The 57671-nt window shown below is 41.3% G+C and carries 49 protein-coding genes, 9 tRNA genes and 1 pseudogene (1 of these 59 running past the window's edge); 24 read left to right on the top strand and 35 right to left on the bottom strand.

Annotated elements, in window-relative coordinates:
- Window positions 1-395: the 5' portion of an alpha/beta fold hydrolase gene (locus K5L93_RS00290; RefSeq protein ID WP_246614952.1), read on the bottom strand. Its footprint begins 376 nt before the window's first position; the window shows 395 of its 771 coding nt (coding positions 1-395); its start codon is at window positions 393-395; the stop codon falls past the left edge of the window.
- A gap of 190 nt (window positions 396-585) precedes the next feature.
- On the opposite strand from K5L93_RS00290, the gene seqA reads away from it, so the two are divergent.
- The 7 genes and pseudogenes from seqA to K5L93_RS20020 form a co-directional block, all read left to right on the top strand.
- Window positions 586-1155 (top strand): replication initiation negative regulator SeqA, encoded by a 570-nt coding sequence (seqA, locus tag K5L93_RS00285; protein WP_220717966.1) that lies wholly within the window; start codon window positions 586-588, stop codon window positions 1153-1155.
- 37 nt (window positions 1156-1192) lie between these two features.
- A complete protein-coding gene (gene pgm / locus K5L93_RS00280) occupies window positions 1193-2842 on the top strand; it encodes a phosphoglucomutase (alpha-D-glucose-1,6-bisphosphate-dependent) (RefSeq protein WP_220717965.1) in 1650 nt (549 codons plus the stop codon).
- 497 nt (window positions 2843-3339) lie between these two features.
- Window positions 3340-5814, top strand: a complete 2475-nt coding sequence (locus tag K5L93_RS00275; protein WP_220717964.1) for a glycogen/starch/alpha-glucan phosphorylase — start codon at window positions 3340-3342, stop codon at window positions 5812-5814.
- 103 nt (window positions 5815-5917) lie between these two features.
- Window positions 5918-6970 (top strand): succinylglutamate desuccinylase, encoded by a 1053-nt coding sequence (astE, locus tag K5L93_RS00270; RefSeq protein WP_220717963.1) that lies wholly within the window; start codon window positions 5918-5920, stop codon window positions 6968-6970.
- A 200-nt stretch (window positions 6971-7170) separates the two neighbouring features.
- Window positions 7171-10221, top strand: a complete 3051-nt coding sequence (ydiJ, locus tag K5L93_RS00265) for a D-2-hydroxyglutarate dehydrogenase YdiJ (RefSeq protein ID WP_220717962.1) — start codon at window positions 7171-7173, stop codon at window positions 10219-10221.
- Window positions 10222-10238: 17 nt separating this feature from the next.
- Window positions 10239-10640: a hotdog fold thioesterase gene (locus K5L93_RS00260; protein WP_220717961.1), complete on the top strand. Its 402-nt coding sequence runs from the start codon at window positions 10239-10241 to the stop codon at window positions 10638-10640.
- 33 nt (window positions 10641-10673) lie between these two features.
- Window positions 10674-10959, top strand: a pseudogene (locus tag K5L93_RS20020) (efflux RND transporter permease subunit); the annotation flags it as partial.
- A gap of 53 nt (window positions 10960-11012) precedes the next feature.
- On the opposite strand, the gene K5L93_RS00255 reads toward K5L93_RS20020, so the two are convergent.
- On the bottom strand, window positions 11013-11432 hold the full coding sequence (locus K5L93_RS00255; RefSeq protein ID WP_246614951.1) for a helix-turn-helix domain-containing protein: 420 nt from the start codon (window positions 11430-11432) through the stop codon (window positions 11013-11015).
- A gap of 115 nt (window positions 11433-11547) precedes the next feature.
- Here K5L93_RS00255 and K5L93_RS00250 point away from each other — a divergent pair, with 115 nt between their 5' ends.
- Window positions 11548-12252, top strand: a complete 705-nt coding sequence (locus K5L93_RS00250) for an SDR family oxidoreductase (RefSeq protein ID WP_220717960.1) — start codon at window positions 11548-11550, stop codon at window positions 12250-12252.
- 49 nt (window positions 12253-12301) lie between these two features.
- Here the strand turns inward: K5L93_RS00250 and K5L93_RS00245 are convergent.
- From K5L93_RS00245 to K5L93_RS00230, 4 genes are all read right to left on the bottom strand, one after another.
- Window positions 12302-12378 (bottom strand) — tRNA-Met (locus K5L93_RS00245).
- Window positions 12379-12461: 83 nt separating this feature from the next.
- Window positions 12462-12538, bottom strand: a tRNA-Met gene (locus K5L93_RS00240).
- A gap of 83 nt (window positions 12539-12621) precedes the next feature.
- Window positions 12622-12698 (bottom strand) — tRNA-Met (locus K5L93_RS00235).
- A gap of 83 nt (window positions 12699-12781) precedes the next feature.
- A tRNA-Met gene (locus tag K5L93_RS00230) sits at window positions 12782-12858 on the bottom strand.
- Between the two features lie 160 nt (window positions 12859-13018).
- On the opposite strand from K5L93_RS00230, the gene rlmKL reads away from it, so the two are divergent.
- The 5 genes from rlmKL to rmf all read left to right on the top strand — a co-directional run bounded on the left by rlmKL (window position 13019) and on the right by rmf (window position 19396).
- Entirely contained in the window at window positions 13019-15115 is a 2097-nt protein-coding gene (rlmKL, locus tag K5L93_RS00225) for a bifunctional 23S rRNA (guanine(2069)-N(7))-methyltransferase RlmK/23S rRNA (guanine(2445)-N(2))-methyltransferase RlmL (protein ID WP_220717959.1), read from the top strand.
- A gap of 4 nt (window positions 15116-15119) precedes the next feature.
- A complete protein-coding gene (locus tag K5L93_RS00220) occupies window positions 15120-15359 on the top strand; it encodes a glutaredoxin family protein (protein WP_016401435.1) in 240 nt (79 codons plus the stop codon).
- Window positions 15353-17248: an ATP-binding cassette ATPase Uup gene (gene uup / locus K5L93_RS00215; protein ID WP_220717958.1), complete on the top strand. Its 1896-nt coding sequence runs from the start codon at window positions 15353-15355 to the stop codon at window positions 17246-17248. Before K5L93_RS00220 ends, uup begins: the two co-directional genes overlap by 7 nt.
- Window positions 17245-19071 carry a DUF3466 family protein gene (locus tag K5L93_RS00210; protein ID WP_220717957.1) on the top strand — a complete coding sequence of 609 codons (1827 nt, stop codon included), beginning with the start codon at window positions 17245-17247 and terminating at the stop codon, window positions 19069-19071. Before uup ends, K5L93_RS00210 begins: the two co-directional genes overlap by 4 nt.
- A 148-nt stretch (window positions 19072-19219) precedes the next feature.
- Window positions 19220-19396 (top strand): ribosome modulation factor, encoded by a 177-nt coding sequence (gene rmf, locus K5L93_RS00205; protein WP_084681792.1) that lies wholly within the window; start codon window positions 19220-19222, stop codon window positions 19394-19396.
- Window positions 19397-19446: 50 nt separating this feature from the next.
- Here rmf and fabA read toward each other — a convergent pair whose 3' ends face one another.
- The 4 genes from fabA to rnt form a co-directional block, all read right to left on the bottom strand.
- Window positions 19447-19983, bottom strand: coding sequence for a bifunctional 3-hydroxydecanoyl-ACP dehydratase/trans-2-decenoyl-ACP isomerase (gene fabA / locus K5L93_RS00200; protein ID WP_220717956.1), 537 nt, complete (start codon window positions 19981-19983; stop codon window positions 19447-19449).
- Between the two features lie 78 nt (window positions 19984-20061).
- The gene (locus tag K5L93_RS00195; RefSeq protein ID WP_220717955.1) at window positions 20062-22053 is read right to left on the bottom strand and encodes an AAA family ATPase; all 1992 of its coding nucleotides are present in this window, start codon (window positions 22051-22053) and stop codon (window positions 20062-20064) included.
- A gap of 52 nt (window positions 22054-22105) precedes the next feature.
- Window positions 22106-23434: a Na+/H+ antiporter family protein gene (locus K5L93_RS00190; RefSeq protein ID WP_220721405.1), complete on the bottom strand. Its 1329-nt coding sequence runs from the start codon at window positions 23432-23434 to the stop codon at window positions 22106-22108.
- 3 nt (window positions 23435-23437) lie between these two features.
- Window positions 23438-24097: a ribonuclease T gene (rnt, locus tag K5L93_RS00185; protein WP_220717954.1), complete on the bottom strand. Its 660-nt coding sequence runs from the start codon at window positions 24095-24097 to the stop codon at window positions 23438-23440.
- A gap of 120 nt (window positions 24098-24217) precedes the next feature.
- Here rnt and K5L93_RS00180 point away from each other — a divergent pair, with 120 nt between their 5' ends.
- Complete coding sequence (locus K5L93_RS00180; RefSeq protein WP_220717953.1) at window positions 24218-25087, top strand: flagellar protein MotY; 870 nt, start codon at window positions 24218-24220, stop codon at window positions 25085-25087.
- A gap of 14 nt (window positions 25088-25101) precedes the next feature.
- Here K5L93_RS00180 and nth read toward each other — a convergent pair whose 3' ends face one another.
- The 7 genes from nth to rsxA are packed head-to-tail and all read right to left on the bottom strand — an operon-like array spanning window position 25102 to window position 31594.
- Window positions 25102-25737: an endonuclease III gene (nth, locus tag K5L93_RS00175; protein ID WP_220717952.1), complete on the bottom strand. Its 636-nt coding sequence runs from the start codon at window positions 25735-25737 to the stop codon at window positions 25102-25104.
- Window positions 25734-26417, bottom strand: coding sequence for an electron transport complex subunit E (locus K5L93_RS00170; RefSeq protein WP_220717951.1), 684 nt, complete (start codon window positions 26415-26417; stop codon window positions 25734-25736). Before K5L93_RS00170 ends, nth begins: the two co-directional genes overlap by 4 nt.
- A 12-nt stretch (window positions 26418-26429) precedes the next feature.
- Window positions 26430-27062 (bottom strand): electron transport complex subunit RsxG, encoded by a 633-nt coding sequence (gene rsxG / locus K5L93_RS00165; protein ID WP_220717950.1) that lies wholly within the window; start codon window positions 27060-27062, stop codon window positions 26430-26432.
- Window positions 27052-28122 (bottom strand): electron transport complex subunit RsxD, encoded by a 1071-nt coding sequence (gene rsxD, locus K5L93_RS00160; protein WP_220717949.1) that lies wholly within the window; start codon window positions 28120-28122, stop codon window positions 27052-27054. The genes rsxG and rsxD overlap by 11 nt, the downstream gene beginning before the upstream one ends.
- Window positions 28115-30445 (bottom strand): electron transport complex subunit RsxC, encoded by a 2331-nt coding sequence (gene rsxC, locus K5L93_RS00155; RefSeq protein ID WP_220717948.1) that lies wholly within the window; start codon window positions 30443-30445, stop codon window positions 28115-28117. The genes rsxD and rsxC overlap by 8 nt, the downstream gene beginning before the upstream one ends.
- A complete protein-coding gene (gene rsxB, locus K5L93_RS00150; protein WP_016401450.1) occupies window positions 30446-31006 on the bottom strand; it encodes an electron transport complex subunit RsxB in 561 nt (186 codons plus the stop codon).
- A gap of 9 nt (window positions 31007-31015) precedes the next feature.
- Entirely contained in the window at window positions 31016-31594 is a 579-nt protein-coding gene (rsxA, locus tag K5L93_RS00145) for an electron transport complex subunit RsxA (protein WP_220717947.1), read from the bottom strand.
- 345 nt (window positions 31595-31939) lie between these two features.
- Between rsxA and nrdD the strand changes: the two genes are divergently transcribed.
- Together nrdD and nrdG are read left to right on the top strand one after the other, a co-directional pair.
- Entirely contained in the window at window positions 31940-34060 is a 2121-nt protein-coding gene (gene nrdD, locus K5L93_RS00140) for an anaerobic ribonucleoside-triphosphate reductase (RefSeq protein WP_220717946.1), read from the top strand.
- Complete coding sequence (nrdG, locus tag K5L93_RS00135; protein ID WP_220717945.1) at window positions 34061-34534, top strand: anaerobic ribonucleoside-triphosphate reductase-activating protein; 474 nt, start codon at window positions 34061-34063, stop codon at window positions 34532-34534. It begins immediately after the preceding gene.
- Here the strand turns inward: nrdG and K5L93_RS00130 are convergent.
- The 6 genes from K5L93_RS00130 to K5L93_RS00105 all read right to left on the bottom strand — a co-directional run bounded on the left by K5L93_RS00130 (window position 34531) and on the right by K5L93_RS00105 (window position 37012).
- Window positions 34531-36375, bottom strand: coding sequence for an EAL domain-containing protein (locus K5L93_RS00130; protein ID WP_220717944.1), 1845 nt, complete (start codon window positions 36373-36375; stop codon window positions 34531-34533). The two genes, nrdG and K5L93_RS00130, sit on opposite strands and share 4 nt — an antisense overlap.
- Before the next feature lie 140 nt (window positions 36376-36515).
- Window positions 36516-36591, bottom strand: a tRNA-Asn gene (locus tag K5L93_RS00125).
- Between the two features lie 28 nt (window positions 36592-36619).
- Window positions 36620-36695, bottom strand: a tRNA-Asn gene (locus K5L93_RS00120).
- 27 nt (window positions 36696-36722) lie between these two features.
- Window positions 36723-36798 (bottom strand) — tRNA-Asn (locus K5L93_RS00115).
- 33 nt (window positions 36799-36831) lie between these two features.
- Window positions 36832-36907 (bottom strand) — tRNA-Asn (locus K5L93_RS00110).
- Window positions 36908-36936: 29 nt separating this feature from the next.
- A tRNA-Asn gene (locus K5L93_RS00105) sits at window positions 36937-37012 on the bottom strand.
- A gap of 656 nt (window positions 37013-37668) precedes the next feature.
- Here K5L93_RS00105 and uvrB point away from each other — a divergent pair.
- Window positions 37669-39660: an excinuclease ABC subunit UvrB gene (gene uvrB, locus K5L93_RS00100; RefSeq protein ID WP_220717943.1), complete on the top strand. Its 1992-nt coding sequence runs from the start codon at window positions 37669-37671 to the stop codon at window positions 39658-39660.
- A 59-nt stretch (window positions 39661-39719) separates the two neighbouring features.
- Here uvrB and tpiA read toward each other — a convergent pair whose 3' ends face one another.
- Together tpiA and K5L93_RS00090 are read right to left on the bottom strand one after the other, a co-directional pair.
- Complete coding sequence (gene tpiA, locus K5L93_RS00095; protein ID WP_220717942.1) at window positions 39720-40472, bottom strand: triose-phosphate isomerase; 753 nt, start codon at window positions 40470-40472, stop codon at window positions 39720-39722.
- Window positions 40473-40587: 115 nt separating this feature from the next.
- The gene (locus tag K5L93_RS00090; protein WP_220717941.1) at window positions 40588-41364 is read right to left on the bottom strand and encodes a YdcF family protein; all 777 of its coding nucleotides are present in this window, start codon (window positions 41362-41364) and stop codon (window positions 40588-40590) included.
- Between the two features lie 215 nt (window positions 41365-41579).
- Between K5L93_RS00090 and K5L93_RS00085 the strand changes: the two genes are divergently transcribed.
- On the top strand, window positions 41580-42770 hold the full coding sequence (locus tag K5L93_RS00085; protein ID WP_220717940.1) for an amino acid aminotransferase: 1191 nt from the start codon (window positions 41580-41582) through the stop codon (window positions 42768-42770).
- 71 nt (window positions 42771-42841) lie between these two features.
- Here the strand turns inward: K5L93_RS00085 and K5L93_RS00080 are convergent, their stop codons facing one another.
- Window positions 42842-43873, bottom strand: coding sequence for a GGDEF domain-containing protein (locus K5L93_RS00080; protein WP_220717939.1), 1032 nt, complete (start codon window positions 43871-43873; stop codon window positions 42842-42844).
- Window positions 43874-44238: 365 nt separating this feature from the next.
- On the opposite strand from K5L93_RS00080, the gene K5L93_RS00075 reads away from it, so the two are divergent.
- Both K5L93_RS00075 and K5L93_RS00070 read left to right on the top strand, forming a co-directional pair.
- A complete protein-coding gene (locus K5L93_RS00075; protein ID WP_220717938.1) occupies window positions 44239-45777 on the top strand; it encodes a DUF3369 domain-containing protein in 1539 nt (512 codons plus the stop codon).
- Window positions 45778-45869: 92 nt separating this feature from the next.
- The gene (locus tag K5L93_RS00070; protein ID WP_220717937.1) at window positions 45870-46400 is read left to right on the top strand and encodes a YaeQ family protein; all 531 of its coding nucleotides are present in this window, start codon (window positions 45870-45872) and stop codon (window positions 46398-46400) included.
- A 30-nt stretch (window positions 46401-46430) separates the two neighbouring features.
- Here K5L93_RS00070 and K5L93_RS00065 read toward each other — a convergent pair whose 3' ends face one another.
- The 8 genes from K5L93_RS00065 to K5L93_RS00030 form a co-directional block, all read right to left on the bottom strand.
- Window positions 46431-46763 (bottom strand): PBPRA1643 family SWIM/SEC-C metal-binding motif protein, encoded by a 333-nt coding sequence (locus K5L93_RS00065; protein ID WP_220717936.1) that lies wholly within the window; start codon window positions 46761-46763, stop codon window positions 46431-46433.
- A 688-nt stretch (window positions 46764-47451) separates the two neighbouring features.
- On the bottom strand, window positions 47452-49035 hold the full coding sequence (locus K5L93_RS00060) for a cryptochrome/photolyase family protein (protein ID WP_220717935.1): 1584 nt from the start codon (window positions 49033-49035) through the stop codon (window positions 47452-47454).
- The gene (locus K5L93_RS00055) at window positions 49019-49186 is read right to left on the bottom strand and encodes a DUF2256 domain-containing protein (protein WP_220717934.1); all 168 of its coding nucleotides are present in this window, start codon (window positions 49184-49186) and stop codon (window positions 49019-49021) included. Before K5L93_RS00055 ends, K5L93_RS00060 begins: the two co-directional genes overlap by 17 nt.
- Window positions 49186-50643 (bottom strand): cryptochrome/deoxyribodipyrimidine photo-lyase family protein, encoded by a 1458-nt coding sequence (locus tag K5L93_RS00050; protein ID WP_220717933.1) that lies wholly within the window; start codon window positions 50641-50643, stop codon window positions 49186-49188. Before K5L93_RS00050 ends, K5L93_RS00055 begins: the two co-directional genes overlap by 1 nt.
- Before the next feature lie 771 nt (window positions 50644-51414).
- Window positions 51415-52014 (bottom strand): ABC-type transport auxiliary lipoprotein family protein, encoded by a 600-nt coding sequence (locus K5L93_RS00045; RefSeq protein ID WP_220717932.1) that lies wholly within the window; start codon window positions 52012-52014, stop codon window positions 51415-51417.
- A 40-nt stretch (window positions 52015-52054) separates the two neighbouring features.
- A complete protein-coding gene (locus tag K5L93_RS00040) occupies window positions 52055-53026 on the bottom strand; it encodes an MlaD family protein (protein ID WP_220717931.1) in 972 nt (323 codons plus the stop codon).
- Window positions 53019-53840, bottom strand: a complete 822-nt coding sequence (locus K5L93_RS00035) for an ABC transporter ATP-binding protein (protein ID WP_246614949.1) — start codon at window positions 53838-53840, stop codon at window positions 53019-53021. The genes K5L93_RS00040 and K5L93_RS00035 overlap by 8 nt, the downstream gene beginning before the upstream one ends.
- A 9-nt stretch (window positions 53841-53849) precedes the next feature.
- A complete protein-coding gene (locus tag K5L93_RS00030) occupies window positions 53850-54923 on the bottom strand; it encodes an ABC transporter permease (RefSeq protein ID WP_220717930.1) in 1074 nt (357 codons plus the stop codon).
- Between the two features lie 450 nt (window positions 54924-55373).
- On the opposite strand from K5L93_RS00030, the gene K5L93_RS00025 reads away from it, so the two are divergent.
- The 4 genes from K5L93_RS00025 to K5L93_RS00010 all read left to right on the top strand — a co-directional run bounded on the left by K5L93_RS00025 (window position 55374) and on the right by K5L93_RS00010 (window position 57006).
- On the top strand, window positions 55374-55514 hold the full coding sequence (locus K5L93_RS00025) for a hypothetical protein (RefSeq protein WP_220717929.1): 141 nt from the start codon (window positions 55374-55376) through the stop codon (window positions 55512-55514).
- Between the two features lie 3 nt (window positions 55515-55517).
- Entirely contained in the window at window positions 55518-55670 is a 153-nt protein-coding gene (locus K5L93_RS00020) for a hypothetical protein (protein WP_220717928.1), read from the top strand.
- A gap of 189 nt (window positions 55671-55859) precedes the next feature.
- Entirely contained in the window at window positions 55860-56183 is a 324-nt protein-coding gene (locus K5L93_RS00015) for a hypothetical protein (RefSeq protein ID WP_220717927.1), read from the top strand.
- 16 nt (window positions 56184-56199) lie between these two features.
- Window positions 56200-57006 (top strand): HNH endonuclease, encoded by an 807-nt coding sequence (locus K5L93_RS00010; protein WP_246614948.1) that lies wholly within the window; start codon window positions 56200-56202, stop codon window positions 57004-57006.
- 79 nt (window positions 57007-57085) lie between these two features.
- Here the strand turns inward: K5L93_RS00010 and K5L93_RS00005 are convergent, their stop codons facing one another.
- The gene (locus tag K5L93_RS00005) at window positions 57086-57502 is read right to left on the bottom strand and encodes a hypothetical protein (protein WP_220717926.1); all 417 of its coding nucleotides are present in this window, start codon (window positions 57500-57502) and stop codon (window positions 57086-57088) included.
- Between the last annotated feature and the right edge of the window lie 169 nt (window positions 57503-57671).

The raw sequence follows: 57671 nt of genomic DNA, 5'->3' as shown, positions 1-57671 counted from the left end.
GGATCAAAGCTATTTAGGCCAGAGAAAACGGCTGTATGGTTGTGTTGATAAGCCACAGGAGCGATATCGCCAACAACTAAGGTGCTAACTAAATCAGGGTAAAGCTGCGCAGTAGCCATTGCTATTTTGCCACCCATGGAGTGGCCAACAATGGCGCAGTGGGAAATATCCAACTTGTCACATAAGGCTTTAATCGCTTTTGCTTGATGTTGGTAGTCCATCAAATCTGAGCGAGGAGACAAACCATGATTCAAGGTATCAACGCTTATTACTCGATAAGATAATTCCGTAAGGCGTTTTGCTAACATTCCTAAATTAGCCAGGCTGCCAAATAGCCCGTGAATGAGCAGGATAGGGTAGCCTTGCCCCTGTTCTTTATAATGTAGCTCCAACAAACTAGCTCCGAAATTGTCACAAAATTGTTAGTCTGCCTTTGCAGCTCTATTACTACAAGTATTTGAAAGCCATTTCTTTGTTCACTAATTAGTCTTTCGAAGGATCTAATTCGGATTGTTGGTGAGTTATTAGCGTTGCTATGTATAATAATTAGTTATGTTACGAGCTTTGCAATCCTAGAAAGAAACGATGAAAACAATAGAAATTGAAGAAGATTTGTATTTATACATTGCCAGCCAAACTAAACACATTGGTGAAAGCGCCTCAGACATTCTTAGACGACTACTTGAAGTTGATGACCAAAAAAGCATAACTGATAAGGTTGATACAGTCGGTGAAGACAATATAGATGAAAGAGTTGAAGAAGCGATTACTGTTGAACAGTCCCCTTTAACATCTGATACTGATGTCGCTTCCCCAATCGCTGACTTGATGGATTACTTCAACTTTGCAGAAATATCTGAGGCGGGCAGTTCTACAAAACGTTTCTTATCTTTGCTTTCTGGTCTGCATGCTATAGATGGAAAGCGATTCGCTAAAGCTTGTGTCTTAAAAGGAAGTAAACGCGAATACTTCTCACAAGATAAAGACCTATTATTGGCCTCTGGAAAAACCAGCAAGCCACAAGCAATTCCTAGCAGCCCTTATTGGGTTATTACTAATACTAACACAGCTCGTAAACGCCACATTCTTCAGCATGTTGCTAGTGAAATGGGCTTACATGAATTTCAAATTGAACGCTTATGTGAAGCGGTCTAACTATTTATCTTAAACTTAAGCATCGGAGAAGCTATTAATGGCTATTCACCCTTTAGCAGGTAAGCCAGCTCAGGCTGAGCATCTTGCAAACATTCCACGTTTAGTTGCCGACTATTATCTGTTAGAACCAGACGTATCAGTTAGAGAGCAACAAGTGGCATTTGGTACTTCTGGTCACCGTGGTAGTTCTAGCAAAAAAGCCTTTAACGAAAACCATATTTTGGCAGTAAGCCAAGCTATTGCAGAGTATCGTTTGGCTCAAGGAACTACGGGTCCTTTATATATAGGTAAAGATACCCACGCTTTATCAGAGCCAGCTTTTTGTTCGGCCATTGAGGTTTTTGCGGCAAACGGAGTAGAAGTGCGCTACCAAGAAGGCTTAGGTTACACTCCAACGCCTGTGATATCACATGCGATCTTGGCTTACAACCGTTTAGGTAAAGAACAAGCAGATGGTGTAGTGATTACTCCTTCACATAATCCGCCAGAAGATGGTGGCTTTAAATATAATCCGCCAAACGGTGGTCCAGCTGATGGTGACGTAACAAAAGTGGTTCAAGACCGCGCCAATGAAATTCTGGCTAATGGCTTAAAAGATGTAAAGCGTATTGCTTATGACAAAGCAATTGCTAAACCTTCTATTGTCGCAATTGACTACATTAAGCCTTATGTTGATGACTTAGCAAACGTGTTAGACATGGACGCAATTGCTAAAGCGAAAGTTAAAATTGGTGTTGACCCGCTAGGTGGCAGCGGCATTGCGTATTGGTCTGTGATTGCAGAAACCTATGGTTTAGACATCGAAGTAGTAAACGATCGTGTTGACCCAACCTTTTCTTTTATGACCTTAGATAAGGATGGCAAGATCCGCATGGATTGTTCATCTCCTTATGCGATGGCTAGCTTAATTGCACTTAAGGACAAATTTGATGTAGCTGTAGCCAACGATCCAGACTATGACCGTCATGGCATTGTTACAAAGAGCAGTGGACTATTAAATCCAAACCACTACTTGGCAGTGGCGATTAACTACTTGTATTCGCACCGTAGCCAATGGGGCGCAGATGCGGCAATTGGTAAAACATTAGTATCAAGCTCAATGGTTGATCGCATTGCAACTAGCTTAGATCGTGAGCTTAAAGAAGTACCTGTTGGTTTTAAATGGTTTGTAGACGGCTTATTCGATGGCAGCATAGCCTTTGGTGGAGAAGAAAGTGCTGGTGCTTCATTCCTACGTAAAGATGGTGGTGTATGGAGTACCGACAAAGACGGATTCATACTAGCTTTACTCGCTGCAGAAATTATTGCCGTTACTGGCAAAGATCCGGGAGAGCATTATCAAGGATTTGTTGAGCAGTTTGGCGAGCCTAGCTACAAACGAATCGATGCGCCCGCAAGCATTGAGCAAAAGGCAGTGTTAAGTGCGCTAGATCCAGCAATGGTAGAAGCAGAAACCCTAGCTGGTGAAACGATTACCGCCAAGTTAACTGCTGCACCAGGTAACGGTGCCGCAATTGGTGGACTAAAAGTTGTTACCGAGAATGGCTGGTTTGCTGCTCGTCCCTCTGGGACAGAAGCAATCTATAAAATCTATATGGAAAGCTTTAAAGGTGAGGCGCATTTGGCCCTAATTGAACAAGAAGCTCAAACAATTGTTTCTGCAGCTTTGGCAAAAGCTGGTCTATAATCTATAAGTGCCGATCGAAGGGTGTTGAATAAATACCCTTTTTTTGTGCATAAAATACGATTGAAAACGTATGCCAACTGCTTCAATTTGCAAGTTCTGTAATAGTTTTGTTACAAAAAGCCATTACAATGCTTTGTGCCTATATATTGAACGATTTTGGCTAAAAGCCCCGTATTAATTGATTGCGATCAAGATTGCTTCCGATTTACTTATGAAAGCATTTTCAAATGCTGGGCTTTTCGCGCGTTTTCTTTACACTTCATTTCGGTTCTTTGAGTGAAAAAGCATTTTTTCCAAAAAATGCATAAAAATTTAGTCTTGAGAGAGGCTTTTTTACCTAAATGTGATGTAGAACGTATATAATATCGTTCCGCATCGGTAACATGAGCTCGGATTTTTGAGCACATACAGTCTTTTGTAGCATTTGTTGTTCGGTTAACCATCGAATGCTACGTTGGAAGATGTCACCACAAAGGTTAGATACAAAGGAAATTCACATGGCCGCTAAAAAGGCAAAAGCAACAAACACAGTAGCGTTATCAAAAGATCAGTTTAAAGATGCTATCGTTAAACATCTTCGCAGTACTTGTGGTACTGACGAAGCTCGTGCAAATAATCAAGCTTGGTGGAAAGCCACTTGTGCAGCAGTAAACGAGTTGGTTTTCGAACGCTTAACTGAAACCTCTAAAGCGAATGCTGAGAAAGATTCTCGTGCGGTTCACTACCTATCACTTGAATTCTTGATGGGTCGTTTAACAGTGAACAACATGCACAACGTAGGCGTTTTTGGCGCTGCACGTGATGCATTGGCAGATCTTGGTAAAGACGTAAACGACATTTGTGACGAAGAGCCAGATATGGCACTTGGTAACGGTGGCCTAGGTCGTCTAGCTGCTTGTTTCATCGATTCTTTGGCTACTCTTAACTACCCTGCGGTAGGTTACGGTATCCACTACGAGCACGGTCTTTTCCGTCAGGAAATTCAAGGCGGTCGTCAAATCGAGCGTCCTGATAGCTGGCGCGAATACGGCAACCCTTGGGAAATCTGCCGTCCAGAGTCTGTACAAGAAGTTCCTCTATACGGTTACGTAGAAACTGTATTTGGCGAAGATGGTAAAATGCGCAAAGTTTGGCACGCTGGTCGTCAAATCAAAGGTGTGCCATGGGATATTCCTGTAGTTGGCTACGAAGCTAAGACTGTAAACGTTTTGCGTTTATGGGAATCTAAAGCTGCTGACTTTTTTGATTGGGACGTATTCAACGCTGGCGGTTACATCGACTCACAAGCTGAAAAGTCTCAAGCTGAAGCTGTATCTAAAGTATTGTACCCAAATGATGAATCAGAAGCAGGTAAAGAACTTCGTCTGATTCAACAATATTTCTTCTGTGCTTGTTCACTAAAAGACATCATTCGTCGTTACAAGCGTAACCACAGTGATTTCTCTCAATTCTCTAAGCAAGCTGTTATTCAGTTGAACGATACTCACCCAACAGTTGCTATTCCTGAGTTGATGCGCATTCTTATCGACGAAGAAGGCTTGGTATGGGATGACGCGTGGGCTATCTGTAAAGAAACTTTCGCATACACTAACCACACTCTATTGCCAGAAGCGCTAGAAAAATGGGCTGTGTACTTGTTCGAAAAAGTACTTCCACGTCACTTAGAAATCATTTATGAAATCAACCGTCGCTTCTTAGAAGACGAAGTTGAAGCTAAGTGGCCAGGCAACGACGAAATGAAACGTCACCTTTCTATTATTGAAGAAGGTGAAACTCGCATGGTTCGCATGGCGTACCTATGTGTTGTTACATGTTTCAAAACTAACGGTGTTGCAGCAATGCACTCAGAGTTGGTTAAAGAAGATCTGTTCCCAGAGTTCTACGAACTATGGCCTGAACGCTTCGTAAATGTAACAAACGGTGTGACTCCTCGTCGTTGGTTGCTTGCTTGTAATGAACAGCTAGCTAACATGTACAACGAAACCGTTGGTACTGATTGGCCGCTTAAACTAGACGAGTTAAAAGGTGCTGCTAAATTTGCAGATGACGCTAAGTTCCAGAAAAACTTCATGGCGATTAAACGCGAGAAGAAAGTAGAACTAGCTGACAAGATCGAAGAGCTATGTGGTATCAAGGTAAGCCCTGATGCAATGTTCAACGTTCTTATTAAGCGTCTACACGAGTACAAGCGTCAGCACTTAGCTCTTCTGCACATCCTTGCACTTTACCGTCGTTTACTTGAAAACCCAGATTACGATATGGGCCCACAAGTATTCATCTTCGGTTCTAAAGCTGCTCCGGGTTACAAGTTAGCTAAAGACATTATCTACGCAATCAATAAAGTTGCAGATAAAGTGAACAACGACCCACGCATAAAAGACAAGCTTAAAGTTGTGTTCATGCCTAACTACCGTGTAACGCTAGCTGAGAAACTATTCCCAGCGGGTGACGTATCTCTGCAAATCTCAACAGCAGGTTACGAAGCATCAGGTACTGGTAACATGAAGTTCGCGCTAAACGGTGCCCTAACTCTAGGTACTATGGACGGTGCAAACGTAGAAATCCGTGAAGAAGTTGGTGACGAAAATATCTTCATCTTCGGTATGGATTGTGATGAAGTTAAAGCCCTTAAGGCTGCTGGTTACAACCCATGGGATTACTACTACGGTAACCCTGAGTTGAAAGCTGTTCTAGATTGGTTAGAAACAGACTTCTTCACTCCTGGCGCACCAGGTGAACTAGCCTCAATCAAGCATAGCTTGCTAGAAGGTGGTGACCCGTACCTAGTATTGGCAGACTTCGAGTCTTTCACCACTCAGTACACAGCAGTAGACCTAGCTTACCGTGACCAGAAGAAGTGGGCTAAGATGGCTATCATCAACTCTGCTTCAGTAGGTAAGTTTAACTCAGACCGTTCTATTGAAGATTACGTAGACCGTATCTGGAAACTTGAAAAAGTTATGCCAAACTAAGAACCTTAGTTCTTAGCTAAAAAAGGGAGACAATGTCTCCCTTTTTTTATACGTGAAAAACTAGCATACTAATGGCCACTTCTTTTAAATCTAAGGACAAGATGTGGCGAAAACAGCTTTACTCCAACAGGGTCTGCTAGCGTTCACCTTAAACTCTCCGCAAAACGCTGATACCTTTGGGTTTGAGTTAGCCAATAATATCAAGGTGATGTTATTAGCCCCTGGTGTACTGCAATTCGAACCTAAAGAGACTACATCTAGTCGAGCAGTTGTGTTGTCTGCTGGAATACATGGCAACGAGACTGCGCCAATAGAATGCTTAGACCAATTGGTTTCTGATATTTTTGCCTTAAAAATAGAACTAGACCAACCCTTGTTGGTTATTCTTGGTAACCCTCCAGCGATGATTGAGGCTAAAAGAGAGTTGAGTGTAAACTTAAATCGTTTGTTTATAGGTAAGCATAAAAATTACGAGCGCTGCTATGAAGTAGAGCGCGCTAATCAATTAGAAATTCTTTTAGACAATTTCTACAAAAGCTATCAGCACTTACCTGTTTATCATCTAGATTTACATACCGCGATCAGAAGTTCTAAACACGAAAAGTTTGCCGTTTATCCCTTTACCCATGGTAAGCCTTGGAAAAAATCGAGTTTAGCGCTGTTGCAATCTTGTGGAATAGATTGTGTGCTTTTTTCTAACGAGCCGGCATCAACGTTTAGCTATCATTCAAGTGCTAAATACAATGCTGTAGCGTTTACCGTTGAACTAGGCAAAGTTCATGCTTTTGGTCAGAATGATTTAAGTAAGCTAGACCAACTAGTTTCTGCGCTGAAGCAACTGCTTAGTGCTATTCAGTTAAATTCATTAGAATTCGACGCTAACAAAGCTATCTTGTTTGAAGTGAGTGATGTGGTTAACAAGCATCAAGATGATTTTTGCTTTAGCTTCAATCAAAGCCAAGCTAACTTTACTGACTACCAAACAGGTTATGAGCTTGCCAAAGAGGGAAGCGAACGAGTAGTTATTAGTAACGGTCCTAAAGCCATTGTATTTCCTAATGACAAGGTAGCGGTTGGTCAACGAGCTGTATTGTTAGTAAAAAGAATGACTCAATTGGATATTGAGCAAGCAGAAAAAAATCATCGATTGGTATAAACAGGTAAAGCTAGTGACTCTATATTTGTAGTTTATCACTAGCTTATTATCTTACGCATCGTTCAATCCCGTTGCTTTCTAGCTAGCTAGTAAACAAAAAGTAGTACAACACATTGTTACAATCAAAGACGTATTGAAGCACTAGATCACGTGATATAATCCTTCCAATTTTTAACACCTTAGAGTGGGACAACGGATTTATGATCCCTAAGTTAAGCCCTCAGCATTCTCTTGAGGCTCTGTATTTAGATTATCTAGCGAAGCTTGAACAATCGGCTTTTTCTGGTGAAATTCAAACTTCTTACGCCAGTCGTTTAGCGGTCGCTACCGATAATTCTGTTTATCAATATTTGCCACAAGCAGTCATTTTCCCAAAAACAAGCAACGACATAAAGCAGATCTGCCGTTTAGCGTCTGCTTCAACTTTCCAAGCAATTAAACTTAGCCCTCGTGGCGGTGGTACTGGAACCAATGGCCAGTCTTTAACCGAAGGTATCGTAGTCGACTTATCTAAGTTTATGAACAAGGTCATCGAACTAAATGTTGAAGAGCGTTGGGTTAGGGTGGAAACGGGTATTGTAAAAGACCAACTAAACAGCGTGTTAAAAGAGCACGGTTTGTTTTTCTCCCCCGATTTATCCACCAGTAATCGCGCTACATTAGGTGGTATGATCAATACCGATGCCTCTGGTCAAGGTTCGATGGTATACGGTAAAACCAGCGATCATGTAATTGGCTTAAAAGCCGTTTTGGCCAGTGGTGAAGAAATTGATACTGACCCAGTCAGAGTTGATCACTTAGATCAGCAGCGAGAGTCGTTAACTGATATTTATGCTGCGGTTAAGCACGCCTGTGTTGATATGCGCTCGCTTGTCGAAGAGAAGTTCCCGAAACTTAATCGCTTTTTAACCGGCTATGATCTAAAAAATGCCTATTCACCTGAAGAAGATAGTGTGGATCTGACCCGTATTTTGTGTGGGTCGGAAGGTTCGTTGGCGTTTATCACTGAGGCTAAACTGGACTTAACACCCATCCCCAAGTTTAGAACCTTAGTCACTGTTAAATACGACTCGTTTCAGTCGGCATTACGCCATGCTCCTAGCCTTGTTGCGGCACAAGCCTTATCAGTTGAAACTATTGATTCAAAAGTACTTAACCTCGCGCAACAAGATGTTGTTTGGGACAGCGTTAGAGAGTTAATTAGTGATGTGCCCGAGCAAGAAATGCAGGGCATTAACATTGTTGAATTTGCCGAAAATGATGAAGCCATTCAACAACAAAAAATAACTAATCTTGTTGAGACTCTATCGGAAACGGGAGTTACCGAACTAGGTGTTATTGGTTTCCAACGTTGTGATGACTTAACCAGCATTAATGCCATCTACAACATGCGCAAGAAAGCGGTCGGTTTATTAGGCAACACAGCAGGTAGCGCTAAGCCGGTAGCCTTTGCCGAAGATACCTGTGTACCACCAGAGAATTTAGCCGACTTTATCGTAGAGTTTAGAGAGTTACTTGATGGTAAAGGTTTGCATTACGGTATGTTTGGCCACGTAGACTCAGGCGTATTACATGTTCGTCCAGCCATAGACTTATGCGACCCTGAACAAGAAATCCTTATGCGCGAGATCTCGGATCAAGTAGTAGCACTTACCGCCAAGTACAAAGGATTAATGTGGGGCGAGCACGGAAAGGGCTTCCGCTCTGAATATGGTCCTGAGTTTTTTGGTCAAGAACTGTTCTCTGAGCTTCGGAAAATTAAAGCTGCTTTCGATCCTTACAACCAAATAAACCCCGGCAAGATTTGCACGCCTTTGCATAGCGAAGAGCAACTAGTCTCAGTTGATGGAACAAAACGCGGCGCTTATGACCGTGAAATAGCCATTGAGGTACGTGACAGCTTTAAAAATGCCATGGAATGTAATGGCAACGGACTTTGTTTTAATTATGATACCAGTAGTCCAATGTGTCCTTCATTCAAAGCTACCGGCGACCGCAGATATTCACCAAAAGGCCGAGCTGGTTTAATGCGTGAATGGCTTCGTCAGTTAGCAGCGTTAAAAGTTGATCCGTTAGTTCAAGAGCAAAAGCTAAACTCTAGGTTCATATCTCCAGACAGTATTTTGCTCAAGATTAGAAATAGCATAGCTAAATCTAAAGGCGAGTATGATTATAGCCACGAAGTATATGATGCCATGCAAACTTGTTTAGCATGCAAAGCTTGTACAACAGGGTGTCCAATTAAAGTGGATGTACCCACTTTTCGTTCTCGCTTTCTAAATGTTTACCATGGGCGTTACCTAAGACCGCTAAAAGATTATTTTGTCGCTTACGTAGAGAGTTACGCGCCTCTAATGGCCAAAGCGCCGCGTTTGTTTAATGCTGCTATGTCTCCGAAGTGGGCAAGCATAGCGGTAGAAAAAACCATCGGCATGGTCGATATTCCAAGTTTAAGTTTTCCTACATTGGCGCAAAGGTTGCCAGAAAGCTTAACCACTAAGTATGACTACAAAGCTTTACAAAGTTTAAGCGAAGAACAAAAACAAAAAACGGTATTGGTAGTCCAAGACCCTTTTACCAGTTTTTACGAAGCAGAGTTGGTTGAAGACTTTGTTAAGTTAGCGAAAAAGTTAGGATTAAATCCGGTGCTGTTACCGTTTAAACCAAATGGTAAGCCACAGCATATTAAAGGCTTTTTGAGTAAGTTTAATAAGTCTGCGCAAACAAGTGCGGCGTTTTTAAACCAAGTTAGTGAACTAGGTATAAAAATGGTTGGTGTGGAACCAGCATTAGTACTTTGTTACCGCGATGAGTATCAACATGCGCTTGGCGATTCAAGAGGTGATTTCGATGTGTTGGTGGTGCAAGAGTGGCTCGATTCATTAGATGAAAGCCTATTAGAGAACCAACAAGTGACCGATAAGGATACCTGGTATCTATTTGGTCACTGTACCGAAAAAGCATTAAAAGCAGATGCATTTAAGCAATGGCAGCAAGTGTTCAATCGCTTTGGCGGTAAGTTAGAAGATGTCGCTGTAGGTTGTTGTGGCATGGCCGGTACTTACGGACATGATGCTAAGCAGTTAGCCACTTCTAAAGCTATTTATGAGTTGAGCTGGAAGCAAAAAATGGCAAGCTTACCAACAGAGCGTTGTATGGTTACAGGCTATTCATGCCGAAGCCAAGTAAAACGCTTAGAGGGTGAAAAACCAAAGCATCCGTTACAAGTGTTGTTGAGTTTACTGCCTTGAGTATTTGGAATATGCCAATGAGCTTGGCTGGATTGAATAAGATGGGCGAGGGCAATATGCTCGCCTATCTTGATATCGAGTTTACTGAAATTGGTGAAGAGTATCTTGTTGCTAAGATGCCTGTTACAGCCAAAGTAAAGCAGCCAATGGGATTATTACACGGCGGCGCAAACGTGGTGCTAGCAGAGAGCCTTGCTAGCTGTGCCTCATACTGTGTAGCTGGAAAAGACACCATGGTGGTTGGCGTTGAAATTAATGCCAATCACTTAAAAGCTGTTAGGCATGGTGAAGTGCTTGCTACTGCATCGCCAATAAAGTTAGGCAAAACTTTGCATGTATGGCAAATAGATATCCACCAAAAATCTGATTTGGTATGTAGCTCTCGACTTACCGTAATGGTTAAATCTAAATCAATTTAAGTGAAATTCCCGCCTGAAAATTGGTCTCATCACGACCAAATCAGTACCGACATAGCTTCCGGTAAAGAGGTTTACCAAGCTGTATTTGAATCTACAGTAAGCAGGGTTAGGCCGGTTTGTATGGCTGCATTAACAACCATTTTAGGAGTAGCACCATAGATCTCGGATATATTCTTCGAGTCAATGGCTGCGGTAATAATGTTTGTTACTACAAATAATGTTTGGCTTAGGAGTAGTAACTGTTCTTACTTTGCTAATCGTACCGGTATTGTATGTTATCTCCTTTAACGTGAAGTATCGAGACTACAAAGAGTTTTAAACCTTCTAAATGTAAATACCAAAAAGAAGAGTTGCCTTGGCAACTCTTCTTTTTTAACCACATAAGCCCATCACATACCTTACAAAGGGTTTTGCTTCCTCTAGATCAAAGTAGCCATCCTTTTTACGTGTTGTTCTTAAGTATTGATATGTAGCCACGATCACCTTCATTACCTTTTCATTTTCTACGCTTAAATCGTGTTGCTCAGCTGCCGCTAGAGTGAGCTCAACAGCTTTTTCAAGCGCTTGCATGTCAACCACCTCTGCTTTTCGGTATTGATAGCCTTCGCCGGTAGCTAACCATTCAAGTGAACAATTGGCTTTTTGTGCGATTTGATTAGCTTTAGACAGACTTGGCTCTGAGCCTTTTAAATATTTCCTGATTAGGCTCTCGTTTAGTTCTACTTTTCGGGCAAAGCCGCTAACGCTTTGTTCACCCATTAGTTCTTTTAGGCGATCAGAAAACTCGTTCAATCGAATACCCTTGTTTGCTTCGTACCAAAGTACGATAAAACTAGCACTATAGTATTGATACTGTCCAGTAAACTTGCAGAATACTCACTTCAATAATCCGAACTCAGGTATGTATATGGAAAGCGTGAATGGAAAAGTTGCAATAGTAACAGGTGGCGGCAGCGGTATCGGTTTGGCGATTGCAAAAGCCTTAGCGGAGCAGGGCGCTAAAGTTGTCATTAGCTCGAGAGATTTAATCAAGCTTGAGCAAACGGTTAGTAAGTTAAAAGATGATTATGGGTTAAGCGTTCATTGCTACGCTGCTGATGTTCGAATTAAACAGCAAGTAACAGCCTTGAAAAATTTTGTAATGAGCCAATTTGGTCGAGTAGATATTTTGGTGAACAATAGCGGTTTAGGTGTAGGCCATACTATTGAAGATTGTAGTGAAGAAGACTGGGACTTGGTTGTAGACACCTGTACCAAAGGCACCTTTTTAATGAGCCAAGCGGTACTACCAAGCATGAAATCTAATCAAGGTGGCTTTATCCTCAATATTGCTTCGCAAGCCGCTAAAAATGGTTATGCCAATGCTGGACCTTACTGCGCGGCAAAATTTGCAGTGCTCGGTTTAGCTGCAGCATTGCAAGAAGAAGTAAAAGAGCACGGCATTAGAGTACATAGTTTGTGTCCAGGCTTAGTACAGGTGCCAGAACCAGCGTGTGAGTCGGATATAAAGCCAGGGTGGCTGCAAGTAAGTGATTTAGCAGAGGCAGCATTGTTTGTGCTTAAACAACCGGCAAGGGTTCAGCTAGAAGATATTGGTTTGTATGGATTTTAGATAAGGGCAGGCAGCTGATTAAGCGGCTGTTAGCTTGGAGAGTAAAAAATGGTTGCGGGAGCCGGATTTGAACCAACGACCTTCGGGTTATGAGCCCGACGAGCTACCAGACTGCTCCATCCCGCGTCCGGTCTTAACTAATATAGTTAAGTGATTTGAATAGTTAGTTGGCTTAGCTATTCGAACTAAGCAATTCTTAAATAAAGAATTGGTTGCGGGAGCCGGATTTGAACCAACGACCTTCGGGTTATGAGCCCGACGAGCTACCAGACTGCTCCATCCCGCGTCCGGTCTTAACTAAGTTAGTTAAGTGATTTGAATAATTGTTTGGCCTAGCTATTCTAACTAGTCAATTCTTTCAACAAGAATTGGTTGCGGGAGCCGGATTTGAACCAACGACCTTCGGGTTATGAGCCCGACGAGCTACCAGACTGCTCCATCCCGCGTCCGGTCTTAACTAAAGTAGTTAAGTGATTTGAATAGTTAGTTGGCTTAGCTATTCGAACTAAGCAATTCTTGAACAAAGAATTGGTTGCGGGAGCCGGATTTGAACCAACGACCTTCGGGTTATGAGCCCGACGAGCTACCAGACTGCTCCATCCCGCGTCCGTCATTGCGGAGCGCATAGTACGCACAGAGTAGTGATAATACAAGAGATTATTTGTTTTAATTATTCAAGTGCCGATTATTTATCCGAATGAGGCTTTTACTACTGATCCTTAGCAAAACAGGTATAATCCACGGGTTAAATAAATAGAGTATCGAAATGGCAGATTTTTTCGCTTCGACCGCTAAAGGTTTAGAAAGCTTATGTTTAGATGAAATTACCGCGCTGGGTGCAGAAAATTGCAAACAAACAGTAGCTGGTGTTAGCTTTAGTTGTGACTGGCCAACCGCCTACAAGGTTTGTATGTGGTCACGTGTTGCCTCTCGCATATTGTTGCGCTTAGTAGAGACTCAAGCAGAAAACGTTGATGAGCTATATGAAGCTGCCTATTCAGTACGTTGGAATAAGTACTTTAGTGTAGACCAAACATTCTCGGTGCATTGTAGTGGAACAAACCACTATATAGACAATAGCCAGTTTGGTGCGCTTAAAGTAAAAGACGCCATTGTTGATCAATTTAACAAGCTGGAAGGAGTTCGCCCCAATGTGGCTAAAACCGATGAAGACGCGCGAATAGTGGTTCGTTTAGCCGGTAAACATTTAGCCATTTCCATTGATTTATCTGGCGCAGCCCTTCACAGACGTGGTTATCGTTTAGAACAGGGTGAAGCACCAGTTAGAGAAAACCTTGCTGCGGCCTTGGCGATTCGCAGTAACTGGCAAGAAAAATATCTGATTGATCCAATGTGTGGTTCCGGGACAATTTTGATTGAAGCGGCTATGCAAGCCGCCGACATCGCTCCAGGTTTAAACCGACAATTTGGGTTTGAGCGCTTACGCAATTTTGCGTCTTCTGCTTGGCAAGATATCCGAAACGATGCCGAAGCTAGAGCCCAATATGGCTTAGCAAATTGTAAACAACGTCTTATCGGCTACGATATTGATCGTCGCATGGTGACCTTAGCTAAATCGAACATTGAGCGCGCAGGGCTTAGTGATATCATTTCAGTACATGTTCATGATGCTGCAAATCTGCCACCTGCGCCTAGTGAGCCCGGACTTATTTTGTCCAATCCACCTTATGGTGAACGTTTGGGCGAACTAACTAAGCTTATCGGCCTATTCTTATCCTTTGGTGCGAGCGTACGCGAAAACTATCCAGGCTGGCGCTTGTCGCTATTTACCGCCGCTCCAGAACTACTCGACTATCTGCGCTTGCGTAGTGACAAGCAATATAAGTTTTTAAATGGTGCACTTAACTGTGTGCTAAAAATCTACCAAATTGGTGAACGTGGGCAGGAGACTCAACGTAAATATGCGGAAGACTTTGTAAATCGTTTGTTAAAAAACAAGAAAAAGCTGCAGAAATGGATCAAGCGAGACAACATTACTTGTTATCGTTTATATGATGCAGACTTACCCGAATACAATGTGGCTGTAGATTGTTACGACGACTATGTGATTGTACAAGAGTATCGAGCTCCAAAGAGTATTGAACCTGCAAAAGCGCGCCGTCGTTTAATGGATTTGCTAACCGGGCTTTTACAAAGTGACTTAGTGGCCAACGATAAGTTAGTAATTAAGCAACGTGCTCAACAAAAAGGGCGCCAGCAATATGAACGTAATAGCGACGAAAAAGAGCGTTTTGTTGTTCAAGAATATGGCGCTCAGTTTTACGTTAATCTTACCGATTATTTAGATACTGGTTTGTTTTTAGATCACCGCAATATGCGTCATTACATTCAGCAACATAGCGCAGATAAAAAGGTTCTCAACCTTTTCGCTTACACGGGGTCAGCCTCAGTTCATGCAGCACTTGGTGGAGCGTCTAAAGTAACTACTGTCGATATGTCTAATACCTATTTAAACTGGGCAAAAGATAACTTTAGATTAAACCAGCTTCCTATTAGCAAACATGAGTTTATTCGTGCTGATTGTATGGCTTGGCTAAAAACCCAAATATCACAACGTTGGGATTTGATTTTTCTTGATCCGCCTACTTTTTCTAATTCAAAGAAGATGGATGAAGTATTTGATATACAAAAAGATCACGTTGATTTGTTGAGCTCGGTTTCGCGCTTGCTTAATCCGGGTGGGCAGTTGATTTTCTCAAACAATAAACGCCAGTTCAAAATGGATATCGAAGCTTTAGCAACGCTGGGGCTTAAAGTTAAGAACATTTCAAGTCAGTCTTTATCGCCTGATTTTGAACGTAATAAACAAATTCATAATTGTTGGATGATACACAAGGAATAGTTGTATGACTTGGGTTTTATATAGTACTGATGGTTGCCATCTTTGCGAGGATGCTCGTGCCTTAATTTTAGCTAATCCTAATATTAATGAGCTAAAAGAACAAGACATAATCGAAGATGAGTCTTTAGTTGAGCAATACCGTTATAGCATTCCTGTGTTGTGTCACGAACCCAGTCAACAACGAATTAACTGGCCTTTTGATGCAAGCCAGTTAGAACAATTTATAGAGAGTTGTGCGTGTTAGTAAACTTACAAGACGCTTTTTTAGCATACGGCGACACGCCACTGTTAAACAAAGCAAATGTTCAAATAAACAAAGCTGAACGAGTATGTCTAGTTGGCCGTAATGGTGCTGGCAAGAGCACCTTGTTGCAAGTAATTGAAGGGGCTATTCAGTTAGACTCAGGCCAACGTCAACTCGTTAATAATGTTGTTATCACTCGATTACAGCAAGATCCACCTGAGGCGAGTGAGCAGCGTATTTTTGATTACGTCGCTGAAGGCAAACCGCATATCGGTAAGCTGCTCAGCGAGTTTCACCACTTAACGTCAAATATCAATGAAAACTCCAGCGAACGTGAATTAAAACGTATGCAACAAATACAGCATGAGATAGATGTTGTAGACGGCTGGAAATTTGATAACGAAATTCAACAAGTACTCACCACCATGAAGCTAGATGGGGAAGCTCCTTTGCAAGGTCTTTCCGGTGGATGGCTAAGAAAGGTTGCGTTAGCCAAAGCGTTGGCTGGTGATCCAGATATTTTACTGCTTGATGAGCCTACTAACCATTTGGATATTAATACCATCAAATGGCTAGAAGAATTTTTGCTTAATTTTAAAGGCACTATTGTTTTCATTAGCCACGATAGGGCATTTATCCGTAAAATCGCCACCAGAATTATAGATATAGACCGAGGTGTGCTGACCTCGTGGCCTGGAAACTATGATGCTTATTTAGAAGGTAAAGCAGAGTGGCTACGTGTTGAAGAAGAACAGAATGCACTGTTTGATAAACGCTTAGCAGAAGAAGAGGCTTGGATTCGTCAAGGTATTAAAGCGCGTAGAACCCGTAATGAAGGGAGAGTTCGAGCGCTTAAAGCTATGCGCAATGAACGCAGCGAACGGGTTAATCGCCAAGGTACAACCAATATGCAAATCGACGATGGTTTGCGTTCAGGAAAAATTGTATTTGAAGCCGAACAATTAAGCTTCGGTTATCCGGATGATGCTTATCCTATTATTTCCCCGCTTGATTTGTTGGTAATGCGAGGAGACAAGATAGCCTTAGTGGGCGGCAATGGCTGTGGTAAATCAACCCTTATTAAGTTGTTACTTGAGCAGTTAACTCCAAGCTCAGGCAAGCTAAAAGTTGGGACTAACCTCAATGTTGCTTATTTCGACCAATATCGCCAAGAGCTAGATCCTGATAAAACCCTATTGGATAACTTAGCCGGCGGCAAGCAAGAAATAGAAATTAATGGTAATAAACGCCATGTAATGGGTTACTTACAAGACTTTTTATTTCACCCTAAACGCGCATTTACTCCGGTTAAAGCGCTTTCTGGTGGCGAAAAAAATCGACTAATGTTGGCAAAGCTATTCTTGAAACCTGCAAATTTGTTGGTATTAGATGAACCAACCAACGATTTGGATGTCGAAACGCTGGAGTTACTAGAAGAGTTGGTAAGCCAATACCCAGGAACCGTGTTATTGGTTAGCCATGACAGAAGCTTTATCGACAATACAGCAAGTCACGTTTGGTTCTTTGATGGAAACAGTAATGTAGATAGTTATGTAGGTGGATACTCAGAAGTAGCTGCTTACATCGAAAATCAACAGAAAGCACCTGTAGCTAAAGCTGTAGAGAAAACCGACTCTGCTTCGCGAATTCCAAAACAATCTAAGAAGTTGTCATATAAATTTAAACTCGAACTTGACCAGCTACCAGAAAAATTAGAAGCTGCCGAGGCTCAAGTTGAAGAATTACAAAGTAAAGTAAACGAGCCAGAGTTCTTTAATTTAGAACAAGATTTGGTTCAGAGTACATTAAGTCGTTTAGCTAATGCTGAACAAGATTTAGAAGATCTGTTTACGCGTTGGGAAGAATTGGAAGAATTAAAAAATTCATGAAGAAGTCTATAATTTGTCGTTCGTTAGGTATGGCATTCGCGCCTTTATTGTTGTCTGCTACTTTTGTTCAAGCAGCACAAACCGAATCCTATTACTTGATCGAAGAGATCCCATTAGAAGCTGCAAATGGTTTAGCAGAAGCAAATAGCGATATTGTTGTTACGGCTGTTAGTAACGACGGTGAGTATGTAGCAGGTAACGCATTAACTTTCAGAACACCTTTTCGTTTCTACGACTTTTCTGATAGAACCACTTTCGATTATGGTTGCCAGTACGCTAGCGAAGTGTGTGATTTACTGTTTTATGGCGAAGATAGTTTTTATGATACTTATCGCTATCGCTTACGAGAACAAAACAATGTGTTGTATAAATCAAATGTATTGTCATTCTTAGCAAACCGCAATATAAGTGGGGTGCATACTGATGGGAAAAACATCCCACCATTACCTACTTGGGATACGATTGACGAAAAAATTTATATTTTTGACGATATTTCAAATAGTTCCTATACCACTGATACTCGAATAAATGACCTAAATGGCGAATTAGGGTGGGCTGTAGGCTATGATTCTGCACCCTTTTCCAATCCAAACGGTAGTGGTTATACAAGAGAATTTATCCAGCGAGGATTTGCTCTTAGGTTAACCGACCAAGCCAAAATAACGCTTTTACCAACAGCCTTTAGCAGCAGTGGCGACTTAGCCGACGACCGTGGAGGCTTATCTTCTGGGTTGAAAGTGATTGAAAAAGAAGGGCGAACACTTGTTGTTGGATTAAGTAGTGTTGATTATTCAAATGTAGACAGCTTTGGAGAGTGTCAAACTGGTAACCAAGAAAACTATTACCGTTGTTCTGGTTTTCATACACAAGCCTGGGTTTGGGATATAACTGATGCAGTGGATGGTGAACAGGTTATAGGTGAACAGCTAGTAGAAGGTTATGCTCGTTCTCGGTACGGAAATGCACCCAACTTCAATTTAATAAAGGGGGCAAACAATGATCTATTAGTAGGTATCTCCTCTGATGACGTATACGACAGTACTAATGGATCTCGTGGACGAGCTGCAGTTTATACCGATAATGGCGACGGTACTTATCAGTTAAACCTTATTCCGAATATTCAGATTGATGGAGATAACGACAAGTTTGAAGATTCGGTATCACATACATGGGCAAATCAAGTTAATAGTAATAACCTTGTTGTTGGTAACTTACGATACGTTGAAGTAAAGTCACGCAACCGTCCGGTAGAAGCGTTTGTTTATGATGGCGATGAAAACTCTGAAAATTATCAAAAGGTAACTTGGCCATTACGTAACAACCCCTTTAGTGGAGCGAATAGCGAATTTAGCGATATAAATGATAATGGTTTAATTGTTGGCTGGAGAGATGGGTTAGGGGAAGAACAACCCTCTTATAATGGAACAAGTCGTCGACAAAGTGGCTTTTTATTAGATTACAACCGATATTTAGCAGGTAACCCTAGCTACACGTGGTCACTAAATCAGTTGACCTGCTACGAACAAGATGGCATACCACAGATCCCGCTCTATCGAATTGAGTTTGCAACTCATATAAATAATGAAGGGGATATATTCGCCAATGGCTATCACTACCAAAGCGCTGAAGATTTTGTAAATGGCGTCAATCCAAGAGCGGTATTGCTAAAACTGGTTCGAAACCCGGCTGTCACCGATATAGATGATTTAGCAACATGCCCTCAAATTGAAGAAGTGAAGTATGAGCGCAAAGGTGCATCTAGTTTATGGTTAGGCTTACTGCTCTTACCTGTTGTTTTTGTGAGGCGTTTCATAAAAAGATAAATTGTCTTGTTAGTACAACAAAAATATCAATTAGTTAGCGAATACTTAAAAATTTAGTTTTTGATCTTTTAAAAACGATAAGCGATAGTAGATCAGGAGTCCAAGTGGGCTCCTGATTTGTTTTCTGATCTTGATGAGGAAGAAGTCTATGAAAAGACAAAAACGCGATCGTTTAGAAAGAGCGCATGCCAAAGGTTATCAAGCAGGGTTATCAGGAAGGTCTAAAGAGACCTGTCCGTATGGTGGAGCAGACGCAAGAGGTCATTGGTACGGTGGGTGGCGTGAGGCTGTTGAAGAACGCGTTTCAGGATTAGACAATAACTAGATAAAAAAAGCCCTATAATTAGGGCTTTTTAATGTACTCATTACTCTAACTTAGAAGGACGAAGTATCAGTAAACAACCCTACTTTCAAATCGTTCGCTGAGTAGATCTGACGTCCATCAACTTCTACAACGCCGTCTGCAATACCCATAACCAACTTACGCATAATTACACGCTTCATTTGAATGCGGTAAGTAACCTTTTTGGCTGTAGGTAACACTTGGCCTGTAAATTTTACTTCACCAACACCTAACGCACGTCCTTTACCCGGACCACCACTCCATCCTAAGAAAAAACCTACTAGTTGCCACATTGCATCTAAGCCTAAGCAACCTGGCATCACAGGGTCTCCAGGGAAGTGACAATCAAAAAACCATAAATCAGGTGTAATATCTAACTCAGCGACAATTTCGCCGTTGCCGAACTCACCACCTTCGTGGGTAATTTTTAGAATACGATCCATCATTAGCATGTTTGGTGCGGGTAACTTGCTGTTTCCTTCACCAAATAAAAGGCCTTGGCTGCAATCAAGCAATTCTTGGCGTTCATAGCTAGTTTTACCTAGTTCTTTTTGCGAAACCTGAGTCATCAATTATACCTTTAAAAAATTTGCCGCTACTTTAGCGAACACGTGTGCGCTAAACAAGTCCGATGTCCAAAAAATTCGTTACAGTTTGAATATGTCAGTTATTTTTTTCAGAAACCAACGCATCAAGCTTGGCTCATCGTTAGGAATATTAATTAGCTTGTAGATTTTGCCGTAAACGCTTTCTTCATCAAGTAATTCTCCAGCCGGCAAATTAAATAGAATCGGTATTGCCTCGGCTATTGATGAAACGGCGTAAATATTGAGAAGATTTTTGTCTACTGCACGTAATACTTCTGGTGATAAATTTAGCTGGTTCAAATTAGCCTGAGGAATGACAACAGCAACAGCCTGTTGATGATCCACTACTTGCGAAACCCTCAAGTAACCTTCGATTTTTTCGTTTATGCCTCCGACAGCCAACACATTGCCTTTTTGATCTAAGGCTCCAGTTACCGCAATACTTTGTTGAATAGGGAGTTTAGCGATAGCGCTAAGTAGCACTAAAGCAGACGCTAGAGAAGCACTATCGCCATCTATTTCATGATATGACTGTTCAAACACAATGTTCCCGGAATAGGGGAAGTGATGATCAGTAGCAAACAACTGATTCAAAAAACCATGAATAATCATCATCGATTTTGCATGAACATTTCCGGCCAGCTCGGCTTTTCGCTCTATGTCGTTAAAGTCACCATCACCTTGAAATACATTGGCAGTGATGCGGATTGGTTCGCCAAAAGATAATCCCAAACCCGCAAAATCTATAACTGATAAACCATTTATTTGACCAACCTCCTCACCGCTTAAACAAATCTTAGTTTGTTTGTCTCGATAAGATAGATCGCTAAATTGTTGTTGGTGGTTAATGTTATTAGCTAGCAAACTAAGAGCTTGATTAAAGCCTTGGTTGTTAGTATCAAGTTTGTTGAGTTCTAGTAGTTGAAGTGGCGCAATGAGTGCTTTTATATCCAAACTCAAATACTGTTGATGTTCACATAGTTTTGCCGCATAGCTCAACACACTTTCGTATAAACTTGGCGCCAAACTAGATAATCCCAGTTTACATAATTCTGCATTAATTTGGCTTAGGTACAAATTAATATTGCTTGCATTGGCAACCACCTCAAGTGGCAATTCTGTCTCTAAAAGACCTAAGCCCTTTATGTTAGGGTCTAGCTCGTACAACTCTGCTATTGCATTGGCATTGCCAATAACCAGCAATTTGGGATTAATAACAATATCTTGAGGCTGACAAACTAATTTACTGAAGTGTAGCTTATCCCAAGAAAAAGTAGAGGTAGTCAAACATGCTTTTAGTTCAAACCAAAGCTTAGTTTCCGCGAGAATATCTTCTGCATTAATGACTATAAGGCCAGCGGTGCAATGTTGAAGCTTACCTAGGTTTATTTGCGGTAGTTCGCTACAGCTTGTCTGTGTTTGAGTGAGGTATTGGCCGAATAGTTCCGTCCTTGTGAACTCGTGACAGTAAGTAAGTCTCTCATCGCTATACCAAGCTAGATAGAAATTGGCGATTGTCGAAAAAGATGGTAATTCAACCAGATATTCAAATAGTTGTTTGATAATTGTGAAAAGACGCTCAGGCACTAAAGCGTCCAACAATTCCTTAAAGATTTTTGACAAAGAGGTAGATTGAGAATCTTCTATAAACGACAAATCGTCGCTAAATTCTTTAGCTAAGAGCTCTGAACCAAAATCTTTGTTCAACAAGTCTTCAATTTGCTGCATAGCTTGGTCGACGACGCTACAAGCTTGAGGGGTAAGCTGAATACAATGTGGACGTTGGGGCTGACTTGGATTGAAAAAAAGTGCATAAGCTTGCCGTTCTGCTTGGTAGTCTTTCGCAAAGTCCTGTAAGACCGAATGAAGATCAAAAAAGTTAGCGCCTTGGCATACCATGATTTGTTGGCTATTTTCTGTTTGAGTAAAATAGTCAAAGCTAGATTTCGCGACGGGCAACAAGTTAACCCATTGAGTATCGTTGTTGGGGTTGAGGTCTTCTAGCGAGAAACTTGGTTTTAGTTTTTCAATGCTTAAGGCAGATTTAGTCAATTCGTAGTCCGATGTTAAACGTGCAATGTGTAATTAAAACAGCTTGTTAGCTCTATAGAACAATAGCTGCAATCCAACCAAAAACCAATAGTGGCAAGTTGAAGTGTAAGAAAGTAGGAACCACAGTGTCCCATATATGATCATGCTGTCCATCACTATTGAGGCCAGCCGTAGGCCCAAGAGTTGAATCTGAAGCCGGAGATCCCGCATCCCCTAAAGCTGCCGAAGTTCCTACTAACGCAACTGTAGCTAGTTCAGAGAAGCCAAGAGATAATGCTAAAGGGACGTAAATCGCAGCAATAATAGGGATGGTAGAAAATGACGAACCAATCCCCATCGTAATTAGCAAGCCCATAAGTAACAGCATAGCAGCAGCGAAGGCTTTGTTATCACCAAGTATGGCTTGTGCGTTATTGACTAAATCAGGAACTCCGCCGGTAGCTTTCATTACGCCAGCAAAGCCGTTTGCTGCAATCATAATGAAACCAATTAAAGCCATTAGCTTAACGCCTTCTATAAACAGATCCTGACTGTTTTGAGGCTTTATACCAGACGCTGTGGTCAGTAATAAAAATCCAGTGAGGGCGCCCATAATAATCGACTCAGTATAAACATTCACCGCTAACGCACTGAATATGATAATTACATTTACCCATACTCTAATAGCACTAGGCGCTACTACACAGAGGGAGGACTCTTTGGTATTGGTTACTGTTTTGTAAGTTCTTGGTTTTCTATACGACACAAAGATAGCAGTAAGTAAACCTAGGATCATCCCTAGAGCAGGAATCGTCATTGCCACCGGCAATTGGCTTTTCTCAATTAGTAAGCCCGCAGATGAAATATTGGCGTGCAGTAGCTGATTTAAAAATATGCTGCCAAAGCCATAAGGAAGCCACATATAGGTAGTTACTAAACCAAAAGTAATACAGCAAGCAATGATTCGCCTATCCATATTTAGCTGATCAAATACTGCGAGCAAAGGCGGAATTAAGATTGGAATAAAGGCAATGTGCACTGGTACTAAATTTTGTGAACTCACTGCCATTAATATGATGGCGCTAAGCATCATCCACTTAACTAACGAAAGGTGCTGCGCTTTATGCAAATTGACCAACCGTATAATTTTATTAGCAATCATATCTGTTAAACCGCTTCTAGCAATTGCCACTGCAAAAGCTCCTAGCAGCGCATAACTTAGGGCGATGTTGGCACCATCCCCTAAACCGGTTTCAAAGGCGGAAATGGTCTCTGCCAAACTTAAGTTCGATAATAAGCCACCAACAATACTACTAATAGATAAAGCTAATACCACGTTTACTCGAAGTAAACTTAACAGCAGCATTAAACACACTGACAATACAACAGGGTTAGAAATCATCATTTAACTTTTCTCATCAGTGTCTTTTTGAGCAAGTGGCCATCCACCTAAGGTTTTCCACTTGTTTACAATTAAACAAAATAACTCTGCTGTTTTTTGCGCGTCATAGAGTGCAGAGTGAGCATCTTCGTTGCTAAATTCTAACCCGGCCTCTTTACAGGCTTTCGCTAACACGGTTTGGCCCAAGGCTAAGGCGCTAATACTGGTAGTGTCGAAGCTAACAAAAGGGTGAAAGGGGTTACGTTTGATATTACAGCGTTCTACTGCGGCATTAAAAAAGCTCATATCAAAGGCTGCATTATGTGCCACCATTACTGCACGGTTACAGCCATGTGCTTTCAAGGCTTTGCGTATTGGCTTAAACATCTCTTTAAGCGCAACATCCTCACTTACTGCCCCACGCAGGGGATTGCTTGGATCTATGCCTGTAAATTCTAAAGCAGCCTGCTCCAGGTTGGCTCCTTCAAAAGGTTCAACGTTAAACTGTATGGTTTCTAATACATATAGCTCGCCCTGTTCGTTAAAACTCAGCAAGCAAGCTGCAATCTCTAAAAGAGCATCGGTTTTAGCGTTAAAGCCCGCTGTTTCTATGTCGATAACAACAGGATAATAGCCGCGAAAACGGCTAGACATCAATTCAGTCGTGAGTTCTGTAATGGTCATAATGTGGGTAACTATTAGTTGAGGCGCGCATTATTACAAAAGCTGCAAAGAATCGCTAATTTGCTTTAAAGATTATCGCTTGGATGCCGATAATTTATGAAGAAGAGAGGATTTCTGTAAATGAAATATTACTTATTGCTGCCTTTGGCACTAAGCGTTATGTCTGCCCAAGCAAATGTGCGCAATTATTCAGCATCGCTAGATGACTCAACGTGGGTTGTGTCTAACAAAACGCCGATTGAATGCAGAATGGATCATTTCATTCCTTCTTTTGGCGTTGCGAGTTTCATTAGTCGTGCATCTAAAAATGTCAATTTAGATTTTTACTTAGATATGTATAAAATTTCTGCAGAAACCCACCAAGTATCATTAAGAAGTGTTCCGCCTCAATGGAAACCTGGCGCGAGTTCAAAACGGATTAGCGAACTGTCTTTTTATCAGCAATTTGACGGCTATGTACACGCCCAGCCCGCTTGGCAAATGCTGAGTGAGCTTGAAGATGGCAATGTACCTACTTTTTATTTTAATGATTGGTATGCAAACAATCATACTACTGCTGTGGGTATTTCTTCTATTAATTTTAAAACCCAATACAACGACTTTTTAAAATGTGTTGGGCGGCTACTACCATACTCGTTTGACGACATCGCCTTTACGGTTTTGACTTATAAATCTAACAGTAATGAGCTAACCCCACGTTCTAAGAAACGTTTGCAATTAATTGGTGATTATGTGAAACATGACCCTGAAATAGATGTAGTGTTGGTTGATGCCTACACCGACAGCTATGGCGGTAAGTGGATTAACCAAGAATTATCGGAAAAACGTGCCAATATGGTAAAAGATTACTTCAAATCTGGTGGTTTAGACGAAAGCGTAATTGAAGTATCTGGGCATGGTGAACGCAAGCATGTCGCACGTAACGACAATACCATGGGCCGCGAACGAAACCGACGCGTTGTAATTTCTCTGGGGAAAGACTTGTTGTAAAGAAAAAGTAGCGTTTAAAGTTCCACTTTTTCTTTAAACTCACACAAGTCTTCAATAATACACGAGCCGCAACGCGGCTTTCGTGCTACGCAGGTGTATCGTCCATGTAAAATAAGCCAGTGGTGCACATCTACCTTAAATTCCTTTGGTACTACCTTTAGCAATTTCTCTTCGACCAAATCAACATTTTTGCCCATGGCGAATTTGGTGCGGTTAGAAACCCGAAATATATGAGTATCAACCGCAATAGTTGGCCATCCAAAGGCAGTATTTAGCACTACGTTGGCTGTTTTTCTGCCCACACCCGGTAGTGCTTCTAAGGCTTCGCGGCTTTCTGGAACTTCGCCACCATGTTGTTCAATTAGAATTTTGCAGGTTTTAATTAAGTTCTCAGCTTTTGAATTGAACAAGCCAATCGTTTTTATGTAAGTTTTAAGCTGTTCTACCCCTAAGTCAAAAATAGTTTGGGGGGTATTAGCCACTGGGTAAAGCTTGTCGGTAGCTTTGTTCACCGATACGTCGGTGGCCTGAGCAGATAACAATACAGCTGCAAGCAGCTCGAATGGGCTAGAGAAGTTTAGCTCTGTAGTTGGATGTGGGTTGTTATCTCTAAGTCGAGTTAGGATTTCTAATCTTTTCTGTTTATTCATGCGCTTTGAGTATTGTTTGAAAGGGTTTCTGACTCAGCTTGTTTGGTTTTAGCGCGGTTATCTATGACATTTTTTAAAGCGATGATAAAACCCATCACCAAAAATGCACCCGGCGGAAGTATCGCAACCAAAAAGTGTTCGTTAAAATCTACGATTTGAACATATAGGAAGGATGACCATTCGCCCAGTAGTAATTCAATACCATAAAACAAACTACCATTGCCCAGTAATTCGCGAATAGCACCAACGGCGACTAAAACTAATCCAAATCCAAGCCCCATCATTAACCCGTCAAATGCAGCTGGTTTTACACTGTTTCGTGCGGCAAATGCTTCGGCTCTGCCAATAATGATACAGTTGGTAACAATAAGAGGAATGAATATCCCAAGGTTTTGGTACAAGCCGTAGGTATAGGCATTCATTAACAGTTGTATGCAGGTAACAAAGGATGCAATAACCATAACAAATACTGGAATGCGGATCTCTTTAGCTACCCATTTACGAATCAGTGATACCGTTGTGTTTGAGGCTATCAGTACCAGCATGGTGGCAACACCCAGGCCAAGTGCATTGGTCACCGTTGAAGTAACCGCAAGAAGAGGGCACAGACCGAGTAATTGAACTAAACCAGGATTGTTTTTCCAAAGGCCTTGCCAAGCTAATTGTTTATATTCGCTCATCAAATAACTCCTTTAACAATCAGTTGCATTGTCATCAATGCTTTGCTGATTTGTGGCGTGATAAATCAACACGTTTTTCACCGCTTTAATGACTGCACGTGGCGTTATTGTAGCGCCAGTAAAGGCGTCAAACTGGCCACCGTCTTTTTTTACAGCCCACCGCGGATCTTTGTCGTCCATTAAACGTTGACCATTAAACTGGTAAATCCAATCTGATTTTCTGGTTTCAACTTTATCACCTAAGCCTGGTGTTTCGTTATGCTGTACAACACGCACACCGCTAATAGTTGAGTCTGCATTTAAACCTACTAGCAGGCGAATTTCTCCGCTGTAACCATCTGGTGCAATGGTTTGATAAACGTAAGCTGCTGTTTGTTGATTTAATTCAATAAGCCGGATGGTTTGGTCTTTATCGTTGCCTAAAAACTGTGGCTCGTTAACTACTATGCATCGTTGTTGGTAAGCACTCTTGGCTAACTCTTCAGATAAGACTTCATTGGTTGACCTAATCAGTTGTGCTTTAACCTGTTGCTCGATTCTTGGCTCTGTAAAGTAATTAACGATGACCACTAATAAGGTGCAAGCAAAGGCGAATAAGGCCAACATCCCCGCATTTTTAGTCATTGATTGGCGCTTAGTTGTCATTACTATTTCCCTCGCCGTAACCATATACTCGGGGCTTGGTGAAGTGATCTATCATTGGCACTGCCATATTAGCGAGTAATACAGCAAAGGCGATTGCGTCTGGATAGCCGCCATAATTTCGAATAACAAATACCAATAACGCAACCAAGCTTGCGTAAATAATCCTACCTAGGTTACTCGTTGCTGCGCTTACCGGGTCGGTCAATATGAAAAATGCCCCAATCATGGTTGCGCCGGAGAATAGTTGCAGCAGCACTGGAATTGAATGATCAGGGTTGATGGCTGCAGAAAGGAGACTCAACACAAATAGGGTGGTCAAAAAAGCCAAGGGAATATGCCAGCGAATCACCTTTAAGTAGATAAGCGCAAGACCTCCTGCTAAATAGGTTAAATTAATCCATTGCCAGCCAATTCCTGCAAAACTACTATAAATCTCATGGCTTGATATTTCATTGGATGTGAAACCTAAAGTAAGTTGAGTTTTCATCTCATCAAGCGGTGTGGCAATGGTATGGCCATCGATGCTGGCAATTTGTTTAATGCTAAAGCCGTCTAAGGTAAACCCATTAAATATGAGCGATAAGCCGTCGATGCTAGATAAGCTTTCAACTAACAGACTTTGTGGAGGCATCCAGCTTGTCATGGTTACCGGAAAAGAAACTAATAAAAGCACGTAGGCAGCCATAGCAGGGTTAAAAATATTATGCCCTAGACCGCCATATAAATGCTTAACGACAACAATCGCAAAGCAACTGCCAATAAGCGCTATCCACCAGGGCGCATAGGCTGGAAGTGCCAAACCAATCAAAATGCCGGTAACTAGCGCGCTGTTATCACTTAAGGTCGGCCAAACCGGTCGCTTACGTAATATAAGCACCAAGGTTTCACTTAGCACCGCTACCATAGATGCCAGTAATACTTGGGTTATGGTGCCTATTCCAAAATGAAAGCTTTGAACCAATAAACCTGGCAAAAGACAAAGAATCACCCAAAACATCAAAGTTTTTGTTTTTAAGGGCTTTCTAACGAAAGGTGAACTTTTTATGTTAGTGCTATTCATTGGTATCTTTCTCTTCGCGCTGTTGCTCTGCTAGTTTTTTAGCTTTAGCGCGAGCAACTGCTGCGGCGACTGCAGGGTTAACTTTTTTGGCTGGCTTTTCTGGGGTTGCGGGAGCTTCAGTTACGGCCTCAGCTTTTTTATTGGCCTTAGCTCTTGCAACCGCTGCAGCGACAGCCTTAGCTTTAGCGTTGTTGTTGCTAGTAGTACTATCTTGAGTATTTTGTTGAAGCGATTGCTCGGTAGCGAGAGGGACCTCAACAGCTTCGTTATCCTGATTATTTATCTTGCCAGCATCAACAGAATCGCCGGCTGCTGCTAGCGCGGCTTTTTTTGCTTTAGCTCTGGCTATTGCTGCGGCAACAGCAGAGTTTGCCGAAGATTTAGCCGCAGCCTTATCTAGATTGTCGTCGGCTTGATCCGCACTTACCTCTTGGCTAGCTAGTTTTTTTGCTTTAGCCCGTGCGACAGCGGCGGCTACGGCCGGATTAGTGGCTGTTGTTGGCTGCGATTGTTGCTGAGCTTGTGCTTTTTTCGCTTTAGCTCTAGCAACGGCAGCAGCCACAGCTGGATTACTTGATTCAACTGTGTTGTCTTCAGCGGTAGTTTCGTTATCTTTATTTTGTTGTTTCTTGGCTTTAACGCGTGCGATAGCCGCTGCTACTGCCGGGTTAGCGTTGGCTTTATTCTCGTTGGCTTCTTTTTGAGCTCTTCGCTCAGCTTTGCGAGCTTCTCTAGCGGCTATGGCCGCTTGGTTATCTGGTATCCATTCACCAGTTTCATCTTGTTTTGCTGCTGGAATGGCGGCTTGTTTGTTTTTGACTCTTGCTAAGGCCGCTGCGACAGGGTCAGGTTTATTTTGCTTAGCGCTGTCTTCTGCTTGCGCTTGTCTACGTAAAGCGGCTTGTTGGTGTTTCGCTTTACGTTCTAATTTGTCTTTTTCTAAACGAGCTTGGCGAGCATCGAAGCGTTGTTTGGCTATATCGGCTTCTTTTTGTGCAATATCTTCGCTGCGTATTTTGGCTTTTGCAGTTCGGTAGTGTTGCACCAAAGAGATTTCGCTTGGACAAACAAAGGCGCAGGCTCCACATTCAATACAATCCATTATATTGAAATCTCGCGCTTTATTTAGTTCGTCCCCTTTAGCATACCAATATAGCTGCTGAGGTAGTAAACCCATTGGGCAGGCTTGAGCACATTCACCGCAACGTATACACGGTGATTCATTTTCAGCAGCCATAGGGTTGTTAACGATCAGACAGTTAGTAGTTTTTACCACTGGTGCTTGGTTGCTAGGGAGCATGAAGCCCATCATCGAACCGCCCATAATGGTTGGCGTGTTAGGCTCACCCTGTAGCTTCTTGTTGATCACATCGCTTACTGCTGTGCCAATCGGTACCCAGTAATTGCTCGGACTAGTAACTAAATCACCGGCAAGGGTTACAATTCTAGAAATTAGCGGCTCGCCAACAGTGACAGCTTGATGCACGGCGTAAGCAGTGCCTACATTTTGTACCAGCATGCCTAAGTCTATTGGGAGCTGGTTGGCCTTAACTTCCTTACCAGTAAGCACTTGGATAAGTTGCTTCTCCCCGCCAGAGGGGTATTTGGTAGGAATGCTTCGAACGATGATATCTTGATTACTAACTGCTTCTAACGCTTTAATGGCTTTAGGTTTGTCATCTTCGACGGCAACTATGGTAAGCGCTGGCTTGAGTACTTTTTGCAGTAAGGCCACACCACCGATAATCTCAGCGGCATAGTTCTGCATTAAGCAATCGTCAGCTGAAATATAGGGCTCGCATTCGGCGCCGTTTATAATCAGCACGTCTAAAGGCTTATGCGGGGTGATCTTTAAAGCAGTAGGGAAGCCAGCGCCCCCCATACCGGATATCCCGGATAAATGAACGCGTTGGCAAATCGTTTCAGGGTTTAATTCTTCATCGGATAAGGGCTGAGGCCACTGCGCGTCTTGTTGCTCTTTGTCTACGCGAATAACGACACTTAATTCAGGAATGGCTGAAGCATGCGCAGAAACTCTTGGTTCAATCGCGATGATTTCACCGGAAAGGGAAGCATGAACGGGAGGCGCTTGAAAGAACTGAGATTCGGTTAAGGCTTGTCCGCGTAATACTTTATCACCTACTTTTACGAGTAGTTTGCCCGCGCTGCCAATATGCTGTTGCACAGGTATGCTTAACTCGTTAGGCAAGTCAATTTTTTCAGGCTTACCACAGTTGATATCCTGCTTATTGGTTTCTGGGTGAACCCCACCTTGATAATTCCAGATGAAACCTTGTTTAATTTTGTCTAACCACGCCACCATCTATTTTTGTTCCTCGATGATTGCGACATCAATTTGATTCAATTTCCAATCCCAGTTTTTAGTGGTAGTTGGTATCGGGCGCATTTCAATACAATCAGTTGGGCAGGGGGCCACACAAAGCTCGCATCCGGTACACTCTTTAGTAATAACGGTATGCATATGTTTATTTGCACCCATAATGGCATCCACAGGACAAGCTTGAATGCATTTAGTACAACCGATACACGCATCTTCTACGATATAGGCCACTTTCTTTCGGTCATCTTCTTTTACGGCTGACTCATCAAGAGGGATCGCTTCAACCCCAAGTAACTCAGCAAGCTTTACTACTGTCTCTTCACCACCCGGTGGGCACTTGTTTATGGCTTCGCCGTTGGCGATGGCTTCCGCATAAGGGCGACAGCCAGGATGTCCACATTGTCCGCACTGTGTTTGAGGTAGTAGTGCTTCCACTTGATCGGCAATTGGGTTGCCTTCAACTTTATATTTAATAGCGGCATAACCCAGTATTCCGCCAAATACCAAGGCTAGGAGGGTGATGGCAATAAGTGCTTCTAACATCTAAACATACTACTTAATTAATCCAGTAAAACCGACAAAGGCTAAAGACATTAGCCCCGCTGTGATCATGGCGATCGCTGCGCCCTTAAATGGCAGTGGGATATCCGCTACCACTAGACGTTCACGCATTGCTGAGAACAAAATTAACACTAGTGAGAAACCCGCTGCTGCACCAAAACCATAGATAATTGATTCAAATAGATCATGCTGCTCATTAATGTTTAGTAGCGCCACCCCTAATACTGCACAGTTAGAGGTGATAAGCGGTAGGTAAATGCCTAATACACGGTGTAGTGCAGGGCTGGCTTTTTGCACAAACATCTCGGTAAATTGTACTACTACGGCAATCACTAGAATAAAACTCATGGTACGCAGGTACACAATATCTAGTGGCAATAAGATATATTGCTCAACAAGATAGGAACACATAGATGCTAGTGTAAGAACAAAGGTCGTTGCTAATGCCATGCCTATAGCAGTTTCAACTTTGCTAGACACACCCATAAATGGGCATAAGCCCAAGAACTTAACTAGCACAAAATTGTTAACCAGTACGGTACTGATTAATAACAATAAATATTCAGTCATTAAAATTAGAAGCAGCGAAACGAGCCGCTATTATCCTTGTTTGTGATGCGTATAACAACCGTGAGTTCAATGTGGGAAAGGCACTAAAAATTTGCTGTGAGTTGTGGGTCATTTTTACACGATCAAATTTACTTTTTACGCTTCGGTTGATCTCGATCATTTGTATTTGCTTTATCCTTAAAATCTCTCGACTACTATATCTAGTGGGAACTAAAATCCTTAACCACAATATATGGATAACCATCACATTGGATGCTTTTTTGAGCGTTTCTTTGTTAGAAGCCTTTAGTGGCGCGGGTTCCACAGTTTTTTATTTAATGAGTGAGTGAAATTGGAGCGTAAATCGTGAAAACAGTCGTGATAAAACGAGACGGAAGCCGTGTACCTTACGACGCAAAGCGGATTGTTGATGCAGTGCTAAAAGCAGCTGAAGCTTTAGGTGTTAAGGACAACCTAGTTGCATTACAAATTGCCCAACAAGTAACAGAGCAGTTTTTGAACTTACCTGAAGTAGATATCAACGATATTCAGTCATCTGTTGAAAACTACTTAATGGAAAGTGATAACAAGACTTTAGCACGTGCTTACATTGAATATCGACACGACCGCGACGTTGCTCGTGAAAAGCGCAGCGTGTTAAATGCTGAGATCCGTGGTTTGGTTGAACAAAGCAACGCAGCGTTACTAAACGAAAATGCGAATAAAGATAGCAAGGTTATTCCAACTCAACGCGATCTGTTAGCTGGCATTGTTGCAAAACACTATGCTAAAACGCATTTACTTCCGCGAGATGTAGTTAAAGCCCACGAAACTGGCGAAATTCACTTTCACGATTTAGATTACGCACCGTTTTTCCCAATGTTTAACTGCATGCTTATCGACTTAGAAGGTATGTTAACCGGTGGATTTAAGATGGGTAACGCTGAAATTGAAACCCCAAAATCAATTTCAACAGCAACTGCAGTTACCGCCCAAATCATCGCTCAGGTTGCCAGCCATATTTATGGTGGCACGACGATTAATCGTATCGACGAGATTTTGTCTCCTTACGTCACTAAAAGCCATGAAAAGCACTTAGCTACTGCTAAAAAATGGCAAATAGCCGACGCCGAAGCTTACGCTAAAGCGCAAACTGAAAAAGAGTGTCATGATGCGTTCCAGTCTTTAGAGTATGAAGTAAATACCCTACACACTGCGAATGGGCAAACCCCATTTGTTACCTTTGGTTTTGGCTTAGGCTCTTGCTGGGCCTCGCGATTAATTCAGCGTTCAATCCTAGAGAACCGTATTGCCGGGTTAGGTAAAAATGCCAAAACAGCAGTATTTCCAAAGCTGGTATTTGCTATTAAAGATGGTTTAAACCATAAAAAAGAAGATCCAAGTTACGATATTAAGCAGTTAGCTTTAGAGTGTGCATCAAAACGTATGTACCCAGATATTCTAAACTACGACAAAGTTGTCGAAGTAACGGGCTCATTTAAAACACCTATGGGTTGTCGTAGTTTCTTAGGTCACTATCAAGAAGAGGGTAAAGATGTTCACGATGGTCGTAATAACCTCGGTGTAGTGAGCTTAAACTTACCTCGTATTGCTATTGAAGCTAAAGGTGATGAACAACGTTTCTTCGAACTACTTGAGCAGCGTTTAAGTGTTGCAAAACATGGTTTAGATAGCCGCATCTCTCGCCTTAAAGGGGTAAAAGCCAAAGTCGCCCCAATCTTATATATGGAGGGCGCTTGTGGCGTTCGCTTAAATGCAGAAGATGATGTATCAAAAATCTTTGAAAATGGCCGCGCGTCAATTTCTTTGGGTTACATCGGTTTGCATGAGACTGTGAACGCGCTATACGGAAACAATGAACACGTTTACGACAATAAACAGTTACAACAAAAAGCGATAGGTATTGTTACTGCATTAAAACAAGCTACTTTACGTTGGGAAAAAGAAAGTGGTTACGCATTTAGTTTATACAGTACCCCAAGTGAAAACCTATGTGATCGCTTCTGTCGTTTAGACGCGAAAAAATTTGGTGTAATTGAGGGGGTAACAGATAAAGGTTACTACACCAATAGTTTCCACTTAGATGTAGAAAAGAAGGTTAACCCCTTCGACAAAATAGATTTTGAACAGCCATACCCTTCAGTCACTAGCGGCGGATTTATTTGTTACGGTGAATACCCAAACATGCAGCACAATACCGAAGCCTTAGAGGATGTGTGGGATTACAGCTATAGTCGTGTTCCGTATTACGGCACCAACACGCCAATTGATGAATGTTATGAGTGTGATTTTACCGGTGAGTTTAACTGCACCAGTAAAGGCTTTGAATGCCCATCTTGTGGTAATACTGAGTCGAGTAAAGTTTCGGTAACACGACGAGTATGTGGTTACTTGGGTAGTCCCGATGCACGACCATTTAACTATGGTAAGCAAGAGGAAGTTAAACGCCGAGTGAAACATCTATAAATGAACTATTTGAGTTACCATTCGGTCGATGTAGTTAACGGACAAGGTACACGCTGTACCTTGTTTGTTGCCGGTTGCGAGCACCACTGTCGCGGTTGTTATAACCAAAAATCCTGGCGCTGCGACGCCGGCCACCCATACACTGATGACCTAGAACAACAGATTATCGACGATTTGAACGACGCTAGGATTAGGCGCAAAGGGCTTAGCTTGAGTGGTGGAGATCCACTACATCCAAATAATTTAGACGCAGTACAACGATTGGTTGAGCGCGTAAGAAAAGAGTGCTTAGGCAAAGATATTTGGATGTGGACGGGCTATCAACTAAAAGAACTAAACCCGCAACAACAGGCAATTGTTAAGCAAGTTGATACTCTAATTGACGGTAAATTTGTGCAAGAGCTGGCCGACCCTAAATTACAATGGCGAGGCAGTAGTAATCAAATTATTCACTGCCACCCCTTCAGTAGTTAAGCGATAAGCTCAGGGCGCGAGATTAAGTAACCCTGCAAACTATCCACATACATAGATTCAAGCAGCTGTTTTTGCTCTAAGGTTTCGACACCTTGCGCAATAACTTGGCAACCTAAACGGTGTGACACTTCAACTAGCATACTTACAAATTGTTGATTAGCTTTGTCATTTTCTAGTGCTTGAACTAAATCGCTACTAATTTTTACGTAGTTAGGTTTAAGTTCTTTAAACAACTTAAACGAACCAATTCCGTTACCAAAATCTGAAATTGCAGTGTGGCAACTGTTCCGGCGAAGTACTTCAAACAGCTTTCTGGCATTGCTTAAGTGCATATCTAATATTTCTTCTTCTAACTCAAAAACAACTCGAGACTTTAAATTAGGGTAGGTGAGTAGCTGTTGTGTTAACCAAGAACAAAAATCTGGGTCAGTCAAAATTAATTTACTTAGGTTTATTCCCCAGCGGTACTCTGCATTTTGGCTTGAAATGGTTCGTAGGATAAAACTAATTGTTGCCTTCTCTAGCTCTAAAATCATACCTAAACGCTGAGCCATAACCATGGTTGTTTCTGTAGGAAGTTGTTGATTGTTTTCAGTTAAGAAACGGATGAATACCTCATGATAAGCAGGCATTGTTCGGTGCAAAGATTGAATGGCTTGAGAAGCAACGCGAAAGTAATTTTTGGCAATAAGGGATGTTATCGTAGCATGCCATTGCAGCTCGCTACTTTCTAATGTTTCATCATCTTCTAACACAACCTCCCAGCCATTTGGTGAGAGGCTTTGGGCAATTGCTAGTGCTGCGTCTGCACGAGCAATAACACGCTCTATAGAGTCTCCAGATTTAAGCTCGGTTATACCAGTATAAGCAGCGCTTTGCATTTGTTTACCATTACTGTATTCAGTTAAAGAGGATTTTAATGCTTGTGCTACTTGGCTGACTCTACTGGCAGGAAACTTTGGTAATATCAGTGCGAACTCTGCACCTAACAGTCTAAACAGCGAGCTTGATGAATATTCTTTGCGGTTGATATCGATAATCTTAGCGATGTCTCTAATGTATTCATCACCTGATTGGTGACCACGTGCTTTATTTATTTCTTCTAACTGCGAAGCTCTAACTAAAAACAATACTGTGTCTTTAGGGGGTGTTCTTAGCATTTCTTGCATTTGTTGGCGGAAGGAATGCCGATTAAATTGTCCGGTTAAAGGATCTAAGGCAACTTGCTTTTCCAATTGTTGAATCGCATGTTTTTGTTGACGTATCTGTTGAGTAAATTGCTGCTTTTGATCTTTGATTAATTCACCAACGGCGCCAAGTATTGGCTTCTCATCGACAAAACGTTCAGCATTAACTAGTTTTTTAAGCTTACTTTTAACTCGTGCCATTGCGCGTATATACAAAAGACTCGTTAACATATAGCCCATTGCACAAAGTGCAGCAATGGTGAGATATAGCCGCAAATACCCATCACTAACAAATTCAAATGAGGGTTTAAAGTTGACCTGGTACTTATCAACTGCAATGGTTTGCATGGTAGTTTTACTCGGTTCTGCGAGTTCAACTAACCAATGTTGCGGCGCGCCTACTAACGCTAATGTATTATCAACAGCTAGCTGAGTAGATATAAAGCTTAATTGGTGTTGGTTACGTAAACTAGCTAAATATTCTTGATTAAGTTGGCCTACTTCAGTTAATTGCAAAGCGAGTAGGGTATTAATTTGTTGGTTTTCGCGGGCTAAATCCAGTTTAAATAATTGGACATGTACCCCTACTAGCGCAATCCATAGCGCGATAAATAAAAAAGCATTTACAACAAAAAATGTTCTAAGGCCTTTCATATCCTACCTGTTTAATAAATCAGCAATCACTATTAATGATACATGCAAACATAAGACTTATCTATCAGATGCTTAGGATTAAGTAATATATTTTTAGATTAACTAATTTAGAAAAGAGGATAAGAGAAGTGTTAAAAATTTGGCTCCCCAGGTTGGGCTTGAACCAACGACACATGGATTAACAGTCCACCGCTCTACCAACTGAGCTACTGGGGAATTATAAGGCTTTTTAGATATAAAGAAATGGCTCCCCAAGTTGGGCTTGAACCAACGACACATGGATTAACAGTCCACCGCTCTACCAACTGAGCTATTGGGGAATCGTAAGGTATATCTAATTATATGATTGGCTCCCCAAGTTGGGCTTGAACCAACGACACATGGATTAACAGTCCACCGCTCTACCAACTGAGCTATTGGGGAATCATATAAGGTCTTACCTATTGTAATCAAGATTGGCTCCCCAAGTTGGGCTTGAACCAACGACACATGGATTAACAGTCCACCGCTCTACCAACTGAGCTATTGGGGAATCTTGATTTTTGACTTAGCGAAGAGATTTGGCTCCCCAAGTTGGGCTTGAACCAACGACACATGGATTAACAGTCCACCGCTCTACCAACTGAGCTATTGGGGAATCGCTTTGCTTAAGTGCGGGGCGCATAGTAATAATTGCCCCTATAAGTGTCAACTAATTCTGCGTCAAAAATGACAATTTCTGTTTGTTTGCTCAACTTACATCCAGTTGTTGTAAACTACAGATCGAAACTTGTTCAGCTGGTACAAAAAATGCGCAGATAATTAATGTTCATAAAAAATTAGTTTTTTATATTAAACTTCACTCGACCAATTTTTATACACAATTTATAAAAGCCTTAATTGTAGGTGCCTAACACAACTTATCCACCGTTTTTGTGGATAACTGTGTGCATTAAAAGCCAGCTTATCTCTGTAGCCCACCAAATACGCGGCTTAGGAGTAAAATTGATCTATGTCGACTTTTCTATTTACTTTATATTATTCAATGGCTTAACGTCTTTTGCCACACCTAAGGTTGTTTTTTAACCGATGAAAAAAGTTGTTGCTTTTACAAAAAAAATGTTGTGCATTACTTTTTGCTACAGACTTTATATTCCCCCTCAATTGGCGTTATCTGCTATTCATTTTTTTTTCGCGATATTCTCTGCTAGGGAGCTCCTAAATTCGACTCGACACTAATACACCTTTTTGTTTGGAGGAGCTTATGCGTAGAATAACAAACAACAAGACAAACAAACGATTGGTAGTAGAGCAGTGAAAAAACCATTTGACCTAGTATCCGAATACAAACCAGCTGGTGATCAACCAAATGCAATTTCAAGCCTTATAGAAGGTTTAGAAGACGGCCTTGCACATCAAACACTATTAGGAGTTACCGGTTCAGGTAAAACATTCACCATTGCGAATGTTATTGCAGAGCAAAATAGGCCAACCATTGTCTTAGCGCCAAACAAAACCTTAGCTGCGCAACTATATAGTGAGATGAAAGAGTTTTTCCCTAATAATGCGGTGGAATTTTTTGTTTCTTACTATGACTACTACCAACCTGAAGCCTATGTGCCGACCACTGACACATTCATTGAAAAAGATGCATCAGTTAACTCTCACATCGAGCAAATGCGGTTGTCGGCCACTAAAGCCTTATTAGAACGACGAGATGTCGTATTAGTCGCTTCGGTTTCTGCTATTTACGGTTTAGGTGATCCTCAATCTTATTTGCAAATGATGTTGCACCTAAGTGTTGGCGATATAATTGATCAAAGGGCTATTCTTCGACGACTTGCAGAACTCCAATATTCGCGTAACGATGCTGCCTTCCAGCGTTCTACCTTCAGAGTTCGTGGAGACGTGATTGACGTATTTCCTGCAGAGTCTGACAAGAATGCAGTAAGAATTGAATTATTTGATGGCGAAGTAGAACGCTTAAGCAGTTTCGATCCACTAACCGGGGCTGAAGAAGCGGTAATGGCAAGGGTGACTATTTTCCCTAAGACCCACTATGTAACGCCGCGAGAAACCATTCTTAATGCAATCTCCTCAATTAAACAAGAGTTAAACGAGCGCAAAAAACAGCTGTTAGATGCTAACAAGTTAATAGAAGAGCAACGCATTTCCCAGCGTACATTGTTCGATATCGAAATGATGAACGAACTAGGATATTGCTCAGGCATCGAAAATTATTCTCGTTACTTGTCAACTCGCGCACCAGGCGAGCCACCACCAACATTATTAGATTATTTACCTGCCGACGGTATCCTTATCATCGATGAATCTCATGTTACTGTTCCGCAAATTGGCGCAATGTATAAGGGCGACCGTTCACGTAAAGAAAACCTGGTTAATTACGGATTTCGCTTGCCATCGGCTTTAGATAACAGACCACTTAAGTTCGAGGAGTTTGAACAAATTGCACCACAGACGATATTTGTATCGGCAACGCCAAGTAATTATGAGTTAGAAAAAACTAACCAAGAGTTTGTTGAACAAGTTGTAAGACCCACCGGTTTACTTGATCCTGAAATAGAAGTTAGACCGGTAAATACTCAAGTAGACGATTTGTTGTCTGAAATTCGTTTACGTACTGCCATCGATGAGCGTGTGCTGGTTACAACACTAACAAAAAGGATGGCTGAAGATCTGAGTGAGTACCTCACTGAGCATCAAGTAAAAGTGCGCTACTTGCACTCGGATATAGATACCGTAGAAAGGGTAGAGATCATCCGAGATTTGCGTATGGGAGTATTTGACGTGCTTGTGGGTATTAACTTATTACGAGAAGGCCTAGATATGCCGGAAGTATCGCTAGTTGCCATACTGGATGCTGACAAGGAAGGTTTCCTTCGTTCAGAGCGTTCTTTAATTCAAACCATCGGCCGAGCGGCGCGTCATCCTCAAGGTAAAGCGATACTTTATGGAGACAAGATCACTGGCTCTATGGAACGCGCAATTGGTGAGAATAACAGACGCCGTGAGATCCAACACCAGTTCAACCTTGATAACAATATAGTTCCGCAGAAGTTAAATAAAAAAATTGTTGATATTAGTAACTTTGGAAAAAGCAAAGTGCTTCAAGCAGCTGAACCCAAAGCTAAGTACGCAGCGCTTACACCAGAAATTATGTTGAAGAATATTGCAAAATTAGAAAAGCAAATGGTCAATCATGCGAAGGAGTTAGAATTTGAACAGGCTGCAGCAGTGCGAGATGAAATAAACGAGCTACAAGAACAATTAGTAAAAATGAGTTAGCTGTAATAAGCCATAAAAAAAGCCGCTGTAAATACAGCGGCTTTTTTATAGAACTAATCTTAGTTTGCTGCAGCGATAATTGCACCAAACTCTTCAGCCATTAGAGAAGCACCGCCAACTAGCGCGCCATCAATGTCTGGTTGAGAGAATAGTTCTTTAGCCGTAGCAGCTTTAACACTACCACCGTAAAGAATTTGAACTTTTTCAGCAACAGTTGCGCTTTGTGCTGCCAACCAGCTACGAATGTGAGCGTGAATAGCTTGAGCTTGCTCAGAAGTAGCTGATTTACCAGTACCGATAGCCCATACTGGCTCGTATGCGATAACAGCATTTTCTAATGCTTCAACACCACAAAGGTCGATAACAGCTTTAAGTTGAGTTTCAACTACAGCTTCAGTTTTACCTGCTTCGTTTTCTTCAAGAGTTTCACCAATACAAAGTACAGGTACTAGTTGGTTTTCTTGAATCGCTTTGAATTTAGCAGCAACTACAGCGTCAGTTTCATTGTGGTACTGACGACGCTCGCTGTGACCCACTAGGTTGTATGTACAACCAAATTCTTTCAACATTACTGGAGAGTTTTCACCAGTGAATGCACCAGAAGTGTTTACACTTGCATCTTGTGCACCGTAAGCGATTGGAGCATCACCCACTAAGGCTTCAACTTGACCTAAAAATACTACTGGTGGGCAAATTGCAGTTTGCACGTTAGTAGCTGCTTTAGCTGGTTCGATTAAGCCATTTACTAATGCGGTAACAGAATCTTTAGTACCGTTTAGTTTCCAGTTACCCATTACAAGAGGTTGTCTCATTGTGCGTCTCTCCTTTAAATAAATTGGCTCGATTATAGTGAATAAATTACAAAAACGTAGTGTTTAAAGAAAATTATCTCTTTAAAACTGTAAATTGCTGATCTAAAACAAACGATTAAGAAAAATAAGTACGTATTTTTTGCCACCAAATACCAAGCTTTTCATGCCATAAAGCGTCGTACCTATGAATAAAGCGCGCATCGGGTAAAAACTCATAAAGCCGTTGTTCTCCCTGAACTTCTTTTCCCAAGTAATCGGTAGGCACAGGACTTATATTGCTTGAATACTTATTGAAGTGATGTAAAGCACGCTTCATGTGGGTTGCGCTAGTCACTAATGCTGTAGGGCGCTGTCCTATGTAAGTGGCAATAACAGCTGCTTCTTGCTCGGTGTCTTTAGCTTTAGGTATGGTGATAATGTTAGCTGGAGGAATGTTAGCTTGCCGGGCTACTTTTTCCATAAGCTCTGCATTACTGCTTGGATCGCTGCCGCCATATCCAGACACAATCAACCGACTCTGCGGATTAACCAAGCTTAACTCAATACCTTTGGAAATACGTGCAAATGATGAGCGACTTAATTGCTCAGTCGGGGAAAGCATTGGATCACTAATATGACCACCACCTAAAACAACAACAAAATCGAAACTGTCTACAAGTTGACTTGGAGGCATTACCTCTCGTTCACTAATAAGAAGCTGCTTGTTTACCCACCAAGGGTTGCTTGTAATCAACAAAATAGCCAACGCGGGTAGCAGAGTAGCTGCTGCGCGATACGGACGTTTTGTGATGCCAAAATAAAAAGAAAGCAACAAAAAGAACAACGAAATATTAAGCGGCATTAGTAGCGAGCCTAACCATTTTTTTACGATAAAACCTAAACTTAAATCCATATAGTGGTTTCTCTCATAAGCCTTACGGGCATCTTAATTGATTGCGCTCGTCGGTGGAATCTCAGACCTTAAAAATTACCAAAAATAGCGGCTTTATCCAAATTAATGCGTTAAATCAAAATTTTCCCGATATTTTTTTCTGTCCCTAAAGACAGGTTTAGCGACTTAAGGTAATCTTCGCACAATACAGGTATGTAATTAGTAGTGAGGAAATTATGTTTGAGCGCGTATCCGCTGCCCCAGCAGATCCAATTTTAGGGCTAACAGAAGCTTTTAAAGCTGATGAGCGTCCCAATAAAATCAATCTTGGTGTTGGTATTTACAAAAATGAAGCCGGTCAAACCCCGGTTTTGGCTACGGTTAAAATCGCAGAGAAGCGACTTTTAGAAAACGAGGCCACCAAATCTTACCTTAGTATTGAAGGTAATCCTGCTTACGGTAAAGAAGTTCAGAAATTACTATTTGGTGCAAACAGTGAAATCGTAGTCAGCCAACGTGGATTTACAGCACAATCACCAGGCGGAACAGGCGCACTGCATAACGCAGCTGAGTTTGCATATAACCACTTAGGTGTACGCACTGTATGGGTTAGTAATCCAACTTGGGCAAACCACGGTAATATTTTTAAAGCGCTTGGCTTAGAAGTTAAAGCATACGACTACTACAATGCTGAAACTAAAGATCTCGACTTTGATGCAATGCTAACGTCTCTAGAGCAAGTTGCAGAAGGTGAATTAGTGCTATTCCACGGTTGCTGTCATAACCCAACCGGTATTGACCCAACACCAGCGCAATGGGAACAGCTAGCCAGCTTAACAGCAGCCAAAAAAGCGCTACCGTTGTTTGATTTTGCTTACCAAGGTTTCGCTACTGGCGTTGAAGAGGATGCTGCTGGTTTACGTATCTTCGCTAAACAGATTAAAGAGCTACTTGTGGCCAGCTCTTTCTCTAAGAACTTTGGTTTGTATAACGAACGAGTTGGTGCATTTACCTTAGTCGCAGCTGATAAAGAGCAGGGTGCAACCGCATTTAGTCAAGTTAAAGCCGGTATTCGTGCAAACTACTCAAACCCACCATCACATGGTGCAGCAGTAGTGACTACTATTTTGCAAGATGCCGAGTTAAAAGCGCAATGGGTAGCAGAAGTAGCTGAAATGCGTGATCGTATTAAAGAAATGCGCGATTTGTTCGTAGCGACTTTAGCCTCTAAAGGCGCAACAGGCGACTACAGCTTTATTCAACGCCAAAATGGTATGTTCTCATTCTCTGGTTTATCTAAAGAGCAAGTACAAACCTTAAAAAAGGAACATGGCGTGTACATTGTTGGTTCAGGTCGCATTAGCGTAGCTGGTATGACTAAAGACAACATGGAAGCGCTTTGTGCTGCCATTGCAGCAGTAGTTTAATCTTATTCTAAGTTCAACTAAAAGGGGTAAACGAGATATCGTTTACCCCTTTTTAAAAGGCACTGTAAAACTTAACCAACTACTACGTTTCGACCTTTGTTTTTTGCTTTATAAAGCGCGTTGTCTGCTTCTTTAATTACTTCCTCGGCGCTGGCGTGGTGATTCGCTTTTTCAGCTACACCAATACTTACAGTAATTTGCACTGTATTTTTAGGCTTGGCTTGCTGATTTCGAGCTGTTTTATCACCTTTTTCGCGGCTGGTTTTATCCCTAATTGCAAACGGAGTTTCAGAGATGATTTCACGAATGTCGTCTAAAAACGCAATGGCATGATCGCGTTTTTTACCTCGAAACAAAACGGTAAACTCTTCGCCTCCATACCGAAAAACTTGTCCACCTCCCTCAATTTGATCCAGCTTAGATGCCACCATAGCTAAGACATCATCACCAACATCATGGCCATAGGTATCGTTAAACTTTTTAAAATGGTCAATGTCTACCATTGCTAGGCTATAGTTTTTAGACATACCAGCAAGTTTTTCAAAAAGCATCCTTCTACCGAGTAACCCGGTCAACTCATCTCGATAAGCTAACTCGTGGGAAGCTCTAAACCCTGCATATAGGATAATTAACATCGATGCAGTAAAAAATATCGAAGAAATAGCTTCTCGGTCTAAAAAAATAAGCGGGAAGAGACTGGCAATAAAACTAAAAAACAATCCTATGGTCAAACTTGTAGACTTATAAGCCCAGCGAATAAAAGCAGCGACTATACAAACTGCAGACAAGCCTAATGCAGCTAAGCTCATTACTAAACCTTCTCTGGGCCTAGGCTCGAACCATTTAGTAATAAATTCTGCGGTGTCAGCAACAAAAAAGTTCAGTGCTAGCGATATACCAGCCATTTGGACTAACAAAAAAACATAAATGCTTAATGCTCTTGGGGTTGTACTGCCATTTTCATTGATAAACTGATTCAACACCAAATTGACAGGGATGAACAAACACACCGCTGTAAAAGCAAACTTTGCTTCTGGAATACTCAATGGTTGCTGTAGATAAGTAGCGATAAGCCAGTAACTAAAGGTATTTACAATCAACACAGTAATCAGTTGACGTCGGTTAAATTGAAGCGCCAACATAGCGGTAATGGCAGCTAAGCCATAGGGCATCCAGTAGATAATATCTTGGGTATGTGCAGATAAAGACGAATACCAAATAAGCAATGCACTCGCTATCGATAAAATGATTACAGGAGGCAGTATATTTTGGCTGTTAAGTCTACTTTCCATAGATTTCAAGTAATTGAGTTTGAATCGATTTTATCGAACTATGACTAGTTTTTGAATCTTTAACGAAGCAATAACGCGCTTAGCCTCTAAGTTTTCTTAAGCAACTGAATAATAGTCTTTGATATTATGCAGTTGCTGTTCTAATTTTACTGTATCTAAGAATAATGGAGTAAGGTATGAGTGACTTTCTTTTCATCGATGATCTCGACGAGCCTTCAGAAGAAGTTGCCAAACCCACATGGAAGTTGTTGGTCATTGATGATGAAGCCGAAATCCATTCAGTAACTCGGTTGGTATTGTCTGACGTAGAAATTGATGGGTATAAACTTGAGTTTCTCTCTGCCTATAGTGCAGAAGAAGCACAACGAATGTTTGAAGAACATAACGACATCGCTATAGCCCTAGTCGATGTTGTTATGGAGACCGATCATGCGGGTTTAGAGTTAGTTAGGTGGATCCGAGAAACTAAAGAAAACCATGCAACACGTTTAATTTTACGCACCGGGCAACCAGGTCAAGCTCCTGAAGAATCTGTGATCAAAGACTACGACATCAACGATTACAAAAGCAAAACAGAATTAACGGCCACTAAACTAAAAACCATTACCTATTCTGCCATTCGTTCTTACCGAGATATTCTGTTTATTGAGCGTCACCGACAAGGATTGATGCAGGTTATAGAATCAACATCGTTGGTACTTAAAAGTAAAACCTTGTACCACTTTGGGTCAGCGGTATTGAAACAACTGGTAGAGCTATTTCAGTTAGAAAGCTCAGCAATGTACATTACAACGCTTACCGAAGATGTACTGCGTCATCAATCATTTAATGTTCTAGCGGCAACGGGGGATTTTGTAACTAACGAACACAATGAATATAATTTCGACCAAAGCAAAATTCCCGACAACGTCAAACAACTTTTAAAACGCGCATTGGAAGAAAAGAAAACACTGGTCACCGAAAACTGCTATGTTGGGTTTTATCCAACTGATAGTCGCAGCGTTAGCCTTTTATACGTGCAACATGAAAACCCACTAGACGACATCGAAAAAGGCTTGCTTGAAGTTTTTGCCACCAATATCGCGCTCACTTTTGAAAACCTCACCATTAAAGAAGAAATTCAAGATACTCAAAAAGAGCTAATTTTCATTATTGGTGATGCTATCGAGCAACGCAGTAAAGAAACGGGATCTCACGTAAAACGTGTGTCTCTGATTTGTGAATTAATGGCCCAAAAACTCGATTTTGACCCAGAGTTCGTGGAAGCATTTAAACACGCCGCACCGCTGCACGACTTAGGTAAAATTGCTATTCCAGAGTCTATTTTACACAAGCCCGGTAAGTTAGATGCTGAAGAATGGAAGATCATGCAAACGCACGCGCAAGTAGGTTACGATCTATTAGCGGATTCTAATAAAATTATCGCTCGCTTAGGAGCAGAAATTTCCTTATGCCACCATGAAAAATGGGATGGTAGTGGTTACCCGCGACAACTCTCAGGTGAAAACATCCCTTTAGTGGGGCGAATAATGGCAATTACTGACGTATTTGATGCATTAGGTTCTAAACGCTCCTATAAAGAGCCTTGGACTAATGAAGAAATCAAACAGTTTATTATTGAGCAAAAAGGCAAGCATTTCGATCCGCAGTTGGTAGATATTTTAGTGAATAATTTTGATGAATTCCTTGAAATAAGAAACGCTTATCCAGACTAAATTTTTATTGAGTTTTATCGCTAAAAGGCGCATTCTCACAGTATTAATTAGCTAAGTTAACCGCCTAGCACTACTAATGAGAAGACTTTCTTTTGGCGCTAAAACCTACAATATACAAATTACGTATTTCATTATCTGACTTAAACCGCAATTATTACGACACCATAAATCTCACTATTGCTCAACATCCATCTGAAACATTAGAGCGTATGATGGCGCGTACAATGGCCTTTTGTTTGAATGCAGAAGCAGAATTAGAATTTACCAAAGGACTTAGTGAAGTAGAGCAACCAGACATTTGGCAAAAATCTTTAGAAGGTGGCACCCTACTGTGGATTGATGTAGGAGAACCAAGCCCAGAGCGAATTAAAAAAGCTACCAGATCGGCTAAATACGCCAAGGTGTATTGCTTTAATTCAAAATCCGATACGTGGTGGCAACAAACAGAAAATAAAATCAACTTGTTGGACGTAGAAGTATGGCAGTTGAGTTGGGACGAAATGGTCACATTAGCCAGTTTTACTCAACGCACCATGGATATGTCGGTAACGATTACCGAAGAATCAGCTTATGTCACCATTGATGAAAATGAAGTTGAAATTCACTGGAAAAACTTAAAGTAGTTTTTAAAGAAGGAGGCTCAAGCTTCCTTCTTAACCACAACACTTTTTAAATTTTTTACCACTTCCACAGCTACATGGTTCATTACGCTTAGGCGTTTTCTCAACTACTTTTGTGATTGGTTTTGCAATTAACAGCTCTAACTGTTCAGTATTTTCGTCAGCTTCGGCATCTACGGCGATATCTACAACAATCCCATATTCTGTGGCACGCTGTTGAAGCTCTGTCTGGCGTTCTTTACTTTTTACCTGCAACGACAAAGGGCTTTCTTCAGTCCCGATCCTCACATCACGCTTCGTGTTAAAGCCAAAGCTTTCATGTTTCGGCTTTTTTTCAATACGGCCTTTAAAAAAGAATTTAGACACGTATATACCCCTCCAAATAAAATAATTAGAGCAGGCTTATACAGCAATATTTTGAAGAATTAAACTATAACGCGTGTTGTAAAGGTTGAACAAAGACATATTGGCAAAAAAAAAGCCACTTAATAAAAGTGGCAATATAAAGGCAAAACATATTCAACCAATATTTAAGGTCGGGAGTGGCCATAGCCAACCACTCTCAAGTTGAACAGAACGCGAGAACTAGCCGTAATTACGATTAGTTAACTAAATTAAAGCACTTACGGACAACTTTGGTTACTGTCAATGTTAACAGTTTGACAAACTCTTGCGTATTAACTATCTGACATCATTGTTGATGGTAACTTTGCCAGTAACTGAAGGCGAAATATCTGCTTAGTTCTTAGAAGTTTGGCTAGTCGTTAAGACCCACAAGATCCATCTAAACCTATCACTAAGAATCTACCATGGCTAAGTTAAACTCTGTCTATGAGGCCCTAATTGGCTTATATAGGTGCAGGTGTCTGCTTGGGGCATACTGATATAGAAGGCTTTGCTGATTTCGCCAATACTGCTCAACTATCGCTAGATAAGTCAACTTGTACTTAGGCGATGGCTTTATGCGATGAAATTTTGACTGGCTGATCGCGTTTGATGCGAAGTAAGTGTTTTGCATCAAACACAAACGACCATAAGGCAATTTATAGACAGATTACAGGTTCTCTATGTCGTTTAAGCAGTGCTTTGCTTTATCGAGTACAGCTATGCGTTGTTGTTCTGACTTCTTAAGCCAAGAGCTAAATACTAGTTTAGTCCTTGGGTTATTCCCCATTTGTAGTTGGTGACTATGCATAAATTGCCAATATAAAGAATTTAGCGGGCAAGCATCATCTTCGATTGTATTGCTAACGTTATAAATACAATCAGAGCAATAGTCGCTCATTTTGTTAATATAGTTGCCACTGGCAGCATAAGCTTTTGAACCAACAATGCCGCCGTCGGCAAATTGGCTCATGCCACGGGTATTTGGCATTTCTACCCATTCTATGGCGTCAATGTAAATACCTAAATACCAGCGGTCGACTAGCGCCGGATCAATTCCCGTAAGTAGACAAAAGTTCCCAGTAACCATTAAGCGTTGAATATGGTGGGCATAGGCAAAATGTAGCGATTGCTTAATGGCATGCTGTAAACAATTCATTTTTGTATCACCCGTCCAGAACCAGCTAGGTAGCTGTCGATTAGCATCTAAGGCATTTAGCGATGCGTAGTCTGGCATGTTTGCCCAATAAATGCCCCGTATAAACTCGCGCCAGCCGATAATTTGACGAACAAAACCCTCTATTTGGCTAATTTCAATTTCGCCGTTACTCTGCTCAAAAGCCGCAATGGCGGTATTAACAACATAGGCAGGGCTTAATAGTTTTGCGTTTAAGGCAAAAGAAAGCCTAGAGTGATACAAGCTCCACCCGTGATCTTCGCCCAGTAACGTGAGTTTTCCAGTCATTGCATCTTGAAATTGACCAAAACGAGGTAAACATACTTCGCAAAAGTAGTTCAACAACTGAGTTGCTTGTGCTCGGTTAACTGGCCAAATTAATTGTGTATCTGCATGGCCGATTGTGGTTATTTTATGTTTATCTATCCTTGCCAAAATACTGCTAACGTTATTTGAAAACAATAACGGGGCAGGGACATTGGCTAAGTCCGTGGCTTTCAATTTATTACGATTGTTTGCATCGTAATTCCACTTACCACCACGTGGTTTATCGCTATCCATTAGCACATTAAAACGTTGCCTAATTTTTCGATAAAAGTTTTCCATACGGTGGCGTTTCTGAGGTTGAAAATAATGGCCAATTTCCTCATCAGGTAAATAGAAATGCTCGGTGCTGCAAGCACAAGAGGGTATAGATAAAGAGCCTCGAAAATTTGCGAGTTGCTCTCTCAATCGATATTCGTCGGGTAGCTGGTGCTCGAAATGATCTACACGGTACTGGTCGATAAGATAGTCTAATAACGCAGGTAAATCGCTAAATGATGAAGTGTCGTCGAGGTTTAAATAAAGCACCTCGTGACCACTGCTCTCTAAGGCTTGTGCAAATTGCTGCATAGCGGCAAAAAAAGCCGCTATTTTTTGTTTATGGTGCAAGGTATAGCTGGCTTCTTGGTGTAACTCAGCAATTAGGTAAAGAGTTTGTTCATCTCTGGCTCTATACCAACTATGGCTAGCATTGAGTTGATCGCCCAGTATTAAACGCAAAGTGCTATATTTTTTCTTAGCTTGCAAAGTCATGGCTACTCTCGTCATTAGTAAAGTGTTTATTGCCAGCGCAGCGTTTAGAGCAATACTTAACCTTAGCCCAATCTCGTTGCCATTTTTTTCGCCAACTAAATCTACGCATACACACTGGGCAAATTTTTTGCGGAAGTTGCGACTTTTTCACTAATTTGGCCTAACGTGGCACTGCAATAAACGCTTGGCTTCGGCTTTAACCATTGGCTTATTTCGCCAGCTCCAAAGTAGCTGCTGCGCTTGCTTATAGCTTTTGCTTAAATCCACAATGGGCATTGGATAATCTACCCCTAGTTTAACTTGGTACATAGCCTGTTCCATATCTGTTAGTTGCCAGGGCGTGTGGATAAGAGGAGCGGGCAATTGCCCAAGCTCAGGTAGCCAGCGGCGAACAAATTGTCCTTCAGGGTCTTTTTCTAAGCCCTGTTTAACGGGGTTATAAATACGAATAGTATTTATCCCTGTAACGCCAGCCTGCATTTGAAACTGGCTATAGTGAATCCCCGGCTCAAAATCTAAAAAATAACGGGCTAAATGCTTAACGCCATCCCGCCAATCCAGCGCTAGGTGATGGCATAACATGCTCACTAACATTGCTCGCATTCTAAAATTTATGTAACCAGTATTAGCTAAACAACGCATGCAAGCATCAACCATAGGTATGCCGGTAAGAGCTTGCTGCCAAGCTTGTAAGTGATGTTTGGCCTGCTTTCCTGTAACTCTGGGTAAATTTTCGTAACCTCTATTTACAGAACGAAACTCCATGGCCGATTCACTTTCAAATTTTTGAATAAAATGGCAATGCCAATGCAGGCGTGAGCTTAAGGCCATTAAACTTCGCCGCCATCCTGGTACCGGCCAATGCTTGAGTAGGGCTTGATACACCTGCCGCAAACTTATGTTACCCCAGGCTAAATAAGCAGATAGCCGCGAGCAATGGTTTTGGCTTAATACTGGACTAGACAAACAGTACGCGTATTGTTTACCGCGTTCGTTAAAAAATGAAGCCAACACTTTTAGAGCGTGTATTTCGCCTCCTTGTTGAAAATGCCCCCTGTTAGGTGAGAAGCGCTTTAACCAGTAGTTTGCCGTTGCACATGCCAAGGGAGCAGAGTGGCTTAGCCAGTTTACTTCTGTTAGGTTTGGCACGGCGAGTTTTGCACGCATTACCGTTTGCCAGTGTTTGTCCCATGTGTTGCGATTGGCCAATCCACGTTGTACAGCAGCATAGGGTGTTTGCTGCCAAGTTATGTTTTGTTTAGAGCACCAAAGAGCGATGGCTTTATCACGCTCAAAGGTATTGTTTAACCCAACTTCTTGGTGGCTGAATATATTGGCAATTTGATACTGTTTATGGATAAGAGAGAAGGTATAAAGCGCGTTACGTTTGCTGCAAAATAGTGCCTTAGGTGGGATACGGTTTTCGATATCTAACAATGACTGCGCAACAAAATACCAGTGGCGTTCAGAATAATGTTTGTCTTTTAATAACATCGGTTCGAAACAATACACCAACAGCACAGGCAAGCCAGAATGGATAGCATCCACTAAAGGTTGATGATCATTCAAACGTAAATCTCGTTTTAACCAAACCACTGCAATTGCCATTAATAGTTCCGATTTTAAATGCTTATACGGTTAACGAGTAAGCCGTTAAGAAAGTTCACCTAGGCGCGCTAAGTGGCTAATTCATCGTCATATTGCTCAGGTTATTGCCTATCTAACTGCACTCCAAGAAATCAAAAGCTAGTAGCTAGAATGAAGGATTTGCTGCCTTGCTGTATCGCGCAGTGTGCATAGGATAGGGCGCTTATGCACAGCCCGCCGAACATAATTGTATATTCAACAGATAAACTGCGTAAGGAAGTGACTAGGGTTTGTTGATCTTTGGTGTTGAAATTTTGTTCGAGATAAGCGGGCTTTAATCGCGGCGAGCACTTAGAAGCCTAGTGGGCTAAGCAAAAAGTGCTTAACAAAGAGTAAAGTTCGCTTATCCGAAGCCTTCGGGCAGCATTTCTTAGCCATTTATTTAGCGTTAGCGAGTGATTATTAAGCCCACTTAACTGCACACTCACTGCCTTGCCTAAATGGCTAATAAATTGCTGCTAAAACCATCAGCAAAGATCAACAGACCCTAGAGTTGTATCAAATGATTTGCGATCGTCAAAGTGACTAAATGCTTGTTAAAAATAAGGACTAATCAATATGGTCGTTAACATAAGTGTGTTTTTAAAACGTTTGAAGATAAACATGTTAACTAAATGCCCGCTAATGCGGGCACCTAAACAAGTTGCTCTAAACCTGATTTGTTTTAACGTTCTTCGTTATGCTTCAATACTCAGAAAGTATCCACTTAAACAGGTTTTAGATAAGCTTACTCTACGCCTTGTTGAGCGATTCTACCAACTCATCAAAAATTTCTGTTAACGCATTACTCAAGCCTTTTGCAAACGCTTGTGGCGTCTTATCTGCTAGCTCAATTTTGCGAGATAATTTCTTCTCTAAAATAATGTCTGGCCTAGCAGCAGAGGTGTCGACCAAAATGAATTGTATTTCCATCAAAGCTGCGGGTGTTTGATCTTTTCTGAAATCCCCAAACAGTTTGGTAACTACCGTTTTTAGTACCACATTAGTTGAAACACTCGCATTGTAGGGAACAGTATTTTCAGCCAGCCCAGAACGAGTAATTAAAGTAGACAGCTGATTTTCAATAATTGCACCAGGTTCTGTAATATAGCGATTGTAATAATCGGTTTCGAAACTAACATCAGACAATCTAAATACCATTTGGGTATTATTGAAAGGGCTATCTACACGTACGCTGTCTATACGCACTGTTTCAAATTTCTTAGAGAAAGTTTTATCAGGATAATCTGCCACAATGGCGTAATTATTCGGGCTGTCTATTGGCTTGCCTATTCCACAGCCAAATAACACAACAATACTCAACATCACTAGGAAGCTTTTATTTCTATTCATATCTAACCACACTTTATTTGGAGTAGTAATATTAAGGGTTTTAATCAATTTTTAACTTCTCAGGCTCAGTAGTAAAAATAATACTGGACGGTTGGTTTTTTAAGGTATCGGAAAAGCTTTTTAGGTTATCAGCAGTGACCCTTAGGTCCTTCATGATATAGTTAATTTCGGGCTGGTTATCAGCCATAATCACATCTAGCCTAACCGCTACTCTATCCAAATCTTTGATTAACTTACTTATATCGCCATTCTCACTGAGAGATGTATTCAGGCTTTTGCTAATCTCTGCAACGGAAGAGATAATATCTTTCACATCTGGATCTGATACTACGCCGTCTACACTCTTCACCATGTGGTTAGTATTAAACAGCAATGTTAATAGCTCTGCATTCAGTTTTTCAATATCAACTGAACCTATAGACTTATTAAGCGTTTCGAGCAACGCATTAACATTTGAGACCAAGGTGTTGATATCTACCTCATCCAAATTTGCCACTAGATTCTGTATCCCGGAAATAATTTTGCCCGTGGAGCTTCTGTTCGATGGAATATAAGGATACTCTGGATCCCAATCGAAGCTTAATCCTTCATCTGCTGTTGTATAATCAAACGATAAGTATTGCTGGCCGGTGATACCTGCGATATGTGTGGTCGCCCTAAGACCGCGATCAATATAAATTTTGATGTTTTGATTCAATTCTTCTACGGTTTGTTTTTCGCCATTAATTTCACTGCGAACAACGACATAAGACTTCCTTTTTTCTCTCGGCACATCCGATTCGTAGAGCGCATCTGATAATTCAATTTCAACCACTTTACCTGCGGTTATACCTCTAAACCTAACTTGTGCTCCTACATCTAAACCAGATACTGATTCATCGAAGTAAGTCTCAATAATTGTCTTAGGCTCAAATAATGACCGCCCACCAAGGATAAATAAGACAATAAATAACGAGATCAACGCCGAGACCACAAACAACCCTAATTTGTAACTGCCTTTTGAATCATCCATTTCTTAGCTCACTCTCTTCATTTAGTTCATCTGGTATTAGTGTATCTGGATGCCGGTTAAAAAACTGGCGAACTCGCTTGTCTGTACTTTCATCACGTAAATTATTTGGATTTCCTTCAGCGATAATGCTTTTAGATATTGGATCGAGCATAATTGCTCTATCTGCTATGGAGAAAATACTTTGTAGCTCGTGCGTCACAATAATGAATGTGTAACCTAAGCTCTCTCTCAAGTTTAATATGGTTTGATCTAAGTTAGCTGCTGTAATGGGATCTAAACCCGCTGATGGCTCATCCAAAATTAAGATATTTGCGCCAATGGCCATAGCTCTTGCAATACCAGCTCGCTTAAGCTGACCACCAGACAATTGGCTAGGCATTAATTCGGCAGAGTCTCCCATTTCCAACAGTTCTAATAAGGTTCTGGAAATTTTGTTTTTCTCTGCTAAGCCTAGATCTGTAAATTCATCTAATGGGAAACGTACATTTTCTAAAATGTTTAGTGAACCAAACAAAGCCCCACTTTGGTACATAACCCCAAGTTTACGCTGAATAGAAGCTTTTTCAGTTTCGCCTACGCCAACAATACTTTTACCATTAATTGAAATATCCCCGCCGATTGGCTCATATAAACCAATAATGTGTTTCATTAGGCTGGATTTACCACAACCAGAACCACCTAGGATGACCAGAATTTCGCCGCGCTTTACGCTGAACGAGGCATTTTCTAACAGGATTTTTTCTCCATATCCCATTTTTAAGCCAGTCACTACTACGGCATCAACATTTTCTTGGTTATTCATTTCCGAGTTCATTAGGCTTCCTTAGCTTAGCAATATGGTATAAAAGCCATCGATGACCACTATCCAAATGATACTACTTACCACTGCGCTAGTTGCCGACAAACCTACCGAGGTAGAACCTTGTCCGGTAGTTAAGCCCTTTTCACAACCAATAACAGCAATAATAAATCCGAAGGTTGTTGCCTTAATCAAGCCCAATCCTAAATCCCACATAGTAAGTGCGTTTAATAATTGATGGTAATACTGAATGAAACTGATATCGAACTTCAGCAAAACAAGGGCTCCGCCAAAAACCCCGATAATATCGGCAAATACTGTTAATAAAGGGAGTACAACAATAGAAGCATAAATACGAGGTATCACTAAGAACTCAACAGGACTTATCCCAAAGGTACGTAAGGCGTTTATTTCTTCGTTAACTTTCTGAGTACCTATCTCTGCGGCAAACGCAGCACCTGTACGGCCAGCGAAAACAATCGCGGTCATCAATGGACCTAGCTCTCTAAGCATTGAAATACCTATACCATCCGCGACAAACAGAACAGCGCCAAATTGTTGAGCAACCAAGCCGATCTCGAAGGCGATAATCACCCCCATCAGAAAGCCAATCAACATAATGATAGGAACAGCATCTGCTCCAGCCCGAGTTGCAATATCAAAGACCGTTGACCAGTTTACGTTTTTCTCTCGGGTTATCCCCAATTTGAATACCATTGCACAATCTTTAATAAATCGAGCGATAGAACCAACATAAATAAGAATTTCTTTTGTTGCTTGTCCAATGAGTTCGAAAAAACCAGCTTCTTTTTTAGTTGCAATAGGCTGTTTTTCTGCAGGGGCGGGCGGTACAAGTTCGGCCAAACTAGGATTAAGGCCAATTATGGTAATTTCGGTGCCAGGTTCCCGAAATCGTGTTTGTAAATCTGATAAGAACGCGATGCCAGATATATCGATATACGTTAAATTGTGTGCATTAACAACAATGGGAGAGTTTGGATAGTTATCTAAAAGCGTGTTTGCTTTTTCCCACAAATTCCCTACAACTTCAGAAGTAATGCTTTCAGCTAACTCAATTTCTACACTGTTTTCATTCATTACTTCATCCCTAAAAAATCATCCACGCATAAATCCTTGATTAATTGTATGTTAAGAGAACCTATAAACCAATGCGTTAGTTACCCTTATGCTCAAAAAACACCCAGCCAGTATTGAAAATACCTACCAACTTCATCGGCTTGCTGTCGGCAAACAGCGCATAATGGGTACTAGCATAGGCTGCCACCATTTTTAATAATTACATTTTGCGTAGCCGCTGACTGCATGTCTTAGCGTAAGCTAAAAATAGCAGAGTGTAGTTAAATTAATCTAACTACTACTAATTTAGCAAAATTGCTAAGTCTGTTTGTTTAAGAAATGCGTCTAAGTTGGCAAATTTGCCACAACCATAAGCGGCTAAACCAAATCTTAGTCTATATAACAGCGATTTACTGTACCTCTAGCAACAAGACAGATAACCGCGCTCAAACAAATAAGGCTAGGGCGCTTATGCTCGGCACAACTAACGAAATTGCATTCTCACAAGATGCCCCGCTCAAAGTGGTGATTGATGTGGGTTCGCAGCTCATTATTTTAACCATTGTGATTGTCACGGCGCTAATCGTGCTTGGCAAAGTGATTAAGGGCTAGGGCATGTTGCAAACACTTTGCGAGATAGGCTTTGCACCGGTTGAGGTGCTAATAGCTGCGTCACTTATCTTAAATTGGCGGTTGTTATCTCGCATGGATAAACGCCTATACAAACTTAAATGGCAGCAAGAGCTAGCCACTAAAAAGGAAAGCTAATTATGGCGAGTAAGAAAGAAGCCACTTATCAAAGCTCGCATCTAGCGATGCTTTTGGCATTTTTTTGGATTTTCCAAGCTCGTTCCAAAACTTTAGGCTGGCTTTTAATTTGTTGTGGTAACCTATTGGTATTAACAATATTAATTTTAAAAAGTCTTTCATTTAAGTTGAACTTTAGGAAGGGTAATCATGACGTCAAACGACAGCAAAGAAAAAGACAAAATCATCTCTGAGACAATGCAGGAATTTAGAAGATCATTAAAGAATATTGAAAAAGACTCTAAAGATGCTTTTGCTTTGGTTATATTCATTAATAGTTGTTTTGACAAAAAGGGGTATGCTGATGGTAAATTCAGTGCTCTTGTTCATTTTCCTAACGCCCGTAAGTCAGCATGGATTTTAGAGCAAAGGTTATTAAGAGCTAATACAGAATGGTTTAACGAAGCCATTCTGTGCGCTCGCATGATGTTAATAGACTCTGACGTTGTCCATCCAGATTTAATTTTGTCTTAAAGAAGATTACCTTGAAGTGAATCCTCCAAGTAGCTCGTTTGTAAGTGCAAATCTACTGATATTAAATTTAGCGATTAAAGATATGATAAAGAGTAAATATTGTGTTTATTGCGGCATAACGATCAGAAAGTCAAACAATGCGCCAGATGGACGATCAGTCGAACACCTAATACCAAATTCAGCGGTCTCTAAAAAAAGAACGAATGCAAAAGGGGATTTCAATGTGTGCAGAGGCTGCAACACCCAAAAAAGCAAAATTGACCAACTATTTGGGCTTCTTTCAAGAATAAGCGCAAAAGGAGGAGGTGGGGACGAAGCTATAACTGAGATATCCAAGCTCTATAAAAAAAACGACAAAAGAATACGCCGTATGATAGATAGCGCTTCAGACTTTAGAGGTGGGAAAAACTTAAAATTACCCTTTAAAGGGGAAGATATTTATGATTATGGTGTATTTCTTACCAAAGGCCAGTATTTCAAGGAACGCAAAGAGCTACTAAACCTTGACGAAAAAGTTGTAATCGTGAAGTGGCTTGGGCCTAACGCTTCCGAGCAAATTACGGAGCTTTATCAGCAGCAAAGCAACAATAGAGATCGCTTTAAGGACCTAGCTATGAATAAGAGCGTAGAGGATGTGGGAGGAGAATGCTTTATAGTAGCGAATTCCAAGAGTAACCAGTTTCTGTTCTTTTTTAACGAACTATACCTTTTAATTACAGAAATTGTTGATTTAAACGAAAAAAGCAAACTTGAAAAGCGCACTAACAAGCAGTACTTAATTGCTGGGTTTACAAATGGTAAGCCTAATAAATACTGTATTTAAAAAGAATGGTGTTACAGTTGCCGATAATACCATTTATCGGCCTTCCTAATTGAGGTGGTTGATTACGGTGAATTCAGTTCTACAGTTTAAGAGGGACGCTAATAAGCTCCACCACCTTTGATGACTGTTGCTCTTTTACCCATAAAGGTATGCGAGCTTCGTGTCGATGCGATTGTAACCAGCGTTGTGCGTGTCGCGGAGTGTCGAAGCACTTGCATATATAGTCCAATTGAGCCGGCGTTATGACTTGCCCACTTGGCGTATATAGCAATCCGTTAAAGATTCGAAGATCTTCCCATCCCAAAGAGCACGGCAGAAATCTACTGGCCGCAATATCCATTAAACGTTTAGCAGAGTTTGGTGCTTGATTCTTCCTGTACCAATCACGAGCAGTACGCTCGGGAATGCCAAAGTAATCGGCCACTTGTGCAGGTGAATCAAAGTAGTTTCTTAAGTCTGAACCGTTAAATGTTGGATGCAGTTGGCTATTAATCATGTGGAAAACTCCTCAATATGCGTGAGATGTGATTTTTGGCGCTAGTCAGCAAATTCAACAATTAGTGATATTTAACCCATTAAATACGGGGCTTGGAGAGTGCGGCAATTGCAGTATTCGTAAGTGATTGATTTATATAAACAGCAATATATTCAATTTAACATAATAT

Origin of the sequence: Agarivorans litoreus (assembly GCF_019649015.1) — a bacterium.
Lineage (GTDB): Bacteria > Pseudomonadota > Gammaproteobacteria > Enterobacterales > Celerinatantimonadaceae > Agarivorans > Agarivorans litoreus.
The sequence above is the reverse complement of the archived record's forward strand: the minus strand, read 5'-3'. Positions and strand labels throughout refer to the sequence as shown.

Coding starts and splice junctions, on each gene's coding strand:
- seqA (WP_220717966.1), top strand. CDS start 586: ATGAAAACAATAGAAATTGAAGAAGATTTGTATTTATACATTGCCAGC.
- pgm (WP_220717965.1), top strand. CDS start 1,193: ATGGCTATTCACCCTTTAGCAGGTAAGCCAGCTCAGGCTGAGCATCTT.
- K5L93_RS00275 (WP_220717964.1), top strand. CDS start 3,340: ATGGCCGCTAAAAAGGCAAAAGCAACAAACACAGTAGCGTTATCAAAA.
- ydiJ (WP_220717962.1), top strand. CDS start 7,171: ATGATCCCTAAGTTAAGCCCTCAGCATTCTCTTGAGGCTCTGTATTTA.
- K5L93_RS00260 (WP_220717961.1), top strand. CDS start 10,239: ATGAGCTTGGCTGGATTGAATAAGATGGGCGAGGGCAATATGCTCGCC.
- K5L93_RS00250 (WP_220717960.1), top strand. CDS start 11,548: ATGGAAAGCGTGAATGGAAAAGTTGCAATAGTAACAGGTGGCGGCAGC.
- rlmKL (WP_220717959.1), top strand. CDS start 13,019: ATGGCAGATTTTTTCGCTTCGACCGCTAAAGGTTTAGAAAGCTTATGT.
- K5L93_RS00220 (WP_016401435.1), top strand. CDS start 15,120: ATGACTTGGGTTTTATATAGTACTGATGGTTGCCATCTTTGCGAGGAT.
- K5L93_RS00210 (WP_220717957.1), top strand. CDS start 17,245: ATGAAGAAGTCTATAATTTGTCGTTCGTTAGGTATGGCATTCGCGCCT.
- rmf (WP_084681792.1), top strand. CDS start 19,220: ATGAAAAGACAAAAACGCGATCGTTTAGAAAGAGCGCATGCCAAAGGT.
- fabA (WP_220717956.1), bottom strand. CDS start 19,983: ATGACTCAGGTTTCGCAAAAAGAACTAGGTAAAACTAGCTATGAACGC.
- K5L93_RS00190 (WP_220721405.1), bottom strand. CDS start 23,434: ATGATTTCTAACCCTGTTGTATTGTCAGTGTGTTTAATGCTGCTGTTA.
- rnt (WP_220717954.1), bottom strand. CDS start 24,097: ATGACCATTACAGAACTCACGACTGAATTGATGTCTAGCCGTTTTCGC.
- K5L93_RS00180 (WP_220717953.1), top strand. CDS start 24,218: ATGAAATATTACTTATTGCTGCCTTTGGCACTAAGCGTTATGTCTGCC.
- nth (WP_220717952.1), bottom strand. CDS start 25,737: ATGAATAAACAGAAAAGATTAGAAATCCTAACTCGACTTAGAGATAAC.
- K5L93_RS00170 (WP_220717951.1), bottom strand. CDS start 26,417: ATGAGCGAATATAAACAATTAGCTTGGCAAGGCCTTTGGAAAAACAAT.
- rsxG (WP_220717950.1), bottom strand. CDS start 27,062: ATGACAACTAAGCGCCAATCAATGACTAAAAATGCGGGGATGTTGGCC.
- rsxD (WP_220717949.1), bottom strand. CDS start 28,122: ATGAATAGCACTAACATAAAAAGTTCACCTTTCGTTAGAAAGCCCTTA.
- rsxC (WP_220717948.1), bottom strand. CDS start 30,445: ATGGTGGCGTGGTTAGACAAAATTAAACAAGGTTTCATCTGGAATTAT.
- rsxB (WP_016401450.1), bottom strand. CDS start 31,006: ATGTTAGAAGCACTTATTGCCATCACCCTCCTAGCCTTGGTATTTGGC.
- rsxA (WP_220717947.1), bottom strand. CDS start 31,594: ATGACTGAATATTTATTGTTATTAATCAGTACCGTACTGGTTAACAAT.
- nrdG (WP_220717945.1), top strand. CDS start 34,061: ATGAACTATTTGAGTTACCATTCGGTCGATGTAGTTAACGGACAAGGT.
- K5L93_RS00130 (WP_220717944.1), bottom strand. CDS start 36,375: ATGAAAGGCCTTAGAACATTTTTTGTTGTAAATGCTTTTTTATTTATC.
- tpiA (WP_220717942.1), bottom strand. CDS start 40,472: ATGAGACAACCTCTTGTAATGGGTAACTGGAAACTAAACGGTACTAAA.
- K5L93_RS00090 (WP_220717941.1), bottom strand. CDS start 41,364: ATGGATTTAAGTTTAGGTTTTATCGTAAAAAAATGGTTAGGCTCGCTA.
- K5L93_RS00085 (WP_220717940.1), top strand. CDS start 41,580: ATGTTTGAGCGCGTATCCGCTGCCCCAGCAGATCCAATTTTAGGGCTA.
- K5L93_RS00075 (WP_220717938.1), top strand. CDS start 44,239: ATGAGTGACTTTCTTTTCATCGATGATCTCGACGAGCCTTCAGAAGAA.
- K5L93_RS00060 (WP_220717935.1), bottom strand. CDS start 49,035: ATGACTTTGCAAGCTAAGAAAAAATATAGCACTTTGCGTTTAATACTG.
- K5L93_RS00050 (WP_220717933.1), bottom strand. CDS start 50,643: ATGGCAATTGCAGTGGTTTGGTTAAAACGAGATTTACGTTTGAATGAT.
- K5L93_RS00045 (WP_220717932.1), bottom strand. CDS start 52,014: ATGAATAGAAATAAAAGCTTCCTAGTGATGTTGAGTATTGTTGTGTTA.
- K5L93_RS00040 (WP_220717931.1), bottom strand. CDS start 53,026: ATGGATGATTCAAAAGGCAGTTACAAATTAGGGTTGTTTGTGGTCTCG.
- K5L93_RS00035 (WP_246614949.1), bottom strand. CDS start 53,840: ATGAACTCGGAAATGAATAACCAAGAAAATGTTGATGCCGTAGTAGTG.
- K5L93_RS00030 (WP_220717930.1), bottom strand. CDS start 54,923: ATGAATGAAAACAGTGTAGAAATTGAGTTAGCTGAAAGCATTACTTCT.
- K5L93_RS00025 (WP_220717929.1), top strand. CDS start 55,374: ATGCTCGGCACAACTAACGAAATTGCATTCTCACAAGATGCCCCGCTC.
- K5L93_RS00020 (WP_220717928.1), top strand. CDS start 55,518: ATGTTGCAAACACTTTGCGAGATAGGCTTTGCACCGGTTGAGGTGCTA.
- K5L93_RS00015 (WP_220717927.1), top strand. CDS start 55,860: ATGACGTCAAACGACAGCAAAGAAAAAGACAAAATCATCTCTGAGACA.
- K5L93_RS00005 (WP_220717926.1), bottom strand. CDS start 57,502: ATGATTAATAGCCAACTGCATCCAACATTTAACGGTTCAGACTTAAGA.